Origin of the sequence: Streptomyces sp. JHA26, from assembly GCF_002005565.1 — a bacterium.
GTDB lineage: Bacteria > Actinomycetota > Actinomycetes > Streptomycetales > Streptomycetaceae > Streptomyces.
In genome coordinates, this window is the sequence record NZ_BDJC01000002.1 from 171,236 (window position 1) to 227,823 (window position 56,588).

Consider the following 56,588-nt stretch of genomic DNA (forward strand, 5'->3'; position numbering starts at 1 on the left):
ACACGGTCTTCACGGTCCCCCACGGTCAACTCCCCCTGCGCCTCTTGCCGTTCGGCTCCGGCGGCCCTAGGTTAAATTGCGGATTAAGCGTGTTTAACAGCGCTTGAAAGCCTCCCACACCTTCCCCCAGAGGATGCCGTGTCCGACCGCACACGCACCGCCGAACGGTACGCCAGGGGCCTCGTCGCCGCCGCCGTGGCCGTGGCCGCCCTGGTCCTGGCCGGCAACGCGGGCCCGGCCCCGTCGGCGGAGGACCCCCCGGAGGGCGGGAGCGTCCGGGTGGAGGAGGTCGGCGGCCACCTCGCGTCGGACGTCCGGCTGGACGGGAGCACGCCGACACCGCGACCCGACTCCGGCTGACCTCTGGTGCCGCGCGGGCGCGCGCAGCGGCCGCGGGGGCGCGGAGGGGACGCGTCAGCCCTGGGTCTGCAACCGGCCCAGCTCCCGCTGCACGTGGTCCAGCGCGCCCTCGCGCCGGCCGGGCACCCGGCCGCGCAACGCGGCGAGCGCGGCACCCAGTTCACGGGCCCGCGCGGCGTCGCGGATCCGCCCCCACTGGTGGTGGGCCCGGTCCACGGCCGCCTCCACGGCGGGCGTGCCCGGCTCCTGCCCGGCCCGCAGGCGGGCCTCGGCCACCGCCAGCCAGGCACGGCAGGACCGCGCCGGGTCCCCGGCGAACATCGCCAGGTCGGCCCGGACCTCCGCCCAGTGCAGCGCGTCCTCGGAGGCGGGTCCGAGCGCGAGGGCGGCGGCCCGCTCGTGGCGCGCGGCCAGCGCGTCGGCGTCACCGTGCCGTCCCGCCCGCACGGCGGCGGAGATGACGGCGTGCGGGTCCCCCGCCACCGGCCCGGGCGCCGCCAGCACCAGGTCCGCGCCGCTCCCGCCGCCGTCGGCCGCGCAGCGGGCCAGCGCCTCCTGGTGCAGCCGGTCCGGCGGCGGCCGGTGGCCGCTGCGCAGGACGGTCGCGACACCGCGCATGTACGCGGGGGCGGCCACGGTCCGCCGCGAGGGCGGTGGCGCGATGCGACCGTAGACGGCGTTGTTGCGCCCCGAGTCCAGCGGGTGGGCCCGCAGCCACTCCCAGGTCTCCCGGTCGGCGTGCAGATCCAGCAGCAGCGTCGTCGCGCCGGTCGGCCGCAGCCGGAGCTCCTCGCGGATCCAGTGCCAGGGCAGGGCGGTGTAGCGGACCGTCGAGGGGGTCGTCCGGGCCAGCGCCAGGTGGGGCAGGCGCTCGCGCCGGTCCAGGTGGAGCTGCCCGGTGACGTACACGGTCAGCGGACCCGGGGCCGCCGCGGCCGCGCGGAGCCGGGTGAGGACGGCCTGCGGCTCCAGCGGGTCGGCGAGCTCGACGACGTTCGCGGTGTCCGTGCCGGCCAGCACGGCGGGCGGCACGGCGGCGAGCACGGGGAGCACGGAGGCGGCGTCCACCAGACACCCCCGGCCCACGGGTGACGCCGCGAGCAGCAGCACGGTTCCGGGCATGTCCCCTCCCCCTGTCGATCACGTACGGCAGCACGGTAGCCGCTGCGACTGCGAAGCGGGGCACTCAACCGTTCAGCCGCCGTACCGCGAACACCATGGTGTCGTCGGCCAGCCGCCCCCGGCAGTGCCGCAGCGTTCCGTCCCGCACGAGGGCCACCAACCGCCGCGGCGCGGCGTCGCGCGGATCGGCGGCGACGGCGCGGGCCACCTCCTCGCCGTGCCGGTAGAAGCGCCCCTCGGCGTCCCGGGCCTCGGTCACCCCGTCGGTGACCAGCAGCAGCGTCTCGTCCCGGGCGAGGGCCACCCGGTTCACGGACACCCGCGCCCCGGGGGCGAGCTCCGCCATGCCCAGCGGCAGCCCGCCGACCGTCGGCAGCTCCCGCACGCCGCGCGGGCCGACCGCCAGCGGGGGGTCGTGGCCGAGGACGACGGCGTCCACGGCGTCGGGCAGGTCGTCGCAGAAGCCGATCAGCACGGCGGTGGCGAAGCGGTCGCCGTCGGACCGGCCGAGGGCGGCCGTTTGCCGGCGGTGGCGCACCATGCGGGTCTCCATGCGCTCGGCGACCGTCCCGAGGTCCGCCTCGTGGTAGCCGGCCTCCCGGAACGTGCTGAGCAGCGCGGCCGCGGTCTCCACCGCGCCCAGCCCCTTCCCCTGGACGTCGCCGATGAGGACGCGGGTGCCGTGCGGGCCGGGCTGGATGTCGTAGAAGTCGCCGCCCACGCGGGCCTCGGTGTCCGCGGGGAGGTAGACGGCGGCGTGGTCGAGGCCGCCGAACCCCTCCGGGAGCGGGCGCAGCACGGTGCGGCGGGTGGTGTCGGCGATGTCCCGCATGCGCATCATGCGCCGCTCGCCGGCGACGCGGAGCGCGGCGACGGCCACGGCGACGAGCCCGCCGAGGACGACGAGGACCAGGCCCGAGGTGTCGGTCCTGTCCTGGTGCTGCCAGGTGGTGTCGGCCAGGACGAAGACGGCGACCGCGAGCGCCGCGAACAACCCCGTCTCCAGCGTCCCGCAGATCGCGGCCGCGACGCCGGGCACGAGCACGGTCCAGGAGATGATCTGGAACGCGTCGGTCGTGGTGTCGGCCGCGACGATGCCGGCGAGCAGCACCAGCGGGACCAGCCAGGCGACGCTCCGGCCGCGCACGCTCAGCAGTTCGCGCCGGGAGACGGCGTCCCCCCGGCCGGCGTCCCGGACGAGCCGGCCGACCGGACGCCACCGGCCGTGCACCGGCCCTTCCGGAGACCCTTTCCCGCGACCCCTCACGGGCCCCAGCGAAGCACGGGCCCCCACCCCACGCATCCTGACTTGCCACCCGCACCTCCCCGGTGTGCCCTGGTAGTCGGGGGCGAGGAGAGAGGAGTGCTCCCATGGCTCATGCGGTACCCACCCGGGGAACGTCCGACCGCGCGCCGGACACGCGCCCGACGGCGCTGCCGGACGTCTTCGGCCCGCGCACCCACAGGGTGGCGAAGTGGGCGGTGCCGGTCCTGGCCGGGCTCGTCTACGGCTACTGGGCCGCGGCCAACCGGCGCTACGGCGGCCCCATCACCGGCTGGAACCTGCTGTTCGGCTTCCTGACCGCCCTCGCGTTCGTCGTCCTGTACGCCGCGGTCCGGGCGGTGGCCGCGCGGCTGCCGCGCGAGGGGCACGCGGTGCTGTGGGGCGCGTTCGCCGGCAGCGCGCTGGGCTTCCTGTACGCGCAGAGCGGCGTGGCCATGTTCACGTGCATCCTCGCCTCGCTGCTCCTGGCCGCCGCGGTGGCCGCCGCGCTGTTCTACCGCTACTACACGAGCGAGGACGCCGAGGGTCACCGGATCTCCTGAGCCGCGTCGTCCGCGGTCCCCGGTGGCGCCGGGCGGTGCGGTGGGGGCCGTGCGTTCGGCCGTTCGGCTCGCCGGCGGGGCCGTTTGCAGGCGCCCCGCTCGCCGGGACCGTCCCGCGGGCGTTGCCTGGGAGGGTGCCCTCACGTCTCCGACGCGGCCTGTCGGCCGTCCTGATCGCCCTCGCCTGCCTGCTCGCCCCGTGCGGCACGCTGGCGGCCTGGGCGGCGTACGGGCTGGCCGACACCGGCCGGTACGCCGCCGCCATGGCGCCGCTCGCCGCCGACCCGCGCGTGCGGGACGCGGTCGCGGACACGGTGGGCGACGGGGTCATGAACGAGGTGGGCGCCGGTCCCCTGCGCGCGACCGTACGCCTCTACGTGCAGGACGCGGCCCGCTCCTTCACCCGGACCGGGGCCTTCCGCGCGGGCTGGGACGCGGCCAACCGGACCGTCCACACCGCCGTGCTGCGCGCCCTGCGCGACGAGGGGTCCGCCGGGCACCCCGTCACGGTCGACCTGGCCCCCGTCACCGCCCGGGTCCGCGGCCGCCTCGTCCACGACAACGTGCCGCTGGCGCAGCGGATCCCGGTCCGGCACACCGAGGTCACCGTGCTCCCGGCCCACGAGGTGGACCGGCTCAGGAAGGGCTACCACGTGCTCGACGTCGCCGCCTTCTGGCTGCCGCTCGCGGCCGTCGTCTTCGCCGTCGCCGGGATCGCCGTGGCCGCCTGCCGCCGACGTGCGCTCACGGCCGCCGGCATCGGCACGGCCGTCGGCGGGATGCTGCTCGTCCTCGCGGTCCTCGTCGGCCGCCGGCTCACCCTGGCCGAGCTGCCCGGCGCGGTCGACGGTCCGGCCGCCGGCGCCGTGTACGACGCCCTCACCGCGACCCTGCGCACGGCCTCCTGGCTGCTGGTCGGCCTCGGTCTGACGGTCGCCGCGGCCTCCTGGCTCACCGGCCGGTACGGACACCTGCTGCGCCGCCGCCGACGCCCCGCGGGCCCCACCGTCGACCCGGCGCCGCCCCGCCCGCCCCGAGCCCGGCTGTGAGGCCCGGCGCGGGGGCCGGTTCGGGAGCCGGCTCGGGGGCGGAGGGAAACTTTCCGCCCGCGTCCGCCGTCCTTGGGGGAGGATCCGGGCAACGCACCCGCGAGCGGAGGGCCGGGACGTGGACACCGACACGGCGGGGGACGAGGGGACGCACACGCCCGGCGGGCCGACGGTCCGCCGGACCGGGCGGCGGTTCGGGGCCTGGTGCGCCGGGCTGCTGTTCGCCGGGGTCAGCGTGGTCGTCGGCTGCCGGATCGCCGACACCGACGGCATCACCCCGGTGCCGCAACTGCTCGCCTTCCTGCCCTGGCTGCTGGTGCCGGCCGGGGCCGGGCTGCTGCTGACGCTCCTCGCCCGGTGGTGGCCGGGAGCGGTATGGGGCGTGGCGCTGCTCGGACTGCTGGCCTGGTTCACCGAGCCGTACGGCAAGGCCGGGGAGCCGGCCGGGCCGCCCGTCGCCGAGGTGCGGGTGCTGACGTCGAACGTCGAGTTCGGGCAGGGCACCGACGCCCTGATCGACGCGGTGCGCCGCGAGGAACCGGACCTGCTGTTCGTGCAGGAGTGCGAGTACACGTGCGACGCGGCCCTGCGGCGGGAGCTCGGCGCCGACTACCCGCACCGGCGGGCCGTCGAGGGCGGCGGCTCCGAGGGGTCGGTCATCCTGAGCCGCTTCCCGCTCGCGCCCGCCCCCGGCGTCTCCGGCACCATGGGCATGCCCGGCGCGGTCGCCGACGTGCGCGGCCACGCCGTGCGCCTCCAGCTCGCCCACCCCATGCCGCCGCTGCCGGAGCAGCTCGGCCTGTGGCGCACGGAGCTGGGCCGGCTGCGCGACGCCGCGGCCGGCGCCGACGGGACCCCCACCGTCCTCGCCGGCGACTTCAACGCCTCCCAGGACCACGCCGCCTTCCGGCGCATCCTCGACACCGGGCTGCACGACGCGGCCCGCCTGGCCGGCGAGGACCGCACGCCCAGCTGGCCGGCCCGGACCACCCCGGTGCTCGGCACGCAGATCGACCACGTGCTGGTGTCGCGGGACTTCGCCGCCCACCGCGCCCGCTTCCTCGTCCTCGCCGACACCGACCACCGCGCGCTGGTCGTCGACCTCACGCTGCACGCGGCGGCCGGCTGACCCCGCCGTACCGGGGTGCTCAGACGCCGATGTCGCGGCCGTCCGCGCGCCACACCGCCACGACCGCCGGGCGCACGATCCTGCCGGGGCCGTCGGGCCAGGTGCTGGCCGGCTGCTCCACCGAGGCGCCGTCGACCTCGCCCGGGTGCTGCACGGAGACCAGCACGCGCCGGTCCTGCACGAGCGGGCCGCAGGTCTCCGCGCCGGTCGGCACGGTCAGGAACTGCTTCAGCTCACCGCGCCGGTCGCCCTTCGTCGCGACGCCGAAGAGGCCGTCGTGGGTGCCGAGCGCGTTGCCGTCGGTGGAGATCCACAGGTTGCCGTGGGGGTCGAAGGCCACGTTGTCGGGGCAGGAGATCGGGCTGACGGCCTCCTTCGGGAAGCCGGCGAAGTACGTCGCCGGGTCCTCCGGGTCGCCGGCCACCAGGAACAGCGACCAGGCGAACGTGGTGGCGTCGGCCCGGTTGTGGCGCTCGGTGAGCTCCAGGACGTGGCCGTGCTTGTTGGCGACGCGCGGGTTGGCCTCGTCGGGGCCCGCGGAGCCGGCCTTGCCGCGGTTGGAGTTGTTGGTGAGGGCGACGTAGACCTTGCCGGTCCGCGGGGACGGCTCGATGTCCTCGGGCCGGTCCATCTTCGTCGCGCCGACCTTGTCGCCGGCCAGCCGCGTGAAGACGCAGACCTCCTCCGCCGTCATGCCCTCGACGTGCGAGACGGCGCCGTGGGCGGTGGCGGTGACCAGCGGGATCCAGCGGCCGCTGCCGTCGAACTCGCCGTCGGCCGGCAGCTTCCCGGTGCCGTCGATGTCCGCGGCCGGGGAGTCGCCGGTGAGCTTGGCGACGTACAGGGTGCCCTCGTCGAGCAGCGACAGGTTGTGCTCGCGCGCGCCCCGGCTGTCGCCGTGCCGCATCCGCTTGCTGCCGACGAACTTGTAGAAGTAGTCGAACCGCTCGTCGTCGCCGGTGTAGACGACCGGGCGCCCGTCGGAGGTCAGCCGCACGGTCGCCGCCTCGTGCTTGAAGCGGCCGAGCAGGGTGTGCTTGCGGGGCGTGGAGGTGGGGTCGTACGGGTCGAATTCGACGACGTACCCGAAGCGGTGCACCTCGTTGGGCTCCCGGGCGACGTCGAAGCGCTTGTCGAACCGCTCCCACTTGCGCTCGGTGGCGCCGGTGCCGATGCCGTAGCGCTTGTCGGTGGCCCGGCTGCTGTTGGCGAAGTACTGGTTGAAGTTCTCCTCGCCGTGCAGCGTGGTGCCCCACGGGGTGGTGCCGCCGGAGCAGTTGTTGAGGGTGCCGAGCACCTTGCGGCCGGTCCGGTCGGCGGAGGTCCTCACCAGGTCGGAGCCGGCGGCCGGGCCGGTGAGCCGGAACTCGGTGGTGGCGGTGACGCGCCGGTTCAGGTGGTGGCGCGGCACCGGCGTCAGCCTGCCGCTGCGGTGGTCCTCCTCCACCACCACGGCGGACAGGCCGTGCGCGGCCCACGCGATCTCGACCTGCTCGCGGGTCGGGTTCTCGGGGTCGTAGCCCCGGAACATCAGCACCTCGTCGGTGTACTCGTGGTTGGCGACGAGGAGCTGCCGCCCGCGCTCGCCCTTCAGCGGCAGCAGCGCGAGGAAGTCGTTGTTGTACCCGAACTGCCCGGCCTGGGCCTTCGCGGTCTGGTTCTCGGGGTCGAAGGCGGGAGCCCCGCGCAGGATGGGCTCGCCCCACCGGATGACGACGCCCTGCCGGTACCCCTCCGGTACGACGACGGCGTCCTCGGTGTTGGGGGCCACCGGCGCGAACCGCAGTCCGCGCGCACCCTGCGGCTTCGACCGGTGCCCGTGTCCCTTCCCGGCCGCCGGCGCGGCCTGGGCGGAGGGCGCCCCCGCCACGCCCACGGCACCGGCGCCCGCGGCGGCGACGGTGACGACGGCCGCGGCGCGCATCATGGAGCGGCGGCTGAGCGCGCCCGCGATGACGTCGCCGACGTACTCGTTGGAGCTGGTGTTGGGCACCTCGTGGAAGCAGGCGTCACCACACCGGAAACGGCAGGTCATGGCGGACCGGCCACCGGGATGCGAACCGGACGGCGTTCCGATCAACGGCAGCAGCTTGCGCACTTCTCGTTCTCCCCTGGGATGCCCTGTGATGCCCTTGGTGTCAGCGCGACCGTAAGAGCACATACGTGCGGGAGCCGGGCATCGGGATGAACGACGGGTGAACCCGCGACAGCGGGACGGGAATGAGCCGCGGCCGGATCCGGCCCTTGACGCGCCGGTGACCCCCGCCCAACCCTGCGCAAGATCACAAGAGGGGGCCGCTAACCTTACGTGTCCGTCCTGGCCAGGGATTGACGGGCATCAACTCACGCGAAGGGTTGCGCACATGGGCATTCTCACTCTCCTGCGGAACGCGTTCGGCCGGTCACGCAGAGCACGGGCCGCCCAGGCGGAGGGTGCGACGCAGGAGACGGCGGCACCGGCCGCCGCTCCGGAGCCGACGCTCCCGTCCCAGCCCACCGCGCCCGAGGAGCCGGCCGGGACCCCGGAGCGGCCGGAGACCGCCCAGGTCCCCGAGCCCCGCACCGAGACCGCCGAGACCGACGAGCACGAACTCGTCAAGGCCGCGTTCACCAACGTCACGGTCCCCAAGCCGACCCGCTCCCCGGACGAAACCCCGACCCCGGAGCCGGAGTCCGAGACCGAGTCCACCCCGGAGCCGGAGACCGAGCCCGAGCCGCAGCCGGAGGCCGAGGCCAAGCCCGAGCCGGAGCCGGAGGCCGAGGCCAAGGCCGAGCCGGAGCCGGAGGCCGAGGCCAAGGCCGAACCCAAGCCTGAGCCCGAGCCGGAGGCCGAGACCAAGGCCGAACCCAAGCCTGAGCCCGAGCCGGAAGCCGAAGCCAAGGCCGAACCCAAGCCTGAGCCCGAGCCGGAGGCCGAAGCCAAGGCCGAGGCTGAGCCTGAGGCCGAAGCCAAGCCCGAGCCGCAGCCGGAAATCGAGGCCAAGCCCGAACCCGCCCCGCAGCCGGAATCCGAGCAGGTCCCGGAACCGCAGCCCGAACCCGAGCAGGCACCGGAACCGGAGCCCACCACCCCCGAACCCGCAGCCGCCGACGCCGGGGAAGCCCCACAGGGGCCACCCGCGCCCGACGACGAAACCAGCACGGGTGGTGCGGGTGGGAACACAGAGGCCGAAGGCGAAGCCGAGGCCGACGGGAAGGCCCCGCAGGGCCCCACCCCCAAGCCCGCCACCCCCGCCGCCCGCATCCGCTCCCGCGCCCCCGGCCTCACCACCGCCTACAAGGCCGCCGGCGCCGCCCTGAAGAAGCACGCCCTCACCGGCACCCGCGCCAAGGTCCACCTCGTCCTCGACCGCTCCGCCTCCATGCGCCCGTACTACAAGGACGGCTCCGCCCAGGCCCTCGCCGAGCAGACCCTCGCGCTCGCCGCCCACCTCGACCCCGAGGCCACGGTCCGCGTCACGTTCTTCTCCACGGACGTGGACGGCACCGGCGAGCTGACCCTCACCGACCACGAGAACAAGATCGACGAGCTGCACGGCGCCCTCGGCCGCATGGGCCGCACCAGCTACCACGCCGCCGTCGAGGCCGTCCTCGCCCGGCACGACGAGGAGGCCCCGGGCACCCCCGCCCTGGTGGTCTTCCAGACCGACGGCGCCCCCGACGCCAGGACCCCGGCCACCCAGGCCCTCACGGACGCGGCCGCGAGCCACCCGGACATCCACTTCTCCTTCGTCGCCTTCGGCGACCCGGAGAACAAGGCGTTCGACTACCTCCGCAAGCTCACGACGGACAACGCGTCCCACTTCCTGGCCGGCGAGACCCCCAAGGAGCTCACCGACAAGGAGCTCTACGAGGGCATCCTGGCCGCCTGGCGTCCCTGACCCGCCACCGCCCGCCCACCGCCGCCCGCTTCTCACCCCGCAAAACGGGAAGCGGGCGGCGCACCCGTGTCGGCTACGATTTGAAGGTTCCGTACGTATCAACCTGGGAGCAGCCCCCGATGGCTCGACACCTCATCACCAGCGCCCTTCCGTACATCAACGGGATCAAGCACCTGGGCAACATGGTGGGGTCCATGCTCCCGGCGGACGTCTACTCCCGCTACCTGCGCCAGCGCGGCCACGACGTCCTCTACATCTGCGCCACGGACGAGCACGGCACCCCCGCCGAGCTCGCCGCCAAGGAGCAGGGGCTGCCGGTCGACGCCTTCTGCGCGCAGGCGCACGACGCCCAGAAGGCGGTCTACGACGGCTTCGCCCTCGCCTTCGACTACTTCGGCCGCAGCTCCTCGCAGCAGAACGTCGAGATCACCCAGCACTTCGCCCGCAAGCTCAACGAGAACGGCTTCATCGAAGAGCGCGCCATCCGCCAGGTCTACAGCCCCACCGACGGCCGTTTCCTCCCGGACCGCTACGTGGAGGGCACCTGCCCCCACTGCGGCTACGACAAGGCCCGCGGCGACCAGTGCGAGAACTGCACCCGCGTCCTGGACCCGACCGACCTGATCGACCCGCGCTCGGCGATCTCCGGCTCCACCGATCTGGAGGTCCGCGAGACCAAGCACCTCTTCCTCCTCCAGTCGAAGCTCCAGCACGAGGTCGAGGAGTGGGTGGCCCGGCACGAGGAGGAGTGGCCGCAGCTGGCCGCGTCCATCGCCCGCAAGTGGCTCACCGAGGGGCTGCACGACCGGGCGATCACCCGCGACCTGGACTGGGGCGTCCCGGTCCCGGCCGACACCTGGCCTGACCTGGCGGCCGAGGGCAAGGTCTTCTACGTGTGGTTCGACGCCCCGATCGAGTACATCGGCGCGACGAAGGAGTGGGCGGACCAGGACCCGGAGAACCGGGACTGGAAGTCCTGGTGGTACGAGGCGGACACCGGCGAGAACCCGGTCCGCTACACCGAGTTCATGGCCAAGGACAACGTCCCCTTCCACACCGTGATGTTCCCGGCCACGCAGCTGGGCGTCCGCGAGCCGTGGAAGAAGGTCGACTACGTCAAGGCGTTCAACTGGCTGACGTACTACGGCGGCAAGTTCTCCACGTCCCAGAAGCGCGGTGTCTTCACCGACCAGGCCCTGGACATCCTGCCGGCCGACTACTGGCGGTACTTCCTGATCGCCAACGCCCCGGAGTCGGACGACTCGTCCTTCACCTGGGAGCACTTCACCGCCACGGTGAACAAGGACCTGGCCGACACCCTCGGCAACTTCGTCAACCGCGTGCTGTCCTTCTCGAAGAAGCGCTTCGGCGAAGAGGTCCCGGCGGGCGGCGAGCCCGGCGAGGCGGAGGCCCGCCTCGGCGAGGAGATCGCGTCGCTCCTCGCGGAGTACGAGACCCAGATGGAGGCGCTCCAGTTCCGCAAGGCCGCCGCGGCGCTGCGCGCCCTGTGGTCGGCGGGCAACTCCTACCTGGAGGAGAAGGCCCCCTGGCTGGAGATCAAGACCGACAAGGACGCCGCCGCCCTCACCCTGCGCACGGCGATGAACCTGATCCACCTCTACGCGGTGGTCTCGGAGCCCTTCATCCCGGCGTCGACGGCCGCCATGCGCCGGGCGTTCTCCCTCCCGGACGACACGGCGAGCTGGGTCACCCCCGAGGAGGCCCGCGCCCTGACCACGGTCACGGCCGGCGTCCCCTTCACCGTTCCGCCGGTCCTCTTCGCCAAGCTGACGGACGAGGACCTGGAGGCGTACAAGGAGCGCTTCGGCGGCGAGCCGCAGGCCGCGTAACGACCTCGCACCACCCATGTCAGGGCCCGGGAACACATGTTCCCGGGCCCTGACGCGTGGGCTAGATTGCGAAGATCACGCGTCGGCGTGATCCATTCACGTGGGGGGATCCATCCATGGCACTGTTCGGCAACGCGCACAGCATCGACCCGGGCCAGGCTCAGCAGGAGTACGCGCGCCTGCTCGGCCAGGGGGAGCAGGTCTACGCGGCCTACCTGCTGATCCGCGACACCATCCTGTTCACCGACCGCCGGCTGCTCCTGGTCGACAAGCAGGGCATCACCGGCAAGAAGACCGAGTACCACTCCATCCCGTACCGCAGCATCACCCACTTCGCGGTGGAGACGGCCGGCCACTTCGACCTCGACGCCGAGCTGAAGATCTGGCTCTCCGGCAGCGCGACCCCGATCCAGAAGACCTTCACCAAGGGCGTCGACATCTACGAGGTCCAGGCGATCCTGACCCAGTTCGTGGCGCGGTAGGGCTCGGGCCGCCAAGCCCCTCCCCTCCCTCCCGCGGGGCATATTCACTCCAGCGGGTGAATATGCCCAACTGGGCTGGATTCGGCACCTGTTGTCTGGCTTACGCTCAGCGCGACACCACCCCGGACATGCGACGGCCCTCGCCGGGACTCGGAATCCCAAAGCGAGGGCCTGACCACCGAGGAAGTAGGGCTTCCCGATGGGTACCGAAAACCCTAGCGCGCCCCCGCGCGCCCAGTCCCGCAACCGCGGCAAGAACCACGCCGACGCGCGGCCGTTCGCCGGCGTCGTCCACGACAACGCGCGCCACACCGAGAACTTCACGGTGATCGGCAACCACCTGCTCCAGCACCCGGAGCTGTCCCTGCTCGCCATCGGCCTGGCGGGCTGCATCCAGTCCGTGCGGCCGGGCACCGCCGTCGACATCAAGTCCCTCGCCGCCCGCTTCCCCGAGGGACCCACCCGCATCGCCGCCGCCCTGCGCGAGCTCGAAACCCACGGCTACCTGCACCGCACCCGCGAACGCACGCCCACCGGCCGGGTCGTCACCCGCACGGTCTCCTGCAACAAGCCCGGACACCGCGCCGCCCGTGAGACGCCCTCCCCGCGGCCGGCACGACGCGCGGCCCAGGAGAAGCCACCGCCGCGCAAGCGCCTCCCCGCCGTACCCCGGCCCTCGTGTCCCGCGCCCACCCTCCTCCAGGCGGCCGTCGACGTCCTCTCCGGTCTGCGCCACCGCGACCCGCGCCTCCTCCTCTCCGCCACCGACGCCGAGCACCTCGCCCCAGGTGTCGCCGCCTGGCTGGAGCGCGAGGTCACCCCCAGCGCCGTACGCCACGCCCTGACCGAGAACCTGCCGAACGAGCCCCTGATCCGGCCGGCCGCCCTCCTCGCCCACCGCCTGGCCGCCCAGCTGCCGCCCCCGCCGCCGTTCCGGCTGGAAAAGGTCGCCCGCGGACTTGCGTCCTTCGAGCCGTCGGTCACCGCGTACTGGTTCGAGGTGGTGGAACTCGGCTTGGCGAACACCCCGCACAGGGAGAACTGGAGGCAGCAGATGAACAACGTCGTCACCCACTTCCCGGGCCACAAGACGTACTTCGAGGAGAAATACCTGGAGGGCAAGGCCGAAGGGGAGGCCAAGGGCGAGGCCAAAGGGATTCTGCGCGCTCTGGAGGTACGAGGCGTTCCCCTCACCGACGAAGTCCGTCAGCGCATCACCGCCTGCACCGACCTCGCCCGCCTCAACGACTGGCTCGACCGTGCCGGCACGGTGGAGCGGGCGGAGGACCTGTTCACCCCGGGTGCGGACCCGACGGAACTCCCGAAGGACGCTCCGTGAACCGTGACCTCAGCAGCGAGTGCCTGAGCCCGGAGCTCCGGGACAAGCTGAGCGGCCGTGCCATGACCACAGCCTTCTGCACGGCCCTCGGCGTTCCCCCGCAGGCAGCGATCGACGACGAGAACGCCCACCTGACCGAGATCAGCCGCCGTGACTCTCTGACCCTGGAGGAGGTCACCCACCTCCGCGCGCGGGCGGGCGGCTGGACCGACGAGTACGCGCAGGGATGGGCGGACGGCCTGGCCGAGGGACATGCGATCGCCGTACTCAGAATCCTGCAGGGACGAGGAGTTCTCGTCACCGCCGATGTCTGGGAACGCGTCACCAACTGTTCCGAACTGCGGGTCCTGACCCGGTTGCTGAACCGGGCGTACTCCGTCACACGGGCCGACGACCTGTTCGGTACCGATCCCCGCCCCATCCCGGGCCCGCGTCGGCGTTCGGCGGCTGAAGCGGGGCGGTGGCGGCGGGACGGCGGAGGGGCCGGCCACCGATCGGATCGGTGGCCGGCCCCTCTGCCGTGTCGTCGGCGGACTACTTCGGCTGCGGCTTGCGCACCTGCAGGTGCAGCTCGCGCAGGCGGGACTCGTCCAGCTCCGTCGGCGCGCCCATCATCAGGTCCTGGGCGTTGCCGTTGAGCGGGAAGGCGATCGTCTCGCGGATGTTCGGCTCGTCCGCGAGGAGCATCACGATGCGGTCGACGCCCGGGGCGATGCCGCCGTGCGGCGGGGCGCCGAAGCGGAACGCGCGCAGCATGCCGGCGAACTTCTCCTCGACCGTCTCCCGGTCGTACCCCGCGATCTCGAACGCCTTGAGCATGATCTCCGGCTCGTGGTTCCGGATCGCGCCGGAGGACAGCTCGACGCCGTTGCAGACGATGTCGTACTGCCAGCCCAGGATGTCCAGCGGGTCCTGGGTCTCCAGGGCCTCCAGGCCGCCCTGCGGCATCGAGAAGGGGTTGTGGGAGAAGTCGATCGTGCCGGTCTCCTCGTCCTTCTCGTACATCGGGAAGTCGACGATCCAGCAGAAGCGGAAGACGTCCTCCTCGAACTGACCGGCGCGCTTGGCGGCCTCGACCCGCACCGCGCCCATGATCTTCGAGACCTCGTCGAACTCGCCCGCGCCGAAGAACACCGCGTGACCGGCGGCCAGCGACAGGCGCTTGGTCAGCTCCGCGACGTTCTCCTCGGTGAGGAACTTCGCGATCGGGCCGGACAGCGTGCCGTCCTCGCCGACGCGGACCCAGGCCAGGCCCTTGGCGCCCTGCGAGACGGCGAAGTCACCCAGCTGGTCGAAGAACTTGCGCGGCTGGCCGGAGACGTCCGGCACCGGCAGGGCCCGCACGTGCTTGCCGGCGAAGGCCTTGAACTCCGAGCCCTGGAAGATGTCGGTGATGTCGACGAGCTCCAGCTTGGCGCGCAGGTCCGGCTTGTCGGAGCCGTACTTCAGCATCGCCTCCCGGAACGGGATGCGCGGGAACGGCGACGTCACGTGACGGCCGTTGCCGAACTCCTCGAACAGCTCGGTCATCAGCTTCTCGATGGGCTGGAAGACGTCCTCCTGCTCGACGAAGCTCATCTCCACGTCGAGCTGGTAGAACTCGCCCGGCGAGCGGTCCGCGCGGGCGTCCTCGTCGCGGAAGCAGGGCGCGATCTGGAAGTAGCGGTCGAAGCCGGAGATCATCAGCAGCTGCTTGAACTGCTGCGGCGCCTGCGGCAGGGCGTAGAACTTGCCGGGGTTCAGGCGCGACGGGACGACGAAGTCACGGGCGCCCTCCGGGGAGGTGGCGCTCAGGATCGGCGTCGCCATCTCGTTGAAGCCCAGGGCCGTCATCTTGTGCCGGATCGCCGAGATGACCGCCGTGCGCAGCATGATGTTGCGGTGCATGCGCTCGCGGCGCAGGTCCAGGAAGCGGTACTCCAGCCGCCGCTCCTCGTTGACCCCGTCCTCGGTGTTGATGGTGAAGGGCAGGGGCTGGGCCGCGCCGAGCAGCTCGACCTCGCCCACCTCGACCTCGATCTCACCGGTGGGCAGGTCGGCGTTGACGTTCTCGGCGCCGCGGGAGACGACCTTGCCGTCGACCCGGACGGTCGATTCCTTGGTCAGCTTGTCCAGCGCCTCGTACGCCTCCGTGCCCGGACGGGCGACGAGCTGCGTGATGCCGTAGTGATCGCGCAGATCGATGAAGAGGATGCCGCCCAGGTCGCGCCGATTGTGCAGCCAGCCACTCAGTCGGACGTCGGTGCCGACGTCAGAGGAGCGGAGCTCGCCGCAGGTGTGGGACCTGTACCGATGCATCGTCGTTCATCCAGTCTTCGCGGATCGGGGGCTGTGTCCCACGGATCTCACGGGCTCACCTGGCGTGGTCTCGCGGTCCGTGTTTCACGTGAAACAACCCCAGCGTACCGGGGACCCGGGGCTCGGTTCCTCACCAATACCACAGGGGCGAGCGGTGGCAGCCCTCGAAGACCTCTTCTTAGAGTGGGGCAATGTGCACTGGTGAGCCCCTTCCCGAGGTGGGGGACGTCCTCGCCGCTCTCGGAACCGGCCTGTGGCACTGGGACACCGCCGCCGGGCGGGTCACGGTCGACGCCGAGGCGGCGCGGCTGCTCGGTCTGCCGGCCGAGCGGACGAGTCTCACCGAGGCCCAGACACGTGCCCGGCTCCACCCCGTCGACTGGAACGAGATCACCGGTGTGGTCCGGCTGGCCGTCTCCGAGCACACCGTCGCCGAGGTCCGGATCCGGATCGTGGACGAGCGGGGACAGGTGATCCGTGTCGTGCGCAGCCGCTCCAAGCCGTCCTACGACCGTGTGCGCAAGGCGTACGAGCTGATCGGCACCCTCCAGGAGGTCACCGAGCCGACCCCCGGCACCTCCGCCGCACGCAGCGCGGTCACCGGCGACTGGCGCCGCTCCCGGGAGGCGTTCCTGCTGGACGCGGGCCGGGCCCTGGCCGAGGCACGGTCGACCGAGGAGGTGCTGCGGGTCGCGGCGGGCCTGTCGATGCCGGGCTTCACCCCGGACGGGCTCGCCGTCTTCGGCGTGTCGGGCGATCGCCTGACGGTCATCGGTCACCACGGCCAGCCGCAGGACGACATGGACCCGTTCGTGGACATGCCGCTGGACACGGACTACCCGGCCGCCGAGGCGGTCCGCACCGGCCGCGCCGTCTACCTCTCCTCCCCCGGCCAGTACCGCTCCCGCTACCCGATCACCTGGCCGCTCGCCGAGCGCTTCGGCCGCCAGTCCTGGGCCTTCCTGCCGCTGGTCGCGGGGGGCCGCACCATGGGCGCCTGGATGGCCGCCTTCACCTATCCCGTCGCCTTCACACCGGACGAGCGGTCGGTGCTGACCACCGTGGCCCGCATGCTGGCGCAGGCGCTGTCCCGGGCGGGCGCCGCCGAGACCCAGCGGGAGCTGACCGACGACCTGCAGCGCACCATGCTGCCCGCGCTGGGCCCCGAGATCCCCGGCATGAGCATCGCCGCCCGCTACGTCCCCACCGGCGGCGGGCTCCAGGTCGGCGGCGACTGGTACGACATGATCCCGCTGCCCCGGGGCCGCTTCGCCCTCGTCATCGGCGACGTCCAGGGGCACGACGTACGGGCCGCCGCGCTGATGGGCCAGCTGCGCATCGCCCTGCGCGCCTACGCGTCGGAGGGCCACCGGCCCGACGCGGTGCTCTCCCGGGCCTCCCACTTCTTCCACAGCCTGGCCGACTCCACCGAGGGCCCCTCCGACCTGCGCTTCGCGACCTGCTTCTACGCGGAGGTGGACCCGACGACCGGCGTCGTGGAGAGCGCCCGCGCGGGGCACCTGGACCCCGTGGTGCGGATGGCCGACGGCACGGCGCTGATCCTCGCCACGGAGGGCGGCCTGCCGCTCGGGGTCGACCCGGACTCCGACTACCCGATCTCCCGGCTCGCCCTGGAACCCGGCGACACCCTGATGCTGTGCACGGACGGACTGGTCGAGACGGGCGGCCACGACCTCCAGACCGGCTGGGACCGGCTGCGCACGGTCCTGGAGGAGCACGGGGGCGACCTGGAGGAACTGGCCGACGCACTCGTCCAGGCGGTGCATGGGCCGTCCTCGCACCACACCACCGGCCCCCTGGCCGACCGCCGGGACGACGACATCGCCCTGGTACTGGTGTGCTGGCGGGACGAGAGCTGCGGTCACGGCCCCAGCGCGGTCGCCCGGCCCCCCGTACGGCGCACGGTGCTGACGGTCGCGCAGGCCGAGCCGGAGCGGATCGCGGCCGCCCGGCAGCTGCTGCGGGACCTGCTGCACGACTGGTCCGACGAGGACCAGCGGGACGCGGCGGTCCTGCTGCTGTCCGAGGTGCTGACGAACGTCCTGGTCCACACCGACGCCGACGCGCTGCTGGTGGCCGAGGTCGGCGGGAAGCCGGGCGAGCGGCTCATCCGGGTGGAGGTCACCGACAGCGGCGACGACCTGCCGCACAAGCGGCGGCCGGGGGAGATGGCGTCCTCCGGGCGCGGCCTGATGCTGATCGAGCTGCTCTCGGACGCGTGGGGCGTCGCCCCCCGCGGCAAGGGCAAGAGCATCTGGTTCGAGTTCTACGAGTCCCGGGAGGGCGGGTCCGGGGGCGGGCCGGAGGACGGTCCGGACGCCGTGTCGGGACTCGTGGACGCCTTCTCGGAGGGCGAGTAGCGGCCCTGGAGCTCGTGGACGATCCCGAACGCGGCGGCGGTGAGGGGGACGGCGAAGAGCATGCCCAGGATGCCCGCCACCGACGCCCCCGCGGTGAGCGCCAGCAGCACGACCGCCGGGTGCATCTGCACGGTCCGGCTCTGGATCATCGGCTGGAGCACGTGCCCCTCCAGCACCTGCACGGCCAGCACCACCCCGAGGGCCCACAGCGCGATGACGAACCCGCGGTCGGCGAGCGCGACCAGCACGGCGACGGCGCCGGAGAGGAAGGCGCCGAGGTAGGGGATGTAGGCGCCGACGAAGACCAGCGCGCCGAGCCCGACCGCGCCGGGCACGCGGAGCACCAGCAGTCCCACGGTGATGCAGACGGCGTCGATGAGGGCGATGAGGGTGGTGCCCCGCATGAAACCCTCGACGGCCCCGAAGGCCCGCCGGGCCATCGCCTCGACCATGTCGGCGCTTCCCCGGGGGACGAGGGAGCGCACCGTGCCCACGGCGCGGTCGGAGTCGCGCAGGAAGAAGAAGACGAGCAGCAGCGCGAGGACCGCCATGGCCATCATCTCGCCGGCCACGCTCACCCCGGTGATCACCCCGGAGGCCGCCGTACCGCCGAACTTGCCCAGCAGCTCGCGCGAGTTGGACGCGAGGTCGTCCAGCGACGTCCCGGCCGCCCCGAAGTGTTCGGCGACGCCCCGCGCCGCGTCCTTGAGGGAGGCGATGATCTGGTCGCCGGTGTCGACGAGCGCGGCGGCCACGATGTACACGGCCCCGCCGACCACGGCCACGACGGCGACGCAGGTCAGCCCCGCGGCCAGCGACCGCTGCACGTGCGCCTTCACCAGCCGCCGGTGCAGCGGCCGCAGCAGGGCCGTGCCGAGCAGCGCGAGCAGCGCCGGCGTCACCGCGGTGCGGAACTCGGCGCACAGCCGGATGACGACGTAGACGACACCGCTGGCGAGCAGGAGGACGACGCACCAGGCGGCGAAACGGCGTACCGGACCGGGAAGCAGGTGCACCGCTCCAGCCGATCACACGCCGGGCGGGCTGTCCTGTGCGGACGGCCCGCCCGGGTGAGGCCGCGCGGCCGTCAGGCGCCGGGGCCCTCGGCGGACATGCCGTGCACGGCGGGGACGGTGCCCAGCCGGCCCTTCTGGAAGTCCTCGAAGGCCTGCATCAGCTCGTCCTTGGTGTTCATGACGAACGGGCCGTAGTGGGCCATGGGCTCGCGGATGGGCCGTCCGCCCAGGAGGACGACCTCGAGGTCGGGGGTGTGCGCGTCCTGCTTCTCGTCGGCGCGGACGGTCAGCGAGGAGCCGGTGCCGAAGACGGCCGTCTGCCCCAGGTGGACCGGACGCCGCTCGGTCCCCACCGACCCGCGTCCGGCCAGCACGTACGCCAGCCCGTTGAAGTCCTCCCGCCAGGGCAGCGTGACCTCGGCGCCCGGCGCGAGCGTCGCGTGGACCATCGTGATCGGCGTGTGCGTGATGCCGGGGCCCTCGTGGCCGTCCAGCTCACCGGCGATGACGCGCAGCAGCGCGCCGCCGTCGGGGGAGGTGAGCAGCTGCACCGAGCCGCTGCGGATGTCCTGGTACCGCGGCGCCATCATCTTGTCCTTGGCCGGGAGGTTCACCCACAGCTGGAGGCCGTGGAAGAGACCGCCGGACATGACCAGCTGTTCCGGCGGCGCCTCGATGTGCAACAGGCCTGAACCTGCCGTCATCCACTGGGTGTCGCCGTTGGTGATGGTGCCGCCACCGCCGTGGGAGTCCTGGTGGTCGAAGATCCCGTCGATGATGTAGGTGACGGTCTCGAAGCCGCGGTGCGGATGCCAGGGCGTGCCCTTGGGCTCTCCGGGCGCGTACTCCACCTCACCCATCTGGTCCATCATGATGAACGGGTCGAGGTGGCGGTAGTTGATCCCGGCGAACGCGCGGCGCACCGGGAAGCCCTCGCCCTCGAAACCGCTCGGCGCGGTCGTGACGGTGAGCACGGGACGTGCCACGGCGTCGGCGGGCGCGGATACGCGGGGCAGCGTCAACGGGTTCTCGACGGTCACTGCAGGCATGTCGGTACCTCCTCGGGTACGCCCACTTTAGTTGAGCGTTGAACTTCTTGCCACCCCCAACCGAAAGAGCCCGGAGGGCATTCCCTCCGGGCTCGTGCTGGCGGCGGCCGATCAGCCGTACATGCGGCGCATCGCGAAGTCGACCATCTGCTCGACGGCCTTCGCGTCGAACACCATCCGGTGCTCGCCCTCCATGTCCAGGACGAAGCCGTACCCGGTGGGCAGCAGGTCGATCACCTCGGCGCCGGTGATCACGAAGTACTTGGACTCCTTGCCCGCGTACCGGCGCAGCTCCTTGAGCGAGGTGAACATCGGGATCACCGGCTGCTGGGTGTTGTGCAGCGCCAGGAAACCGGGGTTGTCGCCGCGCGGGCAGTAGACCTTCGAGGTGGCGAAGATCTGCTGGAAGTCCTCGGCGGCCATCTGCCCGGTGGTGAAGGCGCGCACCGCGTCCGCGAGCGAGGGCGGGGACGGCTCGGGGTACAGCGGCGGCTGCTGCCCGTAGCCGCCGGCCATCGGCTGCTGGGGCGGGGCGTACTGCTGCTGGGAACCCGCGTTCTGGTCATAGCCGTACATGGGGAGAAGCGTACCGAGCCGCCCCGCCGCCCGGACGGCCCACGGGGCCGGAAGGCGTCGCACGAAGGGCTCCGGTCACGCCGGGACGCGGGCCGCCGCGGACCGCGGCGAGGCGATCGCGCGAGGCGGTCGCGCGAGGTCGTCGCGCGGCGCGCCCGGGCGGAGGCGGCGGTTCACCCGAACGGGGCGGTACTTGAGGCGCGTCACAGAAGGGCGGTGCGGGGTTGCTTCTTATTACCGGCGGGTAGCATCATCGGAGCTACTAGTTGGTACGTGTACAAGGCGCGAGGATCCAGTGCCTCGCCGATCTCTCAACGGAGCCGTCACCATGGGGCACTACAAGCCGAATCTGCGGGACATCGAGTTCAACCTCTTCGAGGTGCTCGGCCGTGACAAGGTGTACGGCACGGGACCGTTCGCGGAGATGGACACGGACACCGCCAGGAGCGTCCTGGAGGAGCTGTGCCGCCTCTCGGAGAACGAGCTGGCGGAGTCCTTCGCCGACGCCGACCGCAACCCGCCGGTCTTCGACCCGGAGACCAACACCGCGCCGGTCCCCGCGTCCTTCAAGAAGAGCTACCAGGCCTTCATGGACTCCGAGTACTGGCGGCTCGGCCTGCCCGAGGAGATCGGCGGCACCACCTCCCCGCGCTCCCTCATCTGGGCCTACGCGGAGCTGATCCTCGGCGCCAACCCGGCCGTGTGGATGTACTCCTCCGGCCCGGCCTTCGCGGGCATCCTCTTCGAGGAGGGCAACGAGGTCCAGAAGCACATCGCCAAGATCGCCGTCGAGAAGCAGTGGGGCTCCACCATGGTCCTCACCGAGCCGGACGCCGGCTCGGACGTCGGCGCCGGCCGCACCAGGGCCGTGCAGCAGGAGGACGGCTCCTGGCACATCGAGGGCGTCAAGCGCTTCATCACGTCCGGCGAGCACGACATGTCGGAGAACATCCTCCACTACGTCCTCGCCCGCCCCGAGGGCGCCGGCCCCGGCACCAAGGGCCTGTCCCTCTTCCTCGTCCCGAAGTACGAGTTCGACTTCGAGACCGGCGAGCTCGGCGAGCGCAACGGCGTCTACGCCACCAACGTCGAGCACAAGATGGGCCTGAAGGCCTCCAACACCTGCGAGATGACCTTCGGCGACCGCCACCCCGCCAAGGGCTGGCTGATCGGCGACAAGCACGACGGCATCCGCCAGATGTTCCGCATCATCGAGTTCGCCCGCATGATGGTCGGCACGAAGGCGATCTCCACCCTCTCCACGGGCTACCTCAACGCCCTGGAGTACGCCAAGGAGCGCGTCCAGGGCCCCGACCTGGCGAACTTCATGGACAAGACCGCCCCCAAGGTCACCATCACGCACCACCCGGACGTCCGCCGCTCCCTCATGACGCAGAAGGCGTACGCGGAGGGCATGCGCGCGCTGGTGATGTACACCGCCTCGATCCAGGACGAGATCCAGGTCAAGGAGGCGAACGGCGAGGACGCCTCCGCCGCGCACGCCCTCAACGACCTGCTCCTGCCCATCGTCAAGGGCTACGGCTCGGAGAAGGCCTACGAGCAGCTCGCCCAGTCCCTGCAGACCTTCGGCGGCTCCGGCTTCCTGCAGGAGTACCCGATCGAGCAGTACATCCGCGACGCCAAGATCGACACCCTCTACGAGGGCACCACGGCGATCCAGGGCCAGGACTACTTCTTCCGGAAGATCGTCCGCAACCAGGGCGCCGCGCTGAACTCGCTCGCCGAGGACATCAAGAAGTTCCTGGCGCTCGCCACCGGCGGCGAGGAGCTGTCCGGCGCCCGCGAGCACCTCGCCAAGGCCGCCGTCGAGCTGGAGGCCATCGTCGGCCTGATGCTCACCGACCTCGCGGCCACCGAGCAGGACGTCAAGAACATCTACAAGGTCGGACTCAACACCACCCGCCTGCTGCTCGCCTCCGGTGACGTGATCGTCGGCTACCTGCTCCTCAAGGGCGCCGCGATCGCCGCCGAGAAGCTGCCGACCGCGTCCGCCAAGGACAAGGCCTTCTACACCGGCAAGATCGCCGCGGCGAAGTTCTTCGCGGCCAACGTCCTGCCCGGCGTCACCCTGGCCCGCAAGGTCGCCCAGGGCGTCGAGCTGGACCTGATGGAGCTGGACGAGGCCGCTTTCTGAGGCACGCCCACAAGGCTTCGGGGAACTCGTCCCCCACGGTCCCCACACGCCTTCGCGAGGGCCCGCTCCCGGCGGACGGGAAGCGGGCCCTCGCACGTCGCTAAGGTGAACTCATGAGCGCACCCTCCCGCTTCGACCGCGGCCACACCGACGACCTGATGTCCTTCCTGGCGGCCAGCCCGACGCCGTACCACGCGGTGGCGAACGCCGCCGAACGGCTGGAGAAGGCCGGCTTCCGGCAGGTCGCGGAGACGGACGCCTGGGAGGGGACGACCGGCGGCGCGTACGTGCTGCGCGGCGGCGCGATCGTGGCGTGGTACGTCCCCGAGGGCGCCGAGCCGCACACGCCCTTCCGCATCGTCGGCGCGCACACCGACTCCCCCAACCTGCGCGTGAAGCCGCGGCCCGACAGCGGTGCGCACGGCTGGCGCCAGATCGCCGTGGAGATCTACGGCGGTCCGCTGATGAACTCCTGGCTCGACCGCGACCTGGGCCTGGCCGGCCGCCTCTCCCTGCGCGACGGCTCGACCCGGCTGGTCGACGTCGACCGCCCGCTGCTCCGCGTCCCCCAGCTCGCCATCCACATGGACCGCGCCGTGTCCACCGAGGGCCTCAAGCTCGACAAGCAGCGCCACCTCCAGCCCGTCTGGGGCCTCGGCGACACCGTGCGCGACGGCGACCTCATCTCCTTCCTGGAGGAGGAGGCCGGCCTGGAGTCCGGCTCGGTCACCGGCTGGGACCTGATGACCCACTCCGTGGAGCCCCCGGCGTACCTGGGCCGCGACCGGGAGCTGGTGGCCGGCCCCCGCATGGACAACCTGCTGTCCGTGCACGCCGGGACCGCCGCCCTGGCCGCCGTCGCGACGTCCGGCGCCGATCTCCCGTACATCCCCGTGCTCGCCGCCTTCGACCACGAGGAGAACGGCTCCCAGTCGGACACCGGCGCCGACGGCCCGCTGCTCGGCGGCGTGCTGGAGCGCTCGGTGTTCGCGCGCGGCGGTTCCTACGAGGACCGGGCGCGGGCCTTCGCCGGCACCGTCTGCCTGTCCTCCGACACCGGCCACGCCGTCCACCCCAACTACGCGGAACGGCACGACCCGACGCACCACCCGCGCGTCAACGGCGGCCCCATCCTCAAGGTCAACGTCAACAACCGCTACGCCACCGACGGTTCGGGCCGCGCGATCTTCGCCGCCGCCTGCGAGAAGGCGGACGTCCCCTTCCAGACCTTCGTCTCCAACAACTCCATGCCCTGCGGCACCACCATCGGCCCGATCACCGCGGCCCGGCACGGCATCCGCACCGTCGACATCGGCGTGGCCATCCTGTCGATGCACAGCGCCCGGGAGTTGTGCGGCGCCGACGACCCGTACCTGCTGACGAACGCGCTGGTGGCGTTCCTGGAGGGCTGAGCCCGCGCCACGCCCTCGGTCGGAACACCCTTGCCCCGCATGGCTGTTCCGGCCGGGGGTACCCGAACGGAACCGGATCGACCGGAAAGCCGGACCGACCGGATCTACAGGGAGGCGACACTCATGGGCCTCGGCGGGTGCATCATCCTCATCGCCGTGGGAGCCATCCTCACGTTCGCGACCGACTGGGACATGCAGGGCGTCAACCTCGACCTGGTCGGTGTCATCTTCATGATCGTCGGCCTGATCGGGGTCGCGACGTTCAGCAGCATCGCCCGGCGCCGCCGCGTCGTGATGCCGCCGACGACCCCCGTCGTCGAGGAACGGCCCCACCACCACACGCGTGACGGCTACAGCGACGGCTACGGCGTCTGACCGGCGCCGGACGTGCCGGGCGTGCACGGCATGCCGAGCATGAACGGCGTGCACGGCGGCCGTCCCGGCCGGAGGGCCGGGTTCGGCCTGTCGGCCTACCGGCCGCGTCCCGGTGCGCCCGGCGGGGAAGCGGTCAGGGCATGAGATTCCTCGTGTACGACCGGCTCCTCGGCTTCGGTGACGACTACTGGATCGAGGACGCCGAGGGCAACAAGGCGTTCCTCGTCGACGGCAAGGCGATGCGGCTGCGGGACACCTGGGAACTGAAGGACGCCCGGGGACGGGTGCTCATCGGCATCCACCAGAAGATGTTCGCCCTGCGCGACACGATGGTGATCGAGCGCGGCGGCGAGCCGCTGGCGACCCTGAAGCGCAAACGGCTGTCCCTGCTCCGCAATCACTACCGGGTTTCCCTGGCCGACGGCACCGAACTGGACGTCAGCGGAAAGATCCTCGACCGGGAGTTCGCCATCGAGTACGACGGCGAACTGCTGGCCGTCGTCTCCCGGCGGTGGCTGACCCTCCGGGAGACCTACGGCGTGGACGTCGTCCGCGACGACGCGGACCCGGCGCTGCTGATCGCGCTGACGGTGTGCGTGATCCACCTGGCGGAGAAGGAGAGGGAGAAGGGACGGGAGGGGGGCGACGAGGGCGAGTGACCCCTCCGCCCCGCCGTCACCGGCGCGGTGCCGGAAGGCCCAGGACCCGGTCCTTGAGGGCCGGGAACTGCTCCCGGGTGCGCGCCACCCCCGCCGGGTCGAACTCCACCGTGAGGACCTCCTCGTCCGCGCCGGCCTGCGCCAGCACCTCGCCCCAGGGGTCGACCACGACCGAGTGACCGGCCTGCGGGACCCCGGCGTGCGTCCCGGCCGTCGCGCAGGCGAGGACGAACGCCTGGTTCTCCACCGCCCGCGCCCGCGCCAGGAGCGTCCAGTGGGACCGGCGGCGCTCCGGCCAGCCCGCCGGGACGACGAGGGTCTCGGCACCGGCGTCGACGAGACCGCGGAAGAGTTCGGGGAAGCGGAGGTCGTAGCAGGTCGCCAGGCCGAGGGTCGTCTCCGGCAGGCGGACCGTCACCAGCTCGTCCCCCGCGCCCATCAGCACGGCCTCGCCCTTGTCGAACCCGAAGCGGTGGATCTTGCGGTAGGCGGCCGCCAGGTCGCCGGCGGGGGAGAGGACGAGGGAGGTGTTGTAGAGCTGCCCGTCGGCGGCGCGCTCGGGGACGGACCCCGCGTGCAGCCACACGCCCGCGTCGCTCGCCGCCTCGGCCATCGCCTCGTAGGTCGGCCCCCGGAGCGGCTCGGCGCACGCGTCGAACTCCTCGAAGGCGAACGCGCCCGTGGTCCACAGCTCCGGCAGGACGACGAGGTCGGCACCCGCCTGTTCCCGGACCGTCGACGCCACGCGCAGACGGCGTGCTTCGACGGGTTCGTCCCCGTTCACGGCGATTTGGATCAAAGAAGCACGCACACTACCACCGTCCTGGCATTCGAGCCGTCCGCTCGGGCCTACGATCGTCACACGAAAGCACTGCCGGGGTGCCGCACAGCAGCGTAACTTGGGGGTCCTCCCGGTTCGAGAGCAGCCGAGGACCGGGGAGCTCCGAGACCGCGCCGACCGCAGCCACCTCCCGCCGCCACAACCTGCCCGTGTACCGACCGCCGAGGGGTCCCGTTCCGTGAGTCTGCATCCCACCCTCCAGCCCTACGCCGACGCCTGGACTCACTCCATCGAGGCGATATCCGAGCTGGTCCAGCCGCTTGTGGAAGCAGAGTGGAACCGCCGCACCCCCTGCCCGGGCTGGTCGGTGCGGGACATCGTCTCGCACGTCATGGGACTGGACTCCGAGATGCTCGGCGACCCGCGCCCCATCCACACGCTCCCGCGCGACCTGTTCCACGTCACCAACGAGCACCAGCGGTACATGGAGATGCAGGTCGACGTCCGCCGTCATCACACGGCGCCCGAGATCACGTCCGAGCTCGAGTACATGATCATCCGGCGCAACCGCCAGCTGCGGAACGAGTCGCGCGACCCGGGCGCCACGGTGCGCGGCCCGTACGGCGCGGAGCTGACGCTGGAGGAGTCCATGCGCCGGCACGCGTTCACCGTGTGGGCGCACGAGCAGGACCTGCGCACGGCCCTCGGCCGCCCCGGCAACCTCGACTCCCCCGGCGCGTACGTCGCCCGTGACGTGCTGCTCGCCGAGCTGCCGGGCGTCGTCGCCGAGCGCGCGGACGCGCCGCGCAGCTCGGCGGTCGTCTTCGACGTGCACGGTCCGGTCGAGTTCCTGCGCACGATCCGCGTCGACATCCAGGGCCGCGGCACCCTGGAGACGGTCCCCGCCCTCGGTCCGGCCGCCTCCCTCACCCTCGACTGGGAGACGTACGTCCGCCTGGCCTGCGGCCGGGTGAGCCCGGACGCGGTCGCCGACCGCATCAAGACGGAGGGCGACCCGGACCTGGCGGCGGCGATCCTCAGGAACTTCACGGTGACGCAGTGACGCCGGTGGTGGCATCGGCCCGCTCCGGGAGCGCCTCCTCCGGAGGAGTCCGGGGGCTCCGGGGGCTCCGGGGGCGAGGCCGTCCGGGCCGGAGCGGGGTGCAACCGGGGGCGGCCCCGGCACGCCCCGCGACCACGCCGGGTGCCTACACCGGCACGTGCACCGTCTCCACCCGGCTGTCGACCGACCGCTCCCGCTCCCGGCGCGCCGCCCGCTTCCGCAACCGCAGGATCTGGGTGACGCCCACCGCCTGCAGCACGAAGACCGACGAGAACGCCACGGTGTAGTCGTCCCCGGTCGCGTCCAGCAGCACCCCGATCGCGAGCAGCGTGGTCATCGACGCGACGAAGCCCCCCATGTTCGTGATCCCGGACGCCGTCCCCTGCCGCTCCGGCGGGTTCGCCGGCCGCGCGAAGTCGAAGCCGATCATCGACGCCGGCCCGCACGCGCCGAGCACCACGCACAGCACGACCAGCAGCCCCGTCGGGGCGTGCTCGGCCGGGTAGGCCAGCGTCGCCGCCCACAGGGCCGCCGTCGCGCCCACCGTGCCGAGGGCCAGCGGCAGCCGGGCCGCGTGGTGCCGGGCGATGATCTGGCCGTAGACCAGGCCGACCGTCATGTTGGACAGCACCACGAGGGTGAGCAGCTCACCGGCCGTGCCCCGGGACAGCCCCTGGGCCTCCACCAGGAACGGCAGGCCCCACAGCAGCAGGAACACCATCGCCGGGAACTGGGTGGTGAAGTGCACCCACAGCCCCAGCCGGGTGCCCGGCTCCCGCCAGGAGGCGGCGATCTGCCGTCGTACGTACGCGGCCCCCTGGTGCGGCACCGGTTCCGGCTCGTGCCCCTCGGGGTGGTCCTTCAGGAACAGCACCAGCAGGACGAGGACGACCACGCCGGCCAGCGCGCTGCCCGCGAAGGCCGCCGTCCAACCGATGCCGTGCAGCAGACGGGCGATGACGAGCGTGGAGACCAGGTTGCCCGCCATGCCGACCAGCCCGGCCAGCTGGGCGACCATCGGCCCGCGCCGGGCCGGGAACCAGCGGGTGCCGAGCCGCAGCACGCTGATGAAGGTCATCGCGTCGCCGCACCCGAGCAGCGCCCGCGAGGCGAGCGCGGTGCCGTACGTCGGCGAGAAGGCGAAGCCCAGCTGTCCCACCGTGAACAGGACGACGCCGATGCCCAGCACCCGCTTCGTGCCGAGCCGGTCGACCAGCAGGCCGACGGGTATCTGCATGCCGGCGTAGACCAGCAGCTGGAGGATGGAGAAGGTGGACAGGGCCGAGGCGCCCACGTGGAAGCGGTCGGCCGCGTCGAGGCCGGCCACGCCCAGGGACGTGCGGAAGATGACGGCGACGAAGTAGACGGCGACGCCGATGCCCCACACGGCGATCGCGCGCCGTCCTCCGGGCGGATCGCCCGGCAGGGTGTTCCCGCCCGGCACGGCGGAACTCATCGGACCTCACCCCGCGCCAGGTGCGAGAACCAGCCCACGTGCCGGTGGACGACGCCGACGGCCGCCTCCGCGTCCCCGGAGCGCAGCGCGTCGAGGATCTCCTCGTGCTCGGCGAGCGTCTTGGCGATCCGGTCGGGGTGGGAGTGCATGACGGCGACGCCCATGCGCAGCTGGCGGTCGCGGAGCTGGTCGTAGAGGCGGGAGAGGATCTCGTTGCCGCCGCTGCGGACGATCTCGGCGTGGAAGCAGCGGTCGGTGACGGAGGCGGCGGCGAAGTCTCCGGCGGCGGCCTGCTCGTGCTGGCGGGCGAGCAGCTCCTCCAGCCGCTCGACGAGTCCGGGCGGGGCGGGCACGGCCTTGCGCGCGGCGTGCTCCTCGACCAGCAGCCGGGTCTCCACCACGTCCGCGATCTCCTGGGCGGAGACGGGCAGGACCAGGGCGCCCTTCTTCGGGTAGAGCCGGATCAGCCCTTCGACCTCGAGCCGGAGCAACGCCTCCCGCACCGGGGTGCGCGAGACGCCCACGGCCTCGGCGAGTTCGCCCTCGGTGAGCAGGGTCCCACCCTCGTAGCGGCGCTCGAGGACGGCCTGTTTGACGTGGGCGTACACGCGGTCGGCGGCGGGAGGTTGCTTCACGGCCATGGTCATGCCCACAGGATAGATACAACAGGGACGCAAGAGGGACACCGTCCACCATCCGGACGCGGATGCACTCGTCCGGGGGACACGCCCCCCGACGGTGCAACCGTTCGCGCCGTTCACGTGTCCCACAGGCGCGGCCCATGCCGAATCGACCACAACCGGGCCTCGTCACTGCGGATTTCACACCAATCGGGGTATCTCACTTGATAAACGGTATTCAGGGCGTCCGTCTCCGCCGGGCCGTCGCCGTCGCCGTGACCACCGGCGCCGTGCTCGCGTCCGGAGCCCTCGCCACCGCGCCCGCGCAGGCCGCCGCGCCCGCACGGACCGTCACCGCGCCCGCACGGACCGTCGCCGTGCCCGCGATCGCCGCCAAGGGCGGCTTCGTGATGAACGACGCGACCGGCAGGTCCCTCTACACCAAGGCCGCGGACACCAGGCGCTCCACCGGGTCCACCACCAAGATCATGACCGCCAAGGTCGTGCTCTCCCAGCCCAAGCTGAACCTGGACGCCAAGGTCACGATCCAGAAGGCCTACAGCGACTACATCGTCTCGAAGAACGCCTCGTCCGCGCGCCTGATCGTCGGCGACAAGGTGACGGTGCGGCAGCTGCTGTACGGCCTGATGCTGCCGTCCGGCTGCGACGCCGCCTACGCGCTGGCCGACACGTTCGGCACCGGCAGGACGCGGGCGGAGCGGGTGAAGTCGTTCATCGGCAAGATGAACTCCACCGCCAAGAGCCTCGGCCTGAAGAACACGCACTTCGACTCGTTCGACGGCATCGGCAACGGCAGCAACTACTCGACGCCGCGCGACCTGACGAAGCTGGCGAGCAGCGCGATGAAGAACTCCACCTTCCGCACGATCGTCAAGACCAGGAAGTACACGGCGAGGACGACGACGAGGAGCGGCGGCACCCGCACGATGGCGGCGTGGACCAACACCAACACGCTGCTGGGCAGTTACAGCGGTGCGATCGGCGTGAAGACCGGCTCGGGTCCGGAGGCCAAGTACTGCCTGGTCTTCGCCGCGACCCGCAAGGGCAAGACGGTGATCGGCACGGTCCTGGCCTCCACGTCCACGACGCAGCGCGCCACGGACGCCACGAGGCTCATGAACTACGGCTTCGCCAAGTAGGACCGCCGTCCGGACAGTTCGTCACCACGGGCCCGCCGCCGTCGCGGCGGGCCCGTTCTCTGTACCGATGAAGTGCATGGTGATAGCTTCAATAGCACCATGCTGCTGAGTCTGGACAAGACCGACACCCGTCCCCTGCACGAGCAGGTCGCCGGCGCCGTCCGGCGCGCCATCGCCCAGGGCGAGTGCGGCCCCGGCGACCGCCTGCCCTCGGCACGCGACCTCTCCGAGGCCCTGGACGTCAACGTCAACACCGTGCTGCGCGCACTGCGCGGCCTGCGCGACGAAGGGCTGCTGGAGTTCCGCCGGGGCCGGGGGGTGACCGTGGCCGCGGGGGCCCACCGGCGCTCCGGGCTGCAGATCCGCGTACGCGAGCTGGTCGCCGAGGCGGCCCGGCTGGGCTACAGCAGGACCGATGTCATCGACATGATCAGGGGGGTGCCGTGAGGGAGACGACGGTGGCGGCCAGGACGACGGCGGCGGTCTGGACGGCCGGTGTCACCGCCGTCCTCGCGGGACTGCCGCTCGCGGTACGGGACCGGTTGCCCGACCGCTTGGCGACCCACTGGGACCTGGGCGGAGGGGCTCCCGACGGCTCGATGCCCCTGTGGGCGGCGTCCTTCGTCCCGGCGCTGCTCTGGCTGGTGTCGGCGGCGGCCGCGTCCGTCCCGCTGCTGCGGGGCGGGACGCGGGCGGCCCGGCCGTGGACCGCCGCGGTCCTGCTGCCCGTCGGTGTGGTCCTGGGCGGTGCGCAGGCCGTCGTCGTCCGGGCCAACCTGGACCGCGCCGACTGGCACGAGGCCCGACAGCCGACCGCGTGGCTGATCGCGCTTCTCGCCGCGGCCGTGCTCGCGTCCGTGGCGGGCCTGCTGGCCACCACCCGGCGGACGGCGACCCGGGGGGACGGCGCCGAGCAGGAGGCGGACGCCCCGGCGCTGGAGATTCCCGAAGGGCGGCGGCTGGTGTGGTTCTCACGGACGGCCAACCCCTGGCTCCAGCTGCTGGCTGCGGTGACCGGCCTCGTCGCCGTGTCCGCACTGGTCGCCCTGGTCGGCGGACTGGCCGATCCGGGCGACCTGTGGGCACTGATCGTCGGCTGCGCCGCCGCGTCCCTCGCCTGTGCCGTGTTCTCCTCGGTGCAGGCGCGCGTCTCGGAACGCGGTCTGGAGGTGTCCTTCGGCCCGCTCGCCTGGCCCCGACGCCGCTGGGCGCCCGGCGACATCGACACGGCGCGCGCCGAGGTCCGCCGGCCCTCTCAGGTGGGCGGCTGGGGCTACCGCCTCAGCGGCCTGGGCACCACCGTGATGCTGCGCGCCGGGGACTGCCTGGTCATACGGCCCCGGGGCCGCCGTACGGACTTCGCGGTGAGCGTGGACGACGCGGAACGGGGCGCGGCCCTCCTCAACGCGCTGCGCGCCGACCGGACTTCCTGACACCACCCCCGGAACAGCCTCCAGGAGACCACCGGGACACGGGAGGGCGCGAGCCCTTCCGCCCCACCGTTCCGCATGCACACACCCGACGTCCGGTGCAGCAGTTCTCGATCGGTTTCGCTCGCAGTCGTGAACATTCGCGGGCCCGCTGGCATATGCCCACGCCTGCGCCCTACGTTCCGCGACGGAGGTGGTTCTGATGAACGAACCCAGCAAGCGGCAGAACTCCGGCGCGCGACACGAGGCGATCGACGCCGGCGACTTCGTGTACGCGGCCACCGGGGCCCGGGTGCGACGGCTGACCATGCCGGACGGAAGCCACTGGTTCCCGGCGGTGGACGTGTGCAAGGAACTCGGACACAGCAACTCCCGAAAGGCCCTCACAGATCACGTCCCCGAGGAACACCGAGAATTGCTCGAGACTGTAACTGGAAGTTACGGTCTCAGCGTTCCCGCAGGTAGGGGGTGGCGTCGAGACTTGCACGTGATCTCTCTGCAAGGTCTCATCCTCCTCGTCAACGCCTGCACCAAACCGGCCTGCGCCCCGTTCAAGCAGTGGGTCGCCGAAGTCATCGAGACCGTGCAGCGCGAGGGGTCGTACTCCCTGGACGAGGCCGAGGTGCAGCCCGCCGCACCCGGCGCGCCCATCGCCTACGCCATGCCCGACCAGGTGGCCGAGGCCATCGTCCGGCTGGAGGCGCACAACCTGGAGCTGGACGCGGAGCTGGCCGAGGGCCGGCGCATGTCGATCGCGTTGCAGAAGGAGATGCTCTCCACGCAGCAGGCCACCCTCGCCACCCAACAGGCCACCCTCGCCGTGCAACAGGCCATGGTGCACGCCCTGGAACGCATCGCGGACCGGTTCGACACCCTCGTCCTCCACCAGTGGGCGCCCCGCGGACACCTCGCTCCGGTGCCGACCACGGAGTCCGTGCTGGCCGACTGGCGGCAGCGGCTGTCGGTGACCGAGGACGTGTGGACGGTCGCCCTGGTCATCGCACCGGTGCTGGTCGAGAGGGGCGAGCTGCGGGAACCGCTGGAGTCGATCGCCGCCCGCACGGGGCTGTCCGTGCGGCGGGTGAACGAATGTCTCCGGCTGCTGCGCACCCACGCCTGCATCCGCTCGCGGGGCGGGTCCGGGGACGGGGCTCCGGTGTACGTGCTGCACCAGGGCTGAGCCCGGTACGGCGGAAGGGGCGTCGCAACTCCAACTTGCGGCGCCCCTCCCGTCACGAACCTAGCCGGTCCGCGGCCCTCATGCCCAGCTGATCAACCGCTTCGGCTGTTCCAGGATCGCCGCCACGTCGGCGAGGACCTTGGAGCCCAGCTCGCCGTCGACCAGGCGGTGGTCGAAGCTCAGTGCCAGGGTCGTCACCTGACGCGGCTTCACCTTGCCCTTGTGCACCCACGGCTGGGGCTTGATCGCGCCGACCGCGAGGATCGCGGACTCGCCCGAGTTGAGGATCGGCGTCCCGGTGTCGACGCCGAAGACGCCGACGTTGGTGATGGTCACCGTGCCACCCTGCATGGCGGCCGGGGACGTCCTGCCCTCCCGGGCCGTCGACACCAGCTCGCCCAGGGACTCGGCCAGCTGCGGCAGCGTCTTGGCGTGGGCGTCCTTGATGTTCGGCACGATCAGACCGCGCGGGGTCGCGGCCGCGATGCCCAGGTTCACGTAGTGCTTGACCACGATCTCCTGCGCCGCCTCGTCCCAGGACGCGTTGATGTCCGGGTTGCGCCTGATCGCGACCAGCAGGGCCTTGGCGATCAGCAGGAGCGGGTTCACCCGCAGGCCCGTGAACTCCTTGTCCTGCTTCAGCTCCTCGACCAGCTTCATCGTCCGCGTCACGTCGACCGTCACGAACTCCGTGACGTGCGGCGCGGTGAACGCCGAGCCGACCATCGCCGCGGCCGTCGCCTTGCGCACGCCCTTGACCGGGATGCGGGTCTCGCGCGCCGTGTCGTACGACACCGCGGGCGCCGGGGCCGCGGGGGCGGGCGTGGGCGCGGCGGGGGCCGTCCCGGGCACCTGCGCCGGTGCGGGCGCGGATGCCACCGCGGCGTGCACGTCCTCACGCGTGATGACGCCGTCCGGGCCGGAGGGCACCACGGTCGTCAGGTCGACGCCGAGGTCCTTGGCCAGCTTGCGCACCGGCGGCTTGGCCAGCGGACGCTCGCGGGTGACCGGCCCGTGGCCGTTCATCTCGGCCTGGATGGCCGCCGACGCCTCCTGGGCCGGGGCCGCCGGGCCCTTGCGCGGGCGGCGGCGGGTCGAGGAGGTGGCGACCCCGTAGCCGACCAGGACCGGCTGGCGGCCCTGCGGCTTCTCCTCCTCGACCGGTGCCGGCGCGTTCGCCACGGGCGCCCCGGCCGGTTCCGGTGCGGCCTCCTGCGCCGGAGCGGCGGCGGCCGCGCCGTCGCCGACGGCCACCGCGATGATCGACGTGCCCACGTCGACCGTGGTGCCCTCGGGGAAGTGCAGCTCGCGGACCACACCGTCGTAGGGGATGGGGAGTTCGACCGCGGCCTTGGCCGTCTCGACCTCGCACACGATCTGTCCGTCGGTGACCGTGTCACCGGGCTGGACGTACCACTTGAGGATCTCGGCCTCGGTGAGTCCCTCGCCCACGTCGGGCATCTTGAACTCGCGCACCGCGCTGTCAGTCATCGTCGTCAACGCCTTCTCCTCAGTACGCCAGCGAGCGGTCGACGGCGTCCAGCACCCGGTCCAGGTCGGGCAGGTACTCCTCCTCCAGGCGGGCCGGCGGGTACGGCGCGTGGTAGCCGCCGACCCTCAGCACCGGGGCCTCCAGGTGGTAGAAGCAGCGCTCGGTGATCCGCGCCGCGATCTCCGCGCCCGAGCCCAGGAACACCGGTGCCTCGTGGACCACGACCAGGCGGCGGGTCTTCTCCACCGACGCCTGGATCGTGTCGAAGTCCAGCGGGGAGATGGACCGCAGGTCCACCACCTCCAGGGACCGGCCCTCCTCGGCCGCCGCGTCGGCGACCTCCTGGCAGAGCTTCACCATCGGGCCGTAGGCGGCCAGCGTGAGGTCGGTGCCCTCGCGCACGACCCGCGCCTTGTGCAGCGGGCCCGGGATCGCCTCGGTGTCGACCTCGGCCTTGTCCCAGTAGCGCCGCTTGGGCTCGAAGTAGATCACCGGGTCGTCGCTCTGGATGGCCTGCTGCATCATCCAGTACGCGTCCCCCGCGTTCGACGGGGAGACCACCTTCAGGCCCGCCACGTGCGCGAACAGCGCCTCGGGCGACTCCGAGTGGTGCTCGACCGCGCCGATGCCGCCACCGTAGGGGATGCGGATGACGACCGGCATCTTGACCTTGCCCAGCGAGCGGGCGTGCATCTTGGCCAGCTGCGTGACGATCTGGTCGTAGGCCGGGAACACGAAGCCGTCGAACTGGATCTCCACCACCGGTCGGTAGCCGCGCAGGGCCAGGCCGATGGCGGTGCCGACGATGCCGGACTCGGCCAGCGGGGTGTCGATGACCCGGTCCTCGCCGAAGTCCTTCTGCAGCCCGTCGGTGACGCGGAAGACGCCGCCGAGCTTGCCGACGTCCTCGCCCATGATCAGGACCTTGGGGTCCGACTCCAGCGCGCGGCGCAGCGACTCGTTGATCGCCTTCGCCAGCGCCATCTTCTCCGCTGCCATCTCAGACCCCCTCGGCCTCTGCGAACGACGCCTGGTAGGCGGCGAACTGGGCGCGCTCCTCGTCGACGAGCGCGTGCCCGTCCGCGTACACGTTCTCGAAGATGGCGAACCGGTCCGGGTCCGGCATGGCACGGACCACTTCGCGCACTCGTTTGCCCAACGCTTCGCTCTCCGCCTCCAGTTCCGCGAAGAATCCCTCGTCCGCGTGGTTTGCGGACTCGAGGTAGCGGCGAAGGCGCAGGATCGGGTCCTTCGCCTCCCAGGCGGCGCGCTCGTCGTCGTGCCGGTAGCGGGAGGGGTCGTCCGAGGTGGTATGGGCGCCCATGCGGTACGTGAACGCCTCGATCAGCGCCGGGCCCTCGCCGCGCCGGGCGCGCTCCAGCGCCCACCGGGTGACCGCCAGGCAGGCCAGCACGTCGTTGCCGTCGACCCGGACGCCGGGGAAGCCGAAGCCCTGGGCGCGCTGGTACAGCGGCACGCGGGTCTGCTTCTCGTTGGACTCCGAGATCGCCCACTGGTTGTTCTGGCAGAAGAAGACCACCGGGGCGTTGTAGACGGCCGCGAAGTTGAACGCCTCGCTCACGTCGCCCTGGCTGGAGGCGCCGTCGCCGAAGTAGGCGATCACGCCCGAGTCCGCGCCGTCCTTGGCCACGCCCATGGCGTAACCCGTGGCGTGCAGGGCCTGCGAGCCGATGACGATCGTGTACAGGTGGAAGTTGTTGCTGTTGGGGTCCCAGCCGCCGTTGTTCACGCCGCGGAACATCCCGAGCAGGTTGGTCGGGTCGACCCCGCGGCACCAGGCGACGCCGTGCTCGCGGTAGGTGGGGAAGACGTAGTCGTCCTCGCGGGTGGCGCGGCCGGAGCCGATCTGGGCGGCCTCCTGTCCCAGCAGCGAGGCCCACAGGCCCAGCTCGCCCTGACGCTGCAGCGCGGTGGCCTCGGCGTCGAAGCGCCGGGTGAGCACCATGTCGCGGTACAGGCCGCGCAGCTCGTCGGGGGTGATGTCGGCGACGTACTCGGCGTACTCCGCGTAGGCCGCCTTCCTGACGCGCTTGCCCTCGGGCGTCAGCAGCTGCACGAGCTCCGTCGCGGAGCCCTTCTTGGCAGCGGTGCGGGTGGTGCGCTTGGCGCCGGTGGTGCCGTTCTCGGTGCCGGTGGCGCCGGCTCCCTTGCTTCCGGCGCTGCGTCGCGGCTTGCGCGCGGCAGTGCTCTCCACGGTCACGTGTGCTCCTCCGTCGGTCCGGCCCCCGGGTTCGCCGGGTGCCAGTGCGGCTCACCTGCGGCCCGTCGGTCGCACAGGGTGGGTGCGGCCCGGTCGGGAACAGGCGTGACAGGTGCCCCGGCGAGCATCCCTGCCAAAGGCACGTTACCCAGTGCTCCACATTTCTGTGAAACCCCTCCTGACCTGCGTTTTTACTCGGATTTCCAAGTAAATCGGCGAAGTGGGGAAGTTTTACTGGTCACAGCCTCGCAGGGGGCCGGAACAACGGCACGTTATCCCGGCCACCCCGGGCACGGGAAGAGCTGGTGTGTGAGACTGAGCGCGTGCGCGAAAACGGAAAAATACGGGTATTCCTCCTCGACGACCATGAGGTGGTCCGTCGGGGTGTGCACGATCTGCTGGCGGGCGAGCCCGACATCGAGGTCGTCGGGGAGGCCGGTACGGCGGCCGACGCGCTCGCCCGGATCCCGGCCACCCGCCCGGACGTCGCGGTGCTCGACGTGCGGCTCCCGGACGGCAGCGGCGTGGAGGTGTGCCGCGAGATCCGCTCCCGCGACGAGTCCGTCCGGTGCCTCATGCTCACCTCCTTCGCCGACGACGAGGCCCTCTTCGACGCGATCATGGCGGGCGCCTCCGGCTACGTCCTCAAGGACATCCGGGGCGCCGAACTGCTGTCCGCCGTACGGGACGTCGCCGCCGGGAGGTCGCTGCTCGACCCGGCGGCCACCGAGCGGGTGCTGGAGCGGCTGCGCGACGGAGCCACCAGGGTCGACGACCGGCTCGCCCGCCTGACCGAGCAGGAGCGCCGCATCCTGGAGCTGATCGGCGAGGGGCTCACCAACCGGGCGATCGGCGAGCGACTGCACCTGGCCGAAAAGACGATCAAGAATTACGTGTCGAATCTGCTGTCCAAACTCGGAATGCAGCGGCGTTCGCAGGCGGCGGCCTTCGTGGCGCGCGTGCAGGCGGAGAAGCACTGAAAAGCACTGACCGGCGCTGACGAGCACTGACGATTCCGTGCCCGGGACTCACGCCCCCTCACGGCGGGACGGGCGGCTCCGGCTCCCCGCGCACGTCCCGGAACGCGACGCGCGCGTGGAGCCCGTTTCCGGGCCGCACGCGCGCGTGGGGAACAGGTGGGTCAGACTCCTCCGCCCGCGGGGCCACCCGAGGCACCGGTCACACTGCCTTCGGTGTCGCCGGTGTCGTCCGTCGGCTCCCCCTCGTTGTCCGTCGGCTCTCCACCGCCGTCCGAGGGCTCTCCGGCGCCGTCCGAGGGTTCACCACCACCGCCGTCCGTCGGCGTGGACGGGCCCGTCTGGCCGTCGGTCGCCTCGCCGGTCGGGTCCTCCGTCACGGTCTGCGACGGCGTGTAGGACGGCGTGTAGGGCTGCTCCCAGCCCCCGCCGCCGGTGCCGCCGCCCCCTTGGTCCTCTTCCGTGCCCGGGTCGGAGCTCTCCTCGGTCTCCTCGTCGCTGGGCGACGAGGAGGGGGACTCGCTGCCGGTGCTCTGCGAGACCGTGGGGGTCGGGGAGGTGTCCGTGCCGCCGCCCTTGCCGCCGCCGCTGTTGTTCAGCGCCAGTGCGACGCCCGCGACGACGGCGATCACCGCGAGGAAGGCCAGGACCCACAGCTTGCCCCGGCCGCTGCCCTTGTTGCCGTGTCCCTCGAAGCCTCCGTCGTCGCCACCGCCGTAGCCGCCCGGCAGGATCTGCTGGGGGATCTGCGTGGTGCCCGAGCCGTGGTCCGGGTGCGGCAGCACCGTCGTCCCCGCCATCCCGGCCGCCGGGGTGCGCCGGCCGTCGTGCATGCCGACGGGACCGGTGTTCCAGGTGCCGGTGTGGCCGCCCTGCTCGTAGAGCATCTGCAGCCCGTACTGGACCAGTCCGCGCATCTCCTCGGCGGTCTGGAAACGGTCGTCGGGGTCCTTGGCCAGGGAGCGCATCACCAGGCCGTCGAGCTCCGGCGGACAGGCGTCGGACGCCTCGGAGGGAGGCGTCGGGATGTCCTGGACGTGCTGGTAGACCACCGACAGCGGGGTCTCGCCGGTGAACGGCGGGCGCAGCGCCAGGAGTTCGTACAGCAGGCAGCCCGTCGCGTACAGGTCGGAGCGGTGGTCGACGGCCTTGCCGAGGGCCTGCTCCGGGGAGAGGTACTGGGGGGTGCCCATGACCATGCCGGTCTGCGTCATCGTCGTGGACGCGCCGTGCAGGGCGCGGGCGATGCCGAAGTCCATCACCTTCACCGCGCCGTTGTGCGTGATGATGACGTTGGCCGGCTTGATGTCACGGTGCACGATGCCGTGCTGGTGCGAGTAGGCGAGCGCCTCCAGGACGCCCGAGACGATGATCAGGGCCTGCTCGGGGCCGGGCGCCTCCGCGTTGAGGAGGAGGTCGCGGATGGTGCGGCCCTCGACGATCTCCATCACGATGTAGGGCACGGACTGACCGCCGACGAAGTCCTCGCCGGAGTCGTACACGGCCACGATGGCATGGTGGTTGAGCCCGGCCACCGACTGCGCCTCGCGCGTGAAGCGCGCCTTGGAGACCGGGTCCTCGGCCAGGTCGGCGCGCAGCAGCTTGACCGCCACGGTGCGGCCGAGGCGGACGTCCTCGGCGGCGAACACCTCGGCCATGCCGCCCCGCCCGAGTCTGCGGGTCAGCCGGTACCGGCCGTCGCCGACCAGGCCGCCGTTGCCCCAGGTCTCCGGTGCGTCAGCCATACCGCCGCCAGTAGCCTCGGGTTCGGACGGGCCCTGGGCGCGCTGCTGCTGTGCCATCAGTCCTCGCCGTCGTTTCTGCCCGCGGTGCGCGCGGTGTTGTTACGGTCTCCGTCGGCCACGCTACAGCCTCCGCGCAAGCCTCCGGTCCGAGATGGACCCCGGGGCCGGCATCGAGACGGACCGGTCATGAAACCCTGGGTCCGTACTGTCGTGCAAATTCTGTGTACCGGCCGTACGCCCGCGGTAACGCTTGCGCGACGCTTCTTTCGCGTACGGTCACGGAACGGGCACCGCGCTTGACGTGTCACTGCCCTGGGGCAGACTTGGCCGGGAATAGCACTTTCGATCAATGCGCCCGGGCCGCTGCCGCCGGCGCCTACGGGGGAAGCAGAGACATGAGCCAGGACGCCGGACAGGGCCGGTACGCGGGGCGCGCGCTCGCCGGCGGCCGTTACCAGCTGCGCGACTTGCTCGGCGAGGGCGGCATGGCCTCGGTGCACCTGGCGTACGACGCGGTGCTGGACCGCCAGGTCGCGATCAAGACGCTGCACACCGAGCTGGGCCGGGAGCAGGCCTTCCGCGAGCGCTTCCGCCGCGAGGCCCAGGCCGTGGCCAAGCTCACGCACACCAACATCGTCTCGGTCTTCGACACCGGCGAGGACACGCTGACCGACAGCGCCTCCGGCGCGGGCGTCGGCGCGCCGATGCCGTACATCGTCATGGAGTACGTCGAGGGCCGGCCGCTCGGCTCGGTGCTCGACGAGGACGTCCGGCAGTTCGGCGCCATGCCCGCCGACAAGGCCCTGAAGATCACCGCGGACGTGCTGGCGGCGCTGGAGATCAGCCACGAGATGGGCCTGGTCCACCGGGACATCAAGCCGGGCAACGTGATGATGACCAAGCGCGGCGTGGTCAAGGTGATGGACTTCGGCATCGCCCGCGCCATGCAGTCCGGCGTGACGTCGATGACGCAGACCGGCATGGTCGTCGGCACCCCGCAGTACCTCTCGCCGGAGCAGGCCCTCGGCCGCGGCGTGGACGCCCGCTCCGACCTGTACTCGGTCGGCATCATGCTGTTCCAGCTGGTCACCGGGCGGCTGCCGTTCGACGCGGACTCGCCGCTGGCCATCGCCTACGCGCACGTGCAGGAGGAGCCGGTGGCTCCTTCGTCGGTCAACCGCGCCCTGCCGCCGGCCGTGGACGCGCTGGTGGCCCGCGCGCTGAAGAAGAACCCCAACGAGCGCTTCCCCAGCGCCGAGGCCATGCGCGACGAGTGCCTGCGGGTGGCGGCCTCCTTCCAGGCCGCCCCGCCGAGCATCGTCCCGGGAGCGCACACGCCGAGCGGCGCGGGTGTCGGCTCCGCCGTGTTCCCCCCGGTCGACCAGACCGGCCAGGCCCCCACGGGCCCCGTCCAGACCCCGTACCAGCCGACGCCCGCGCCCAACCCGTACGGCACCCCGGCGCCGGCGACGCCCTCCCCGTCGTACGGCTATCCGCAGCAGGGCGGCTACGCGACGCCGGCCGCGTCGGTGTACGCCCCGCAGCAGGGAGCGCACACTCCGCCGCCGTACACCCTCACGCCCCCGTCCCAGGGGTCCGGCCCCTCGGGCGGCGGCAGGGGCAACAAGCCCGTGCTCATCGGTTCGGCGGTGGTCGCCGTCCTGGCGGTGGGCGGACTGATCGCGGCGCTGACGATGAGCGGCGGCGACAAGGACCCCGAGGGCGGCGGCGGTGCCAGCGCCTCCGCGTCGGTCAAGCCGGAGGGCTACCGCGGGCCGGACACGACGAAGACGATCGACAAGGACAAGTGCACGGAGCCCGAGGAGTCGTACAACGACCCCGACATGATCGAGGTGCCCGACTTCACCTTCAAGCACATCGACTCGGTCAAGGAGTGCTTCAAGGCGGCCGGCTGGACGATGAAGATCGTCCCGGTCGACGAGAACACCTACGGCGAGGGCTCGGTCCGGGAGCAGTTCCCCATCGCCGGCACGGACGTCGACCCGGAGAACATGCCGCAGATCCAGCTCAAGGTGTCGACGGGCAACCCCGCGTCCTCCTGACCCCGCGCGCACGGCGAAGGGCCCGGCAGCCGCTGCTGCCGGGCCCTTCGGCGACTCGGTGACCTGGACGGACTACAGGTAGGGGCCGCCCGAGCGACCGCCCTGGGGCGGTTCCTCGCCGTCGTGGCCCGCGCCCGGCGGGAGGGCGCGGCGCATCTGCTCCAGCTGCGCCCGCGCTGCCATCTGCTGGGCGAACAGCGTGGTCTGGATCCCGTGGAAGAGACCCTCCAGCCAGCCGACCAACTGGGCCTGCGCGATCCGCAGTTCCGCGTCGGTGGGCGTCGCGTCGTCCGTGAAGGGCAGGGAGAGGCGCTCCAGCTCCTCGACCAGCTCCGGGGCGAGGCCGTCCTCGAGTTCCTTCACCGAACTGGCGTGGATCTCCTTGAGCCGGACGCGGCTCGCCTCGTCCAGGGGGGCGACGCGCACCTCCTCCAGCAGCTGCTTGATCATGCTGCCGATCCTCATGACCTTCGCAGGCTGCTCCACCTGCTCCGTCACCGGGATCTCGCGGGACTCCCCGTCCCCGTCACCGCCCCCGCTCAGGGCCATTCCGTCCTGGCCGACGACCAGGATCTGGGGATTCTCCGGCGACCTGTCGTTCCTCGGCATCTCCATGCCCGCCATTCTCTCGCACCCGTACGCCGCACCCGTGTGGTGCCCCCGGACAACCGTGATCCACCACGTACGGAGCAGTCCGGAATGCCGACGGGACGGGCAGGCACGAGGCTGGTGCCGTCGATTGCGGACACGTCGGCACCCCCGGGTGCCGGCGGCGTCGGCACCGGCGACCGTTGATTCTGGCGACTGCTCACCGGGAGGGGTTCACCGACGTGACTCCATGGCTGCACACCGTGCGCATGACGGGGCTGGCGGGGGTTCTGGGGGCGGGCGTGCTGCTGGCGCCGTGCACGGTGGGGGTGGCACGGGGCGCCGGGTCCACGCTGTCGGAGGCTTCGGTGGCGAGGACTTCGGTGGCGGGGGCTTCGGTGACAAGGGCTTCGGTGGCGAGGACCTCGGTGGCGGGGGTCTTGGCGCCGGAGGCATTGGCGCCGGAGGCCTTCGTGTCGGGGGGCCTCGTGTCCCCGTCCGCTCCGGTGCCGGCGCCCGCCGGGACCCGGACGGCGGGCGCCGGACCGGACGCCCCCGGCGCCCCCGGCCGCCCCGAGCACCTCGAGCGCCCGGTCGGACCCGGCCGCTCCGGCGGACCGCACCGTCCGGACGGCCCCGACTCGCGTCCCCCGGCCGTCGCCTCCGCGACCGCCGGCGCGTCCCGCGCCGAGGAAGGCCCTCCGACGCCCCGTCCGAAGCCCGGTGCCGACCGTGGGCCCGCGACGCGTTCCCCCGCCTCCTCGAAGGCGTCCCCGCCCGTCTCCGCGCCGGACGGCGAGCCGTCCCGGGCGGGGAACGCGGCGGGTGAGGGCCGGCAGCGGCCGGGACGGCCGGAGGCGGGGACGCCGGTGGAGAACCTCCCGAAGGTCCACACCGGTCAGGAGGACATCGGCGGCAGGCTCCTTCCCGGCCGTCCCGACCGTCCGGCCGGTGTCGTGTCGTCCGGGGAGGCCGTCCCGCCGTCCCCGGCGGACCCGACCCCGCCCGCACCGACGTCCGGCACGCGGACCGAGGGATCCGCCGGCCCCGTCCTGAAGATCCTGCCCCTGGGCAGCGGGCTGGTCCTCGTCGGCCTCGGGCTGGCCCTGGCCTTCGTCGGCCTGCGCCTGCGACGGAGCGGGGCGTAGCGGGGGACGGCGTACGGTCCGTACGGCTACGGCGCCGCGACCAGCAGCACCTTGCCGATGTGACCGCTCTCCTCCACGACCCGGTGTGCGGCGGACGCGTCGCTCATCGGGAGTTCACGGTCGACGATCGGGCGGACGTGGCCCCCGGCGAGCAGCGGCCAGACGTGTTCGCGCACGGCCGCCACGATGGCCGCCTTCTCCTCCTGCGGACGGGCCCGCAGCGAGGTCGCGCTGACGGCGGCGCGCTTGGCGAGGAGCATGCCGATGTTCAGCTCACCCTTCCGCCCGCCCTGCATGCCGATGATCGCGAGCCGCCCGTTGACGGCCAACGCCTGCACGTTGCGGTCCAGGTACTTGGCGCCCATGTTGTCCAGGATGACGTCGGCGCCCGCTCCGCCGGTGGCCTCCTTCACCTCGGCGACGAAGTCCTGCTCCCGGTAGTTGATCAGGATGTCGGCGCCCAGTTCGGCGCAGCGCTCCAGCTTCTCCTCGGTGCCCGCCGTCACCGCGACCTTCGCGCCGACGGCCTTGCCGAGCTGGATCGCCATGGTGCCGATGCCGCTGGAGCCGCCGTGCACGAGGAGCGTCTCGCCGGGGCGCAGGTGGGCGACCATGAAGACGTTCGACCAGACCGTGCAGACCACCTCGGGCAGGGCCGCCGCCTGCTTGAGGCCGACGCCCTCGGGGACCGGCAGCAGCTGACCGGCCGGGACGGCGACCTTCTCGGCGTAGCCGCCGCCGGCGAGCAGCGCGCACACCTCGTCGCCGACGGACCAGCCCGACACCCCCGGCCCGAGCTCGGCGATACGCCCGGAGCACTCCAGACCGGGGTAGGGGGAGGCGCCGGGCGGCGGATCGTAGAAGCCCTGGCGCTGCATGATGTCGGCCCGGTTGACGGCGCCGGCCGTCACCTCGACCAGGACTTCGCCCTCGCCGGGCACCGGGTCGGGGACCTCGGTCCAGACCAGCGCCTCGGGGCCTCCGGGTTCGGAAATCGTGATCGCATGCATGGGGGCGACGCTACTCCTCGGCCCCCGGCCGGGCCCCTCCGCCCACGTCCGCGAGCGGGACCGTGTCCGCCTTCGGCCCGCGTCCGCGAGCGGGGCCGCGTCCGTGATCGGGGCCGTGCGGCCGGGCACCCTGGTGACGTCGGTCGTGGTGATCACTACGTGCACCGGGGTCCCGGCGGGCCGGCGCGACGCACGGAGGGATCCCGCCGGCCCGCCCGGTGCCGTCGTCAGTCGCGGGGCAGGGGACGGGCGTCGGGGGCCACCTGCGTGCCCGGTGTCGCCCGCACGATGGTGATCAGACGATCCGTCAACTCCAGTGCACCGACGGCCGGGTCGTCGTACCCGAGCACCCGGTGCCCGCGCAGGACGCTCACCACCAGGTCGTCCGTCTCGCGCGGGCTCTTGCCCACCTCCGCCTTTATGACGGGCCGTTCGACGAGGTCGAGCCCGCTGCCCTGGCTGATCAGGTCCTCCATCACCATGCCGGCGGCGGGGCTGAGCACGGAGAGCCCGAGCAGACGGCCCGCGGCGCTGGCACTGGTGATCACGGCGTCCGCACCGGACTGCTTCAGCAGCGGGGCGTTCTCCTCCTCCCGCACCGCGACCACGATCTTCGCGGAGCGGTTGAGCTGGCGGGCCGTCAGCGTCACCAGGACCGCCGTGTCGTCGCGCTGGGTGGCGATGATGATCTGCTTCGCCCGGTAGACCTCGGCCCGGTTCAGCACGTCGCTGCGCGTCGCGTCGCCGACCACCCCCGCGAACCCGTGGGCCGTCGCCGCGTCGATCGCCTTGCCGCTGGGGTCGACCACGACGACCTGCTCCTTCCGCAGGCCCGTCGCGCACACGGTCGAGATCGCCGACCGCCCCTTCGTACCGAAGCCGACGACGACGGTGTGATCGCGCAAGGTGGACCTCCAGCGGTTCAGGCGCCACTCCTCCCGAGTGCGCTCGGTGAGGGCTTCCAGCGTGGTGCCGACCAGGATGATCAGGAACAGCACGCGCAGGGGCGTGATGACGAAGATGTTGGTCAGCCGGGCGGAGTCGCTGACCGGGGTGATGTCGCCGTACCCGGTGGTGGAGAGGGTGACGGTGGCGTAGTAGAAGGCGTCGAGGAGATCGACCGAGCCGTCCGAGTTGTCGTTGTAGCCGTCCTGGTCGGCGTAGACGATCAGCGCGGTCGCCAGGAGGACCACCAGGGCCAGGGACAGCCGCTTGCCGACCTGGCGGATCGGGTGTTCCACCAGCTTCCTCGGGAGTTTCACCCGATGGGTCACGAGGTGCTCGTCCGCCTGGCGGGCGATCGCGTCCTGGCCCGGAAGTTTCACGTGAAACACACTCCGATTCCGCCGGTGGCCCAAGGCAGGTCGAGCAGTTCGGCCTCTTCCCCCGGCCGCACACCGCCGGGGGGCACGACGGCCAGGGCGTCGGCCGCCGCGACGCCGCGCAGCATGGCCGGACCGTTGTAGCGCAGCGGCACGGCCCCCTCGCCGCGCAGGACGACGGGGACCAGCCGGGTGTCGTACGGGTGCCCGTGCACCGCGTCGCGCAGCGGCAGGGTGTACGGCTCCGGCGCCGGGCGGGCCGCGAGGGTGCGCAGCAGCGGCTCGGCGAGCGTGAGCAGTCCGGAGACGGCGGCGAGGGGGTTGCCGGGCAGGCCGACGAGGTGCCGGCCCTCCGCGACGCGGGCCAGCAGCATGGGGTGGCCGGGGCGGACCTGCACGCCGTCCACGAGGAGTTCGGCACCGATGCGGCGCAGGACCGGGTGGACGTGGTCGACGGGGCCCGCGGCGGTGCCGCCGGTCGTCACGATCAGGTCGGCCTCGGACGTCGTGACGGCCCGGTGCAGGGCGTCGGCGTCGTCGCCGATCCGCCGGACCGTGCCGATCCCGGCGCCCAGGGCCCGCAGCCAGGGCGGCAGCATGGGGCCGAGCGCGTCCCGGATGAGGCCGTCGTGCGGCAGGCCCTCGGTGAGCAGCTCGTCGCCGAGGACCAGGACGTCGACGCGGGGGCGGGCGACGACGGTCAGCGTGTCGTATCCGGCGGCCGCCGCGAGGCCCAGGACGGCCGGGGTCACCAGGGTGCCGACGGCCAGCAGCTGGTCGCCGCTGCGGCACTCCTGGCCGCGCGGCCGGATGTCCTGGCCGTGGGCGGGCTCGCGGGTGGGGTGCAGGCGGCCGCGTTCGCCGGTGCGGCCGTGCTCGGTGCGCAGGACCGCGGTGGCGCCCGGGGGAATGCGGGCGCCGGTGGCGATGCGGACGGCCTCGCCGTCGGTGAGGGGCGCGGGCCCGGCGTGTCCGGCCAGGACGCCTTCGCCGCGCACGGCCCAGGGGCCCGGGCCGGCGACCGCCCAGCCGTCCATCGCGGAGGTGTCGAAGGAGGGCAGGTCGGTGAGGGCGGTGAGGGGTGCGGCCAGGGTGAGGCCGAGCGCGGCGTCGAGCGGCACGGAGACCGGCGTGCGGCGGCCCGTGCGGGCGCCGGACCGGCCGGCGCGCTCGGCGGCCGACCGGGCCTCGGACCACGGGGTCGCGCGGTGCGGGGACTTCGCCGGTGCGGGCGGGGCGGCGCGGTGACCGGGACGGGCGTCGCCACCGGGGTGCGCCTGGCGTCCCGCACGCGTACCGGGGGCGGAGTGCGGGCCGGAGCCGGGGTTCGGGCCGGGGGCGGATGCCCGGTCGTCCGGTGCCGGGGCCCGGTCGCCGGGCGGAGGTCCGGGGTTCTCCCGCACGAGGGCGAGCGCCTCCTCGACGTCGAGGTCCTCCGCCTCCTCGCCGGCGCGTGTGCCGGGGGAGGTCATCAGGCGTCCGGGCGAGGGTCGGGGGCGGCGTCGGGGGCCGTGTCCGGCGTGCCCGCCGCGGGGGCGGATCCGTCGCCGGCCGCCTCCTCGGCCCAGCGCCGGGCGAGGGCGGCGGCCGTGCGGGCGGCCTCGGCGACCGCTTCGGCGCCTCCCCCGGCCCGCGCGGCGGCGTAGCCGACGAGGAAGGTGGTCAAGGGGGCCGCGGGCCTGGCCACCCCGTGGGCGGCGTCCCGGGCGAGGTCCAGCAGGAGGCGGGTGTCGACGTCCAGGTCGATGCCCAGCTCGTCCTTGGCTGCGGAGATCCATTCATCCAACACGTGCCCATGCTCCCTGATGCGTGCCCTGGCGGTGGCGATGTCGTCCCAGGTGTCGCAGTCGAACGAGGCGACGGCGTCGGGGACGCGGACGAGACGCAGACCGGCGGTCAGACGGCGCAGCGGCAGCCCGGCGAGATCCGTCCCGTCACCGGTGAGCGCGGCGAGTCCACGGCGCAGTGCCGGCGCGCGGTACGCGGCGACGAGGGGCTGGTCGCGGCCGTCGGCGTCGGTGAGCAGCACGCCGTCCGCGTCGCTCGCGGCGAGGGCCGCCGTCAGTCTCCCGACGGTCGGCCCGGCGAGGAACGGCAGGTCGGCCGAGACCACCACGACGTGCTCCGCCGTGGTGTGCCGCAGCCCGGCGGCGAGCGCGGCGAGGGGTCCGCCGCCGGGCGGTTCCTCGCGGGCCCAGGTCACCGGCCGCGCGGTGGGCCGGGGGTCGGCGACGACGACGGTGGTGCGGGCCCCGGCGCAGGCGGCGAGCACCCGGTCGAGCAGGGCACGTCCGCCCACGCGCAGACCGGGTTTGTCCGCGCCGCCGAGCCTGCGGGCGGCCCCGCCGGCGAGCACGACGGCGTCGTACACGGCGGGGGCCGTCCCCGGCGGGGGGCCGGTGCCTGCGCCGGGCTCGCCCGGGAGTTCGTACGCGCTCACCCCCCGAGTATGCGTGTGCGCGCGACCGCAGGGAACGCGGGGGAGACCGTGTTCAGAGGGCGCGCGCGGACACTCCCGTCACAGCGTGCGCAGCAGCACCGCCGGCTGTTCCACGCAGTCCGCCACGTATCGCAGGAAACCGCCCGCCGTGCCGCCGTCGCACACCCGGTGGTCGAAGGTGAGCGACAGCTGGACGACCTGGCGGACCGCCAACTCGCCCTCGTGCACCCAGGGCTTGGCGACGATGCGGCCGACACCGAGCATGGCCGCCTCGGGGTGGTTGATGATCGGCGTGGAGCCGTCGACGCCGAACACGCCGTAGTTGTTCAGCGTGAAGGTGCCGCCGGTCAGCTCCCCGGGGGTCAGCCGGCCGGCCCGGGCCGCCTCGGTCAGCCGGGCGAACTCGGCGGTGAGGCCCTCGGCGTCGCGCGCGTGCGCGTCCCGTACGACCGGCACGACCAGGCCCCGGTCCGTCTGGGCGGCGAAGCCGAGGTGGACGTGGCCGAACCGGACGACCTCCCTGGCCTCCGTGTCGACGGTGGAGTTCAGCTCGGGGAAACGGGCGAGCGCGGCGGTGCAGATCCGGGCCAGCAGGGCGACGAGGGAGATCTTCGGTCCGCCCGCCGCGTTCATCGCGGCGCGGGCCCGCATCAGCTCCGTCGCGTCCGCGTCCACCCAGCAGGTCGCGTCCGGTATCTCGCGTCGGCTGCGGGAGAGCTTGTCGGCGACGGCTCCCCGGACGCCCTTGAGGGGGGTGCGGACCTCGGCCCGCGGCCCTCCCGCGAGGGCGGGCGCGGGGGCCTGGGGCCGGTCGGCCGGGTGCGGGGCGGTGGCGGTCTCCGGGACCGCCGGACGGCCGCCCTGCGCCGCGGCGGCACGCAGCGCGTACTCCACGTCCGCGCGCAGGATCAGTCCGTCGGGGCCGGAACCGGTGAGCTCGTGCAGGTCCAGGCCGTTCTGCCGGGCCAGCCTGCGCACCAGCGGGGAGATGACGGGGACGGGGCCGTCCGTCGGCTCGGCGGTGCGCACCCGGCCGTTCATCCGTGCGGGCGCCGCCGGGGCGGCGGCCGCCGTCCGCTGCGGGCGCACCCTGCGCCGCCGCGCGGGCGCCTCGGACGTGCCGTACCCCACCAGGACGTTGCCCGAGCCCTTCGCCTCCCCGGCGCCCTCGTCACCGGCGCCCGGGTCCCGGGCCGGCTGTCCCCCGGCGGGCCGGGCGGCTCCGGCGGCTTCGGCGGCCTCGCCCACCGCCACCGTCAGCAGCGGCGCACCGACGGGCAGCTCCGCCCCCTCCTCGCCGAAGCGGGCGGTGACCACACCGCCGTAGGGGCAGGGCACCTCGACCATCGCCTTGGCCGTCTCGACCTCGACGACCGGCTGGTCGACGGCGACCACGTCACCGACCTCGACCATCCAGCGAACGATCTCCGCCTCGGTGAGCCCCTCACCGAGGTCGGGGAGCTTGAACTCCAGCACCTGTGCCATCAGCTTTCGGCCTCCCACTGCAGGCGCCCCACGGCGTCCAGGATCCGGTCCACACCGGGCAGGTGGTGGCGCTCCAGCATCGGCGGCGGATACGGGACGTCGAACCCGGCCACACGCAGCACCGGCGCCTCCAGGTGGTGGAAGCAGCGCTCCGTGACCCGGGCCGCGATCTCCCCGCCCGGGCCCCCGAAGGAGCCCGACTCGTGGACGACGACCGCGCGTCCCGTCCGCCGCACCGAGGCGCACACCGTCTCGTCGTCGAACGGCACCAGGGAGCGCAGATCGACGACCTCGAGGTCCCAGCCCTCGGCCCGGGCCGCCTCGGCCGCCTCCATGCAGACGACCACCGACGGCCCGTACGTGATGAGCGTGGCGCTCCGCCCGGAGCGCCGCACCACCGCGCGGCCTATGGGCTCAACGGGCGTCGGCTCCTCGGGGTTCCAGGAGTCCTTCGACCAGTACAGCCGCTTGGGCTCGAGGAAGACCACCGGGTCGTCGGAGGCGATGGACGCCCGCAGCAGCCCGTAGGCGTCGGCGACGGTCGCGGGCGTGACGACATGGAGCCCCGGAGTCGCCATGTAGTACGCCTCGGACGAGTCGCTGTGGTGCTCGACGCCGCCGATGCCGCCGCCGTAGGGCACGCGGATGGTCAGGGGCAGGGGCATCCTGCCGCGGGTGCGGTTGCGCATCTTGGCGACGTGACTGACGACCTGCTCGAACGCCGGGTAGGCGAAGGCGTCGAACTGCATCTCCACGACCGGGCGCAGCCCGTACATCGCCATGCCGACCGCGGTGCCGAGGATGCCGGCCTCCGCCAGCGGGGTGTCGGTGCAGCGGTCCTCGCCGAACTCGGCGGCGAGTCCGTCGGTGACCCGGAAGACACCGCCGAGGGTGCCCACGTCCTCGCCCAGGACGTGCACGGCCGGGTCGGCGGCCATGGCGTCGCGCAGCGCGCGCGTGAGGGCCTGCGCCATGGTGGCCGGCTTGACGGCGACGGTGGTCATCGGTGCGTCCCTTCCGGCCCGAGCCCGGCCTCGGCCTCCGCCGCCAGCTCGGCCCGCAGCAGGTCCCGCTGCTCGCGCAGCTGCCCGGTGGGCTCGGCGTAGACGTGCGCGAAGAGGTCCATCGGGTCGAGCTCCGCGTCCTGGTTCATGCGTGCGCGCAGGTCGGCGGCCATGGTCTCGGCATCCTCGCGTGCGGCCGAGATGCCCTGCCCGTCGAGGAGTCCGCGCTCGGTCAGCTCCCGCTCCAGCAGCTCGACGGGGTCGTGCCGGCGCCAGGCCTCGACCTCGGCGTCGCCCCGGTAGCGCGTCGCGTCGTCGGCGTTGGTGTGGGCGTCGACGCGGTACGTCACCGCCTCCACCAGCGTGGGTCCGCCGCCCCCGCGCGCGCGGCGCACGGCCTCGGACAGGACCTCGTGGACGGCGGCGGCGTCGTTGCCGTCGACCAGGCGGCCGGGCATCCCGTAGCCGACGGCCTTGTGGGCCAGCGACGGGGCGGCGGTCTGCTTGGCGAGCGGCACGGAGATCGCGAAGCCGTTGTTCTGCACGAGGAAGACGACCGGGGCCTGCCAGACGGCGGCGAAGTTGAGCGCCTCGTGGAAGTCGCCCTCGCTGGTGCCGCCGTCGCCGACCATGGCCAGCGCCACCACGTCGTCGCCCTTGAGGCGGGCGGCGTGCGCGAGGCCCACGGCGTGCGGCAGCTGGGTGGCGAGCGGCGTGGACAGGGGGGCGACCCGGTGCTCGTAGGGGTCGTAGCCGGTGTGCCAGTCACCGCGCAACAGGGTGAGGGCCTCGACGGGGTCGACCCCGCGGGCGACGACGGCGAGCGTGTCGCGGTAGCTGGGGAAGAGCCAGTCGCGCTCCTCGAGCGCCAGCGCGGCGGCGATCTCGCAGGCCTCCTGGCCGGTGCTGGACGGGTAGACGGCGAGCCTGCCCTGCTTGGTCAGGGCGGTGGCCTGCGCGTTGTACCGGCGGCCGCTCACCAGCCGGGCGTACAGCGTGCGCAGCAGCTCGGGGTCCACCTGCTCGACGGCCTTCGTGCCGAGCACGCGGTACGGCTCCGTGTCGGGCAGCAGCGGCGCGGGGTCGGTACGTGGCTGCCAGGCGGGCGGCGGTGTGGGCCGGTACCCGCCCCGCTGCTCCATGACCGTCATGACGGCACCTCCTCGTGGAAGCGGCTTCGGGCCCGGCACGGGTGTGACGGGCCTCACCTACCGATTGTTCGGTCGTCGGCACATTTTGGCTACAGGCACCCTCAGGCTGTGGACAAACGGTTCTCCACAGCCTGAGATGGACGCAGTACGTCCATGGTAGGAAGGCGGGGGCACGTGGCATCTGAACGAATGGCCGAACGCCCGGAGGAGGCCGGCGGCGCGGACGACGCCGGCACCCCGCCGCCCCCGCGCCCGCTGGACGCGATCGACCAGGACATCCTGCGCATGCTCCAGTCGAACGGCCGCGCCTCGATACGGTCGGTCGCCGAGCGGGTGCACGTCTCGCGCGCGAACGCCTACGCGCGCATCAACCGGCTCGTCGAGGACGGCGTCATACGCGGCTTCGGCGCCCGCGTCGACCACGAACGCGCGGGACACGGCACCTCGGCGTACATCACGCTGAAGATCGTCCAGAACTCCTGGCGCACGGTCCGCGCGCAGCTCAGAAAGCTTCCCGGTGCCTCCCACATCGCCCTGCTGGGCGGCGACTTCGACGTGCTGCTCCTGGTGCACACGCCCGACAACCGGGCCCTGCGGGAGCTGGTCCTCACCCGTCTCCAGGCCATCCCGGAGGTGCTCAGCACGCGCACGCTGCTGGTGTTCGAGACGGAGGACCTGGAGCCGCAGGGCTGAGCGCGGGGCCCGCGCCCGGCCGGCTCAGGAGGTCCCGCGCAGCCCCGCGAACACCAACCGCGCCACCGCGTCGACCACTTCGCGCTCGCCCGCGCCGCCCCGGCCGTCGGGACCGTCGGGCCGGTACCACTCGACGATCGAGTTGATCATGCCGAAGACCAGCCGTGTCGCGAGCCGTCCCTCCACGTCCGCGCGCACGTCGCCCTCGGCCGCCGCCGCCTTCAGCAGCTCGGCGACCCGGTGGTCGAACTCGCGCCGCCGCTCCAGCGCCCAGCGCTCGGTGCCGGTGTTGCCGCGCACCCGCAGCAGCAGCGTCACGTACGGCAGTTCGGCCATGAGCACCTCGACCGTGCGCCGCACGACGTACTCCAGCCGGCCGGCGGCCGGCCCCACGCGCGCGGGCTCCTCCTCGAGGATGCCGAACAGCCCGTCCAGGGCCCGGCTCACGGCCCGGCGCAGGAGCTCCTCCTTGCCCGTGACGTGGTGGTAGATCGACGACTTGGAGATGCCCGCCGCCTTGGAGAGGTGCTCCATGGAGGTGCCGTCGTACCCGCGCTCGATGAAGACCTGCACGGCGACGGAGAGCAGCGTCTCGGGCGTGTAGGTGTCGCGCCTGGCGGTGGTCATGAGGAACTGCCCTCCTGCTTGCCGGAGGCGTACGCGTGGCGGTAGAGCGCCAGGGAGGGCGCGTACCGGCCCGTGGGCGCGCACTCGTGCAGGTTGTCGAGGACCGCGCAGGCCCAGTCGCCGCCGAGGCGGCGGCTCCACTCCAGCGGGCCCAGCGGATAGTTGACGCCGAGCCGCATCGCGGTGTCGATGTCCTCCTCGGTGGCCACGCCCTTGGCGACCGCCTCGACCGCCAGGTCGATGATCCGCGCCACCGTGCGGGCGACGATCATGCCGGGGACGTCGCCGATGACGCTGACCTTCTTGCCGAGCGCCTGGAACAGGCCGGTGGCCTCGGCGAGGGTTCGCGGGGAGGTGGACTGCGCGGCGGACAGGGCGATGCGGGAGGCCGTGCGGTAGTCAAGCGCGAGGTCGAAGTAGACGACGTCCCGGAACTCCACCGAGGTCTGGCCGTCGGCGAGCACGAGCTGGCCGCCGCTGGGCATCAGGAGCCGCGTGCCGTCGTCCTCGTCCTCCTGGCGGACCTCGATGCCCGCCTCGCGGATCATCGCGACGAGCTCGGCCGCCGGCCCCAGGTCGCCCTCGACCACGACGTACGCAGGCCGGTCGGCCGGCCCGGCGGTGTGCGGCTCGGGCCGCTCGGCCCCGTCGCGGTAGTCGTACCAGCCCTGTCCGCTCTTGCGGCCGAGGCGGCCGGACTCGACCAGGCGGCGCTGGGCGAGCGACGGCGTGAAGCGCACGTCCTGGAAGAACGCCTGCCACACGGAGTGCGTGACGGACTCGTTGACGTCCTGCCCGATCAGGTCGGTCAGCTCGAAGGCGCCCATCCTGAAGCCGCCCGACTCGCGCAGCACGGCGTCGATGGTGGCCGGGTCCGCGCCCTGGTCCTCGTACACGGCGAAGGCCTCGGCGTAGAAGGGCCGGGCGATGCGGTTGACGACGAAGCCGGGGGTGTCCGCGCAGGCGACCGGGGTCTTGCCCCAGGCACGGGCCGTCTCGTACGCGCGCGTGGCCGACGTGACGTCGGTGGCGAACCCGGAGACCACCTCCACCAGCGGCAGCAGCGGGGCGGGGTTGAAGAAGTGCAGTCCGACGAAGCGGCCGGGGACGCGCAGCGCGCCGCCGATGGCGGTGACGGACAGGGAGGAGGTGTTGGTGGCGAGCAGGCAGTCGGCGGCGACGACGTCCTCCAGCGCGCCGAACAGCTCCTGCTTGACGTCCAGCCGCTCCACGACGGCCTCGACGACCAGCGCGCAGTCGGCGAGCTCGGAGAGGGCCCCGGCAGGCTTCAGCCGGGCCCGGGCCGCGTCGCGGTCGGCGGCGGTGAGGCGTTCCTTCTCGACGAGCCGGTCGAGCCGGGCGCCGATCGCGTCGGCCGCTTCCCGGGCCCGCCCGGGCGCGGCGTCGTACAGCCGCACGGGGTGGCCCGCGACCAGCGCCACCTGGGCGATGCCCTGGCCCATGGTGCCGGTGCCGACGACGGCCACGGGGCTGCTGAGGTCGAGTGCTGTCATGTGCGCGATCCTCCCGCACGGGGTTTTCCACGGATGCGGCGGTCCCCCTTGTCCCGACCGATCGTTCGGTTACTCTAGCCGTGTCCGCCTGTTTCCGCCCAGGTTTCCCCCGAGGTCACGACTCGACGGAGAGCTCGTGAGACGAGGAGTTGGTCCCGCATGGCCGCCGAACTCACCGCGCCCCAGCTGATCGACCGGCACCGGCCGACACTGGACCGGGCGCTGGAGACGATCCGCACGCGCGCGTACTGGTCCCCGCACCCCGAGCACCCCAAGGCCTACGGGGAGAACGGCAGCCTGGACACGGCCGCGGGCAAGGCCGCCTTCGACGCGCTGCTCGGCACCCGCCTCGACCTCGGCCAGCCCGGCACCGACGACTGGACCGGCGGCGAGGTCTCCCCGTACGGCATCGAGCTGGGCGTGGAGTACCCGCACGCGGACCTCGACGTGCTGCTGCCCGCCATGAGGGCCGGCCAGGGCGCCTGGCGGGACGCGGGCGCGGAGCTGCGCGCGATGGTCTGCCTGGAGATCCTCAAGCGGATCGCCGACCGGACCATGGAGTTCGCCCAGGCCGTCATGCACACCTCCGGCCAGGCCTTCATGATGGCCTTCCAGGCGGGCGGCCCGCACGCCCAGGACCGCGGTCTGGAGGCGGTGGCCTACGCGTACGCGGAGCAGGTCCGCACCCCCGAGGCGGCGGAGTGGACCAAGCCGCAGGGCAAGCGCGACCCGCTGGCGCTGACCAAGCGGTTCGCGCCGGTCCCGCGCGGCATCGGCCTGGTCATCGGCTGCAACACCTTCCCGACGTGGAACGGCTACCCGGGCCTGTTCGCCTCCCTCGCCACCGGCAACGCGGTCCTGGTCAAGCCCCACCCCCGCGCGGTGCTGCCGCTCGCCCTCACCGTCCAGGTCGCCCGTGACGTCCTCGCCGAGGCGGGCTTCGACCCCAACCTGGTCGCGCTGGCCGCCGAACGCCCCGGCGAGGGCATCGCCAAGACCCTGGCGACCCGCCCCGAGATCCGGATCATCGACTACACCGGATCGACCTCCTTCGGCGACTGGCTGGAGGCCAACGCCCGCCAGGCGCAGGTCTACACGGAGAAGGCCGGCGTCAACACGGTGATCGTGGAGTCGACCGACGACTACCGGGGGATGCTCTCCAACCTGGCGTTCTCGCTGTCCCTCTACAGCGGCCAGATGTGCACCACCCCGCAGAACCTGCTGATCCCCCGCGACGGCATCCGCACCGACCAGGGTGCCAAGACCTACGACGAGGTCACCGCCGACCTGGCCCGCGCCGTCGAGGACCTCCTCGGCGACGACGCCCGCGCCAACGCCCTGCTCGGCGCGATCGTCAACCCGGACGTCAAGGCCCGCCTGGAGGCCGCCGCCGGTCTCGGCGAGGTCGCCCTCGCCTCCCGCGAGGTGACCAACCCGGACTTCCCCGACGCGGTCGTGCGCACCCCGGTGATCGTCAAGCTGGACGGCGCCAAGCCCGACGACGAGGCCGCCTGGTCCAGCGAGTGCTTCGGCCCCGTCTCCTTCGCCGTCGCCGTCGACTCCGCCGCGCACGCGATGGAGCTGCTGCGTCGCAGCGTCCGGGAGAAGGGCGCGATGACCGTCGGCGCGTACACGACCGACCCGGAGGTCGAGCGGGCCGTGCAGGAGGTCTGCCTGGAGGAGGCCGCCCAGCTCTCCCTCAACCTCACCGGCGGGGTGTACGTCAACCAGACGGCCGCCTTCTCCGACTTCCACGGCTCGGGCGGCAACCCGGCCGCCAACGCGGCCCTGTGCGACGGCGCGTTCGTCGCCAACCGCTTCCGGGTGGTGGAGGTCCGGCGCCAGGCCTGACCCGGGGCCTGCCGGCCGGCCTCATCCGAACGGCAGACCCCGGGCGGACGCGGGCGACGCGCCCCCGGTGGCACTCCAGTGGTACAGCGTCATGGCCACACTGGTCGCGAGGTTGTAGCTGGAGACCTGGGGGCGCATCGGCAGCGCCACCAGGTGGTCGGCCCGCGCGCGCAGCTCCCCCGACAGCCCGCTGCGCTCGGACCCGAACGCGAGCAGCGCGTCGTCGGGCAGCTTCAGGGCGCGGATGTCCTCGCCCTCCGGGTCCAGCGCGAACACCGGCCCGGGCGGCAGCCCCGCCACGTCCAGCCGCTCCACGGCGGTCGCGAAGTGCAGCCCCGCCCCGCCGCGCACCACCGTGGGGTGCCAGGGATCGAGCGGACCCGTCGTGACCACACCGGTCGCCCCGAAACCGGCGGCCAGCCGGATCACCGCACCCGCGTTGCCGAGGTTGCGCGGCTGGTCGAGGACCACGACGGGGCTGGTGCGGGGCGTGCGCGCCAGTGTCCGCAGCGCGTCCTCGCGCGAGGGGCGTACGGCCAGGGCCGCCACCGCGGTGGGGTGCGGACGCGGCACGAGGGACGTGTACACCGCGTGCGGCACCTCGGTC

At 72.8% G+C, this 56,588-nt stretch carries 48 protein-coding genes and 1 pseudogene (2 of these 49 running past the window's edge); 23 read left to right on the forward strand and 26 right to left on the reverse strand.

Annotation, left to right across the window (positions count from 1 at the left end; genetic code table 11):
• On the reverse strand, positions 1-23 hold the start of the coding sequence (locus tag JHAT_RS02145) for a helix-turn-helix transcriptional regulator (protein ID WP_077796284.1). The gene continues 1,327 nt to the left of window position 1, outside the view; 23 of the gene's 1,350 nt are visible here — the first part of the coding sequence; the start codon lies at positions 21-23; its stop codon lies beyond the left edge, outside the window.
• Between the two features lie 115 nt (positions 24-138).
• On the opposite strand from JHAT_RS02145, the gene JHAT_RS02150 reads away from it, so the two are divergent.
• A complete protein-coding gene (locus tag JHAT_RS02150) occupies positions 139-360 on the forward strand; it encodes a hypothetical protein (RefSeq protein WP_077796285.1) in 222 nt (73 codons plus the stop codon).
• Positions 361-414: 54 nt separating this feature from the next.
• Here JHAT_RS02150 and JHAT_RS02155 read toward each other — a convergent pair whose 3' ends face one another.
• The gene (locus JHAT_RS02155) at positions 415-1,482 is read right to left on the reverse strand and encodes a hypothetical protein (protein WP_077796286.1); all 1,068 of its coding nucleotides are present in this window, start codon (positions 1,480-1,482) and stop codon (positions 415-417) included.
• Positions 1,483-1,546: 64 nt separating this feature from the next.
• The gene (locus JHAT_RS02160) at positions 1,547-2,713 is read right to left on the reverse strand and encodes a PP2C family protein-serine/threonine phosphatase (protein ID WP_253195371.1); all 1,167 of its coding nucleotides are present in this window, start codon (positions 2,711-2,713) and stop codon (positions 1,547-1,549) included.
• A gap of 140 nt (positions 2,714-2,853) precedes the next feature.
• Here JHAT_RS02160 and JHAT_RS02165 point away from each other — a divergent pair, with 140 nt between their 5' ends.
• From JHAT_RS02165 to JHAT_RS02175, 3 genes are all read left to right on the forward strand, one after another.
• A complete protein-coding gene (locus JHAT_RS02165) occupies positions 2,854-3,309 on the forward strand; it encodes a hypothetical protein (protein ID WP_077796288.1) in 456 nt (151 codons plus the stop codon).
• A gap of 134 nt (positions 3,310-3,443) precedes the next feature.
• Complete coding sequence (locus JHAT_RS02170) at positions 3,444-4,358, forward strand: hypothetical protein (protein ID WP_077796289.1); 915 nt, start codon at positions 3,444-3,446, stop codon at positions 4,356-4,358.
• 118 nt (positions 4,359-4,476) lie between these two features.
• Complete coding sequence (locus JHAT_RS02175; RefSeq protein WP_077796290.1) at positions 4,477-5,487, forward strand: endonuclease/exonuclease/phosphatase family protein; 1,011 nt, start codon at positions 4,477-4,479, stop codon at positions 5,485-5,487.
• A 19-nt stretch (positions 5,488-5,506) separates the two neighbouring features.
• Here JHAT_RS02175 and JHAT_RS02180 read toward each other — a convergent pair whose 3' ends face one another.
• Positions 5,507-7,585 (reverse strand): PhoX family phosphatase, encoded by a 2,079-nt coding sequence (locus tag JHAT_RS02180; RefSeq protein ID WP_077796291.1) that lies wholly within the window; start codon positions 7,583-7,585, stop codon positions 5,507-5,509.
• Positions 7,586-7,850: 265 nt separating this feature from the next.
• On the opposite strand from JHAT_RS02180, the gene JHAT_RS02185 reads away from it, so the two are divergent.
• The 4 genes and pseudogenes from JHAT_RS02185 to JHAT_RS35070 form a co-directional block, all read left to right on the forward strand.
• On the forward strand, positions 7,851-9,368 hold the full coding sequence (locus JHAT_RS02185; RefSeq protein ID WP_077796292.1) for a VWA domain-containing protein: 1,518 nt from the start codon (positions 7,851-7,853) through the stop codon (positions 9,366-9,368).
• Positions 9,369-9,487: 119 nt separating this feature from the next.
• Entirely contained in the window at positions 9,488-11,218 is a 1,731-nt protein-coding gene (metG, locus tag JHAT_RS02190; RefSeq protein WP_077796293.1) for a methionine--tRNA ligase, read from the forward strand.
• A gap of 116 nt (positions 11,219-11,334) precedes the next feature.
• A complete protein-coding gene (locus JHAT_RS02195; RefSeq protein WP_077796294.1) occupies positions 11,335-11,700 on the forward strand; it encodes a PH domain-containing protein in 366 nt (121 codons plus the stop codon).
• Positions 11,701-11,899: 199 nt separating this feature from the next.
• Positions 11,900-12,637: pseudogene (locus JHAT_RS35070) on the forward strand (helix-turn-helix domain-containing protein); the annotation flags it as partial.
• A gap of 936 nt (positions 12,638-13,573) precedes the next feature.
• On the opposite strand, the gene aspS reads toward JHAT_RS35070, so the two are convergent.
• Positions 13,574-15,337: an aspartate--tRNA ligase gene (aspS, locus tag JHAT_RS02205; protein WP_077796295.1), complete on the reverse strand. Its 1,764-nt coding sequence runs from the start codon at positions 15,335-15,337 to the stop codon at positions 13,574-13,576.
• 191 nt (positions 15,338-15,528) lie between these two features.
• On the opposite strand from aspS, the gene JHAT_RS02210 reads away from it, so the two are divergent.
• Complete coding sequence (locus JHAT_RS02210) at positions 15,529-17,718, forward strand: SpoIIE family protein phosphatase (RefSeq protein WP_077796296.1); 2,190 nt, start codon at positions 15,529-15,531, stop codon at positions 17,716-17,718.
• On the opposite strand, the gene JHAT_RS02215 is transcribed toward JHAT_RS02210, so the two are convergent.
• The 3 genes from JHAT_RS02215 to JHAT_RS02225 all read right to left on the reverse strand — a co-directional run bounded on the left by JHAT_RS02215 (position 17,625) and on the right by JHAT_RS02225 (position 20,359).
• Positions 17,625-18,734: an AI-2E family transporter gene (locus tag JHAT_RS02215; RefSeq protein ID WP_077796297.1), complete on the reverse strand. Its 1,110-nt coding sequence runs from the start codon at positions 18,732-18,734 to the stop codon at positions 17,625-17,627. The genes JHAT_RS02210 and JHAT_RS02215 overlap by 94 nt on opposite strands.
• Positions 18,735-18,805: 71 nt before the next feature.
• Positions 18,806-19,783 carry a pirin family protein gene (locus JHAT_RS02220; RefSeq protein WP_077796298.1) on the reverse strand — a complete coding sequence of 326 codons (978 nt, stop codon included), beginning with the start codon at positions 19,781-19,783 and terminating at the stop codon, positions 18,806-18,808.
• Positions 19,784-19,894: 111 nt separating this feature from the next.
• A complete protein-coding gene (locus tag JHAT_RS02225) occupies positions 19,895-20,359 on the reverse strand; it encodes an SseB family protein (RefSeq protein WP_077796299.1) in 465 nt (154 codons plus the stop codon).
• Positions 20,360-20,687: 328 nt separating this feature from the next.
• Between JHAT_RS02225 and JHAT_RS02230 the strand changes: the two genes are divergently transcribed.
• From JHAT_RS02230 to JHAT_RS02245, 4 genes are all read left to right on the forward strand, one after another.
• A complete protein-coding gene (locus JHAT_RS02230; protein ID WP_077796300.1) occupies positions 20,688-22,514 on the forward strand; it encodes an acyl-CoA dehydrogenase in 1,827 nt (608 codons plus the stop codon).
• A 113-nt stretch (positions 22,515-22,627) separates the two neighbouring features.
• Complete coding sequence (locus JHAT_RS02235) at positions 22,628-23,926, forward strand: M18 family aminopeptidase (RefSeq protein ID WP_077796301.1); 1,299 nt, start codon at positions 22,628-22,630, stop codon at positions 23,924-23,926.
• A 123-nt stretch (positions 23,927-24,049) separates the two neighbouring features.
• On the forward strand, positions 24,050-24,301 hold the full coding sequence (locus JHAT_RS02240) for a DUF6458 family protein (protein WP_077796302.1): 252 nt from the start codon (positions 24,050-24,052) through the stop codon (positions 24,299-24,301).
• Between the two features lie 140 nt (positions 24,302-24,441).
• Entirely contained in the window at positions 24,442-24,960 is a 519-nt protein-coding gene (locus JHAT_RS02245) for an LURP-one-related/scramblase family protein (RefSeq protein WP_077796303.1), read from the forward strand.
• A 16-nt stretch (positions 24,961-24,976) separates the two neighbouring features.
• Here JHAT_RS02245 and JHAT_RS02250 read toward each other — a convergent pair whose 3' ends face one another.
• The gene (locus JHAT_RS02250) at positions 24,977-25,771 is read right to left on the reverse strand and encodes a carbon-nitrogen family hydrolase (RefSeq protein WP_077796304.1); all 795 of its coding nucleotides are present in this window, start codon (positions 25,769-25,771) and stop codon (positions 24,977-24,979) included.
• Positions 25,772-25,979: 208 nt separating this feature from the next.
• Here JHAT_RS02250 and JHAT_RS02255 point away from each other — a divergent pair, with 208 nt between their 5' ends.
• Positions 25,980-26,804, forward strand: a complete 825-nt coding sequence (locus tag JHAT_RS02255; protein ID WP_077796305.1) for a maleylpyruvate isomerase family mycothiol-dependent enzyme — start codon at positions 25,980-25,982, stop codon at positions 26,802-26,804.
• Between the two features lie 145 nt (positions 26,805-26,949).
• Here the strand turns inward: JHAT_RS02255 and JHAT_RS02260 are convergent, their stop codons facing one another.
• Together JHAT_RS02260 and JHAT_RS02265 are read right to left on the reverse strand one after the other, a co-directional pair.
• Positions 26,950-28,260 carry a nitrate/nitrite transporter gene (locus JHAT_RS02260; RefSeq protein WP_077796306.1) on the reverse strand — a complete coding sequence of 437 codons (1,311 nt, stop codon included), beginning with the start codon at positions 28,258-28,260 and terminating at the stop codon, positions 26,950-26,952.
• The gene (locus JHAT_RS02265; RefSeq protein ID WP_077796349.1) at positions 28,257-28,907 is read right to left on the reverse strand and encodes a GntR family transcriptional regulator; all 651 of its coding nucleotides are present in this window, start codon (positions 28,905-28,907) and stop codon (positions 28,257-28,259) included. The genes JHAT_RS02260 and JHAT_RS02265 overlap by 4 nt, the downstream gene beginning before the upstream one ends.
• 197 nt (positions 28,908-29,104) lie before the next feature.
• Between JHAT_RS02265 and JHAT_RS02270 the strand changes: the two genes are divergently transcribed.
• The 4 genes from JHAT_RS02270 (at position 29,105) to JHAT_RS02285 (ending at position 32,650) form a co-directional block, all read left to right on the forward strand.
• The gene (locus tag JHAT_RS02270; protein WP_107481796.1) at positions 29,105-30,040 is read left to right on the forward strand and encodes a D-alanyl-D-alanine carboxypeptidase family protein; all 936 of its coding nucleotides are present in this window, start codon (positions 29,105-29,107) and stop codon (positions 30,038-30,040) included.
• 99 nt (positions 30,041-30,139) lie between these two features.
• On the forward strand, positions 30,140-30,487 hold the full coding sequence (locus JHAT_RS02275) for a GntR family transcriptional regulator (RefSeq protein WP_077796307.1): 348 nt from the start codon (positions 30,140-30,142) through the stop codon (positions 30,485-30,487).
• Positions 30,484-31,473, forward strand: a complete 990-nt coding sequence (locus JHAT_RS02280; RefSeq protein WP_077796308.1) for a DUF1648 domain-containing protein — start codon at positions 30,484-30,486, stop codon at positions 31,471-31,473. Before JHAT_RS02275 ends, JHAT_RS02280 begins: the two co-directional genes overlap by 4 nt.
• Positions 31,474-31,672: 199 nt before the next feature.
• Positions 31,673-32,650, forward strand: coding sequence for a Bro-N domain-containing protein (locus tag JHAT_RS02285; RefSeq protein ID WP_077796309.1), 978 nt, complete (start codon positions 31,673-31,675; stop codon positions 32,648-32,650).
• A 78-nt stretch (positions 32,651-32,728) separates the two neighbouring features.
• On the opposite strand, the gene JHAT_RS02290 is transcribed toward JHAT_RS02285, so the two are convergent.
• The 3 genes from JHAT_RS02290 to pdhA (JHAT_RS02300) are packed head-to-tail and all read right to left on the reverse strand — an operon-like array spanning position 32,729 to position 36,363.
• Entirely contained in the window at positions 32,729-34,141 is a 1,413-nt protein-coding gene (locus JHAT_RS02290) for a dihydrolipoamide acetyltransferase family protein (protein ID WP_077796310.1), read from the reverse strand.
• A 19-nt stretch (positions 34,142-34,160) separates the two neighbouring features.
• Positions 34,161-35,141 (reverse strand): alpha-ketoacid dehydrogenase subunit beta, encoded by a 981-nt coding sequence (locus JHAT_RS02295; protein WP_077796311.1) that lies wholly within the window; start codon positions 35,139-35,141, stop codon positions 34,161-34,163.
• A gap of 1 nt (position 35,142) precedes the next feature.
• A complete protein-coding gene (gene pdhA / locus JHAT_RS02300) occupies positions 35,143-36,363 on the reverse strand; it encodes a pyruvate dehydrogenase (acetyl-transferring) E1 component subunit alpha (protein WP_077796312.1) in 1,221 nt (406 codons plus the stop codon).
• Positions 36,364-36,686: 323 nt separating this feature from the next.
• Between pdhA (JHAT_RS02300) and JHAT_RS02305 the strand changes: the two genes are divergently transcribed.
• Complete coding sequence (locus JHAT_RS02305; RefSeq protein ID WP_077796313.1) at positions 36,687-37,343, forward strand: response regulator transcription factor; 657 nt, start codon at positions 36,687-36,689, stop codon at positions 37,341-37,343.
• A 161-nt stretch (positions 37,344-37,504) separates the two neighbouring features.
• On the opposite strand, the gene JHAT_RS02310 is transcribed toward JHAT_RS02305, so the two are convergent.
• Positions 37,505-39,142 (reverse strand): protein kinase, encoded by a 1,638-nt coding sequence (locus tag JHAT_RS02310; RefSeq protein ID WP_171990701.1) that lies wholly within the window; start codon positions 39,140-39,142, stop codon positions 37,505-37,507.
• Positions 39,143-39,480: 338 nt separating this feature from the next.
• Between JHAT_RS02310 and JHAT_RS02315 the strand changes: the two genes are divergently transcribed.
• Positions 39,481-41,148 (forward strand): protein kinase, encoded by a 1,668-nt coding sequence (locus JHAT_RS02315; protein WP_077796315.1) that lies wholly within the window; start codon positions 39,481-39,483, stop codon positions 41,146-41,148.
• 72 nt (positions 41,149-41,220) lie between these two features.
• Here the strand turns inward: JHAT_RS02315 and JHAT_RS02320 are convergent, their stop codons facing one another.
• The gene (locus JHAT_RS02320; protein ID WP_077796351.1) at positions 41,221-41,763 is read right to left on the reverse strand and encodes a bacterial proteasome activator family protein; all 543 of its coding nucleotides are present in this window, start codon (positions 41,761-41,763) and stop codon (positions 41,221-41,223) included.
• Positions 41,764-42,605: 842 nt separating this feature from the next.
• On the opposite strand from JHAT_RS02320, the gene JHAT_RS33615 reads away from it, so the two are divergent.
• On the forward strand, positions 42,606-42,884 hold the full coding sequence (locus tag JHAT_RS33615; protein ID WP_143660341.1) for a hypothetical protein: 279 nt from the start codon (positions 42,606-42,608) through the stop codon (positions 42,882-42,884).
• Between the two features lie 26 nt (positions 42,885-42,910).
• On the opposite strand, the gene JHAT_RS02330 is transcribed toward JHAT_RS33615, so the two are convergent.
• The 7 genes from JHAT_RS02330 to pdhA (JHAT_RS02360) all read right to left on the reverse strand — a co-directional run bounded on the left by JHAT_RS02330 (position 42,911) and on the right by pdhA (JHAT_RS02360) (position 51,296).
• A complete protein-coding gene (locus JHAT_RS02330; RefSeq protein WP_077796317.1) occupies positions 42,911-43,894 on the reverse strand; it encodes an NAD(P)H-quinone oxidoreductase in 984 nt (327 codons plus the stop codon).
• A 227-nt stretch (positions 43,895-44,121) separates the two neighbouring features.
• Positions 44,122-45,219 carry a TrkA family potassium uptake protein gene (locus JHAT_RS02335; protein WP_077796318.1) on the reverse strand — a complete coding sequence of 366 codons (1,098 nt, stop codon included), beginning with the start codon at positions 45,217-45,219 and terminating at the stop codon, positions 44,122-44,124.
• The gene (locus JHAT_RS02340; protein WP_077796319.1) at positions 45,216-46,688 is read right to left on the reverse strand and encodes a molybdopterin molybdotransferase MoeA; all 1,473 of its coding nucleotides are present in this window, start codon (positions 46,686-46,688) and stop codon (positions 45,216-45,218) included. The genes JHAT_RS02335 and JHAT_RS02340 overlap by 4 nt, the downstream gene beginning before the upstream one ends.
• Entirely contained in the window at positions 46,688-47,656 is a 969-nt protein-coding gene (locus tag JHAT_RS02345) for an NTP transferase domain-containing protein (protein ID WP_171990702.1), read from the reverse strand. Before JHAT_RS02345 ends, JHAT_RS02340 begins: the two co-directional genes overlap by 1 nt.
• 78 nt (positions 47,657-47,734) lie before the next feature.
• Positions 47,735-49,141 carry a dihydrolipoamide acetyltransferase family protein gene (locus JHAT_RS02350; RefSeq protein WP_077796320.1) on the reverse strand — a complete coding sequence of 469 codons (1,407 nt, stop codon included), beginning with the start codon at positions 49,139-49,141 and terminating at the stop codon, positions 47,735-47,737.
• The gene (locus tag JHAT_RS02355; protein WP_077796321.1) at positions 49,141-50,145 is read right to left on the reverse strand and encodes an alpha-ketoacid dehydrogenase subunit beta; all 1,005 of its coding nucleotides are present in this window, start codon (positions 50,143-50,145) and stop codon (positions 49,141-49,143) included. The genes JHAT_RS02350 and JHAT_RS02355 overlap by 1 nt, the downstream gene beginning before the upstream one ends.
• A complete protein-coding gene (pdhA, locus tag JHAT_RS02360) occupies positions 50,142-51,296 on the reverse strand; it encodes a pyruvate dehydrogenase (acetyl-transferring) E1 component subunit alpha (protein ID WP_077796322.1) in 1,155 nt (384 codons plus the stop codon). The genes JHAT_RS02355 and pdhA (JHAT_RS02360) overlap by 4 nt, the downstream gene beginning before the upstream one ends.
• A 189-nt stretch (positions 51,297-51,485) precedes the next feature.
• Here pdhA (JHAT_RS02360) and JHAT_RS02365 point away from each other — a divergent pair, with 189 nt between their 5' ends.
• Positions 51,486-51,989, forward strand: a complete 504-nt coding sequence (locus JHAT_RS02365; protein ID WP_077796323.1) for an Lrp/AsnC family transcriptional regulator — start codon at positions 51,486-51,488, stop codon at positions 51,987-51,989.
• Positions 51,990-52,013: 24 nt separating this feature from the next.
• Here the strand turns inward: JHAT_RS02365 and JHAT_RS02370 are convergent, their stop codons facing one another.
• Positions 52,014-52,616 (reverse strand): TetR/AcrR family transcriptional regulator, encoded by a 603-nt coding sequence (locus tag JHAT_RS02370; RefSeq protein ID WP_077796324.1) that lies wholly within the window; start codon positions 52,614-52,616, stop codon positions 52,014-52,016.
• Positions 52,613-54,130 (reverse strand): 3-hydroxyacyl-CoA dehydrogenase, encoded by a 1,518-nt coding sequence (locus JHAT_RS02375; protein WP_077796325.1) that lies wholly within the window; start codon positions 54,128-54,130, stop codon positions 52,613-52,615. Before JHAT_RS02375 ends, JHAT_RS02370 begins: the two co-directional genes overlap by 4 nt.
• A gap of 159 nt (positions 54,131-54,289) precedes the next feature.
• On the opposite strand from JHAT_RS02375, the gene paaN reads away from it, so the two are divergent.
• Entirely contained in the window at positions 54,290-55,981 is a 1,692-nt protein-coding gene (paaN, locus tag JHAT_RS02380) for a phenylacetic acid degradation protein PaaN (RefSeq protein WP_077796326.1), read from the forward strand.
• 21 nt (positions 55,982-56,002) lie between these two features.
• Here paaN and JHAT_RS02385 read toward each other — a convergent pair whose 3' ends face one another.
• Positions 56,003-56,588, reverse strand: partial view of an RNA methyltransferase gene (locus tag JHAT_RS02385; protein ID WP_077796327.1) — the 3' portion only. Its footprint extends 215 nt past the window's final position; 586 of the gene's 801 nt are visible here — the last part of the coding sequence; its start codon lies beyond the right edge, outside the window; the stop codon is at positions 56,003-56,005.

What these genes read in the sequence shown, in the direction of transcription:
- JHAT_RS02155 (WP_077796286.1), bottom strand. Translation starts at nt 1,482, where the DNA reads ATGCCCGGAACCGTGCTGCTGCTCGCGGCGTCACCCGTGGGCCGGGGG.
- JHAT_RS02165 (WP_077796288.1), top strand. Translation starts at nt 2,854, where the DNA reads ATGGCTCATGCGGTACCCACCCGGGGAACGTCCGACCGCGCGCCGGAC.
- JHAT_RS02185 (WP_077796292.1), top strand. Translation starts at nt 7,851, where the DNA reads ATGGGCATTCTCACTCTCCTGCGGAACGCGTTCGGCCGGTCACGCAGA.
- metG (WP_077796293.1), top strand. Translation starts at nt 9,488, where the DNA reads ATGGCTCGACACCTCATCACCAGCGCCCTTCCGTACATCAACGGGATC.
- JHAT_RS02195 (WP_077796294.1), top strand. Translation starts at nt 11,335, where the DNA reads ATGGCACTGTTCGGCAACGCGCACAGCATCGACCCGGGCCAGGCTCAG.
- aspS (WP_077796295.1), bottom strand. Translation starts at nt 15,337, where the DNA reads ATGCATCGGTACAGGTCCCACACCTGCGGCGAGCTCCGCTCCTCTGAC.
- JHAT_RS02210 (WP_077796296.1), top strand. Translation starts at nt 15,529, where the DNA reads ATGTGCACTGGTGAGCCCCTTCCCGAGGTGGGGGACGTCCTCGCCGCT.
- JHAT_RS02220 (WP_077796298.1), bottom strand. Translation starts at nt 19,783, where the DNA reads ATGCCTGCAGTGACCGTCGAGAACCCGTTGACGCTGCCCCGCGTATCC.
- JHAT_RS02225 (WP_077796299.1), bottom strand. Translation starts at nt 20,359, where the DNA reads ATGTACGGCTATGACCAGAACGCGGGTTCCCAGCAGCAGTACGCCCCG.
- JHAT_RS02230 (WP_077796300.1), top strand. Translation starts at nt 20,688, where the DNA reads ATGGGGCACTACAAGCCGAATCTGCGGGACATCGAGTTCAACCTCTTC.
- JHAT_RS02235 (WP_077796301.1), top strand. Translation starts at nt 22,628, where the DNA reads ATGAGCGCACCCTCCCGCTTCGACCGCGGCCACACCGACGACCTGATG.
- JHAT_RS02240 (WP_077796302.1), top strand. Translation starts at nt 24,050, where the DNA reads ATGGGCCTCGGCGGGTGCATCATCCTCATCGCCGTGGGAGCCATCCTC.
- JHAT_RS02245 (WP_077796303.1), top strand. Translation starts at nt 24,442, where the DNA reads ATGAGATTCCTCGTGTACGACCGGCTCCTCGGCTTCGGTGACGACTAC.
- JHAT_RS02260 (WP_077796306.1), bottom strand. Translation starts at nt 28,260, where the DNA reads ATGAGTTCCGCCGTGCCGGGCGGGAACACCCTGCCGGGCGATCCGCCC.
- JHAT_RS02265 (WP_077796349.1), bottom strand. Translation starts at nt 28,907, where the DNA reads ATGACCATGGCCGTGAAGCAACCTCCCGCCGCCGACCGCGTGTACGCC.
- JHAT_RS02275 (WP_077796307.1), top strand. Translation starts at nt 30,140, where the DNA reads ATGCTGCTGAGTCTGGACAAGACCGACACCCGTCCCCTGCACGAGCAG.
- JHAT_RS02285 (WP_077796309.1), top strand. Translation starts at nt 31,673, where the DNA reads ATGAACGAACCCAGCAAGCGGCAGAACTCCGGCGCGCGACACGAGGCG.
- JHAT_RS02290 (WP_077796310.1), bottom strand. Translation starts at nt 34,141, where the DNA reads ATGACTGACAGCGCGGTGCGCGAGTTCAAGATGCCCGACGTGGGCGAG.
- JHAT_RS02295 (WP_077796311.1), bottom strand. Translation starts at nt 35,141, where the DNA reads ATGGCAGCGGAGAAGATGGCGCTGGCGAAGGCGATCAACGAGTCGCTG.
- JHAT_RS02310 (WP_171990701.1), bottom strand. Translation starts at nt 39,142, where the DNA reads ATGGCACAGCAGCAGCGCGCCCAGGGCCCGTCCGAACCCGAGGCTACT.
- JHAT_RS02315 (WP_077796315.1), top strand. Translation starts at nt 39,481, where the DNA reads ATGAGCCAGGACGCCGGACAGGGCCGGTACGCGGGGCGCGCGCTCGCC.
- JHAT_RS02320 (WP_077796351.1), bottom strand. Translation starts at nt 41,763, where the DNA reads ATGGAGATGCCGAGGAACGACAGGTCGCCGGAGAATCCCCAGATCCTG.
- JHAT_RS02330 (WP_077796317.1), bottom strand. Translation starts at nt 43,894, where the DNA reads ATGCATGCGATCACGATTTCCGAACCCGGAGGCCCCGAGGCGCTGGTC.
- JHAT_RS02340 (WP_077796319.1), bottom strand. Translation starts at nt 46,688, where the DNA reads ATGACCTCCCCCGGCACACGCGCCGGCGAGGAGGCGGAGGACCTCGAC.
- JHAT_RS02350 (WP_077796320.1), bottom strand. Translation starts at nt 49,141, where the DNA reads ATGGCACAGGTGCTGGAGTTCAAGCTCCCCGACCTCGGTGAGGGGCTC.
- JHAT_RS02355 (WP_077796321.1), bottom strand. Translation starts at nt 50,145, where the DNA reads ATGACCACCGTCGCCGTCAAGCCGGCCACCATGGCGCAGGCCCTCACG.
- pdhA (WP_077796322.1), bottom strand. Translation starts at nt 51,296, where the DNA reads ATGACGGTCATGGAGCAGCGGGGCGGGTACCGGCCCACACCGCCGCCC.
- JHAT_RS02365 (WP_077796323.1), top strand. Translation starts at nt 51,486, where the DNA reads ATGGCCGAACGCCCGGAGGAGGCCGGCGGCGCGGACGACGCCGGCACC.
- JHAT_RS02370 (WP_077796324.1), bottom strand. Translation starts at nt 52,616, where the DNA reads ATGACCACCGCCAGGCGCGACACCTACACGCCCGAGACGCTGCTCTCC.
- JHAT_RS02375 (WP_077796325.1), bottom strand. Translation starts at nt 54,130, where the DNA reads ATGACAGCACTCGACCTCAGCAGCCCCGTGGCCGTCGTCGGCACCGGC.
- paaN (WP_077796326.1), top strand. Translation starts at nt 54,290, where the DNA reads ATGGCCGCCGAACTCACCGCGCCCCAGCTGATCGACCGGCACCGGCCG.